Below are 57,671 nucleotides of genomic sequence, written 5' to 3'. Positions count from 1 at the left end.
CGTACCAGCCGACGAAGTGCCGCACGCCGGCCTGCACGATCAGCCCCACCCAGGAGCGGTGCTCGGCGGCCAGGTCGCGGAACCAGGGCAGGGAGGTCTCCATGCGCCCCGTGGCCGCCGTGCTCAGCGCCCCCGTGGAGCGCAGCAGGGTCTGGGCGGCGCGGGTGCGCGACGCGGGGGCGGGATCGACCACCCCTGCAGGCTAGTCCGCGGTCCGCCGCCGCCCGTCGCGGCCGGGTCAAGTTTCGTGGCGCGAAGGGGTGAAAGCCTTACGTGCAAGGGGAAAGTGCGACATGGTGTCCAGATGTCGCAGCGGCCCGACCCCCGGCCAGCGGTCGTCTGCGGCCCCACGACAGGAGGAACGGTGCCCCCGAGCCGTCATCACGTCCAGCACGTCACCATCCACGGCCACCGTCGCGCCTTCGTCAAGGCCGGCGAGGGCCCGGCCCTGCTGCTGCTGCACGGTCTGGGCTGCGACCACACCACCTGGTCGTCGGTCATCGACGGCCTGGCGCGCCGCTACACCGTCATCGCCCCCGACCTGCTGGGCCACGGGCTCTCGGACAAGCCGCGCGCCGACTACAGCGTGGGCGGCTACGCCAACGGGGTGCGCGACCTGCTGACGGTGCTCGGCATCGACAAGGTCACCGTGGTCGGCCACAGCTTCGGCGGCGGCGTCGCGATGCAGTTCGCCTACCAGTTCCCCGAGCGCACCGAGCGGATGATCCTGGTCGCCTCCGGCGGGCTGGGCCCCGAGGTCACCCCGGGCATCCGCGCGATCACCACCCCCGGGTTCCACCAGGTGATGGGCGTGCTGACGCTCCCGGGTGTGCGCCACGTGGGCGCCGCCGGCCTGCGCGGGCTGGCCGCGCTGCCCACCGCCGTCACCCGCGACCTCGCCGAGGTCGCCGACATCTACGACTCGTTCAAGGACCCCCGGGCCCGGGCCGCCATCCGGCACGTGGTGCGTGCGGTGGTCGACTGGAAGGGCCAGATCGTCACCATGGCCGACCGGGCCTACCTCACCGAGGCGATGCCGATGTGCGTGGTGTGGGGGCGCGACGACCACGTCATCCCCGTGCGGCACGCGAACCGGGCCGCGGCGCTGGCGCCCGGGGCACGCATCGAGGTCATCCCGCACAGCGGCCACTTCCCGCACAAGGACCACCCCGAGCGCTTCGTGCAGATCGTGCACGAGTTCGTGCGCAGCACCCGGCCGGCGACCTACTCGCGGGCCCGGTGGCGCCGGCTGCTGGAGAACGGGCCGGCGGACCCGACCGGGGACGTCGCCCCGGTGGTGCCGCTCACGGCGGTGGCCGGCGACGCCGGCGCCTGAGCGGACCCCGGGACGGACCGGACGCACCAGCGGCCCCGAGGCATCGCCTCGGGGCCGCTGCTGTCACGCCGGGTGGACGACGCTCAGGCGTCGCCGCCCTCCTGCTTGACGCCGCTCACCGCGGTGGGGTCGTCGATGCGGTACTTCTCGAACGCCTTGGCCACCAGGCCCGGGTCGATCTCGCCCGCGTCGGCGAGCGCCTGCAGCGAGCGCACCACGACCGACTCGGCGTCGATGTGGAAGAAGCGACGGGCCGCGGGCCGGGTGTCGGCGAAGCCGAAGCCGTCGGCGCCCAGCACGCAGTAGTCGCCGGGGACCCAGCGCGCGATCTGCATCGGCACCGCGGTCATGTAGTCGCTGACGGCCACGAAGGGCCCGTCGTGACCGGCGAGCCTGGTGGTCACGAACGGGGTCCGGGGCTCGGCGGTGGGGTTGAGGAGGTTGTGCTCCTCGGCGGCCACTGCGTCGCGGGCCAGCTCGTTCCACGAGGTGACCGACCAGGTGTCGGCCTGCACGCCCCACTCCTCGGCGAGCAGCACCCGCGCCTTCTCGACCCAGGGGAAGCCCACGCCGGAGGTGAGCAGCTGCACGCGCGGCCCGTCGCCCTGGGCCGTCGAGACCTTGTGCACGCCCTTGAGGATGCCCTCGACGTCGACGTCGTCGGGCTCCTTGGGCTGGTGCACCGGCTCGTTGTAGACGGTGAGGTAGAAGATGACGTTCTCGCCCTCGGGGTGCTCCTCGCTGGTGCCGTACATCCGCTCGAGGCCCGAGCGCATGATGTGCCCGATCTCGTAGGCGAACGCCGGGTCGTAGTGCACGACCGCGGGGTTCGTCGCCGCCAGCAGCGGGGAGTGGCCGTCGGCGTGCTGCAGGCCCTCGCCGGTCAGCGTGGTGCGACCGGCGGTCGCGCCGATGAGGAAGCCGCGCGCCAGCTGGTCGGCCATCGCCCAGATCGAGTCACCGGTGCGCTGGAAGCCGAACATCGAGTAGAAGATGTAGAACGGGATCATGTGCTCGCCGTGCGTGGTGTACGCCGAGCCCGCGGCGGTGGCCGAGGCCATCGCGCCCGCCTCCGAGATCCCCTCGTGCAGCATCTGGCCCTGCTGGGACTCCTTGTAGGAGAGCAGCAGCTTGCGGTCGACCGACTCGTAGAGCTGGCCCTGCGGGTTGTAGACCTTCGCCGAGGGGAACATCGCGTCCATGCCGAAGGTGCGGTACTCGTCAGGCGCGATCGGCACGATGCGCTGGCCGATCTCGGGGTCCTTCATCCAGTCGCGCAGCAGCCGCACGACCGCCATGGTGGTCGCGATGGAGTTCTTGCCCGAGCCCTGCTTGAGCTCGGAGTAGACCTTGTCGCCGGGCAGCTTGAGCGCCTTGGCCCGGTTGACCCGGCGCGGCACGGCGCCGCCGAGCGACGTGCGGCGCTCCATCATGTACTCGATCTCGGGGGAGTCGGCGCCCGGGTGGAAGAACGGCGCGGCGCCGGTCTCCTCGTAGGAGCGCTCGAGGTCGCGGTCGGAGATCGGCAGGTAGAGGCGGTCGCGGAACTTCTTGACGTCGTCCTGCGTCAGCTTCTTCATCTGGTGGGTGGCGTTCTTGCCCTCGAGGGCGTCGATCGTCCAGCCCTTGACGGTCTTGGCCAGGATCACCGTCGGCTGCCCGACGTGCTTCTTGGCGGCGTCGAAGGCCGCGTAGACCTTGCGGTAGTCGTGGCCGCCGCGCGGCAGCTTCTGGATCTGGCGGTCGCTCATGTGCTCGACCATCTTGCGCAGCCGCGGGTCGCCGCCGAAGAAGCTGTCGCGCACGTAGGCGCCGTCCTCGACCGAGTAGGTCTGGAACGCACCGTCGGGGGTGGTGTTCATCTTGTTGACCAGGACGCCGTCGACGTCGCGGGCCAGCAGGTCGTCCCACTCGCGGCCCCACACGACCTTGATGACGTTCCAGCCGGCGCCGCGGAAGGTCGACTCCAGCTCCTGGATGATCTTGCCGTTGCCGCGCACCGGGCCGTCGAGCTGCTGGAGGTTGCAGTTGATGACCCAGGTCAGGTTGTCGAGCTCCTCGCGGGCCGCGACGCCGATGGCGCCCAGCGACTCGGGCTCGGCCATCTCGCCGTCGCCGAGGAAGGCCCACACGTGCTGCTGGTCGGTGTCCTTGATCCCGCGGTTGTGCAGGTAGCGGTTGAAGCGCGCCTGGTAGATGGAGTTGATGCCGGTCAGGCCCATGGAGACCGTGGGGAACTCCCAGAACTCCGGCATCAGGCGCGGGTGGGGGTAGGAGGGCAGACCGGCACCGGTGCCGTGCTGGACCTCCTGGCGGAACCGGTAGAGCTGCTGCTCGTCGAGGCGGCCCTCGAGGAAGGCGCGGGCGTAGACGCCGGGGGAGCCGTGGCCCTGGATGTAGACCTGGTCGCCGCCGCCGGGGGCGTCCTTGCCCTGGAAGAAGTGGTTGAAGCCGACCTCGTAGAGGCTCGCGGAGGACTGGTAGGTGGCGATGTGGCCGCCGACCTCGAGGCCCTTGCGGTTGGCGCTCGAGACCATCACCGCGGCGTTCCAGCGGATGAAGGCGCGGATGCGGCGCTCGACGTCCTCGTCGCCGGGGAACCACGGCTCGCGCTCCGGCGGGATCGTGTTGATGTAGTCGGTGCTGCGCAGGGCCGGGACGCCGACCTGGGTCTCGCGGGCCCGCTCGAGCAGCCGCAGCATCACGTACCGCGCGCGGTCGCGCCCGCGCTCGGCGAGCATCGAGTCGAAGGAGTCGATCCAGTCCTGGGTCTCGTCCGGGTCGATGTCGGGCAGCTGGGTCGGCAGGCCCTCGTGGATCACCGAGGTCTTGGCGGTGCTGCGCGGGACGGGGGTGCTGTCCGCGGGAGTGCCTGTCACAGAGGATGAGTCGTCGGTCACTCGTCCATCGTGGCACGCACGCGGAGGATCCGAAATCTACCCGTCGGTATGTCCTGTATCCGGTCACCGATGTCCTGACAGGCGGTCGTGACCCCCTGGTCGAGCACGCCCGGCGCCCGGGACGGGCCCGGCAGGACGGCCGTCGGAGGGGCTCGACCCCCGCGCGGGAGGTTGCGCCGCCCGCCCAAACCCGCTGGACTGTCCGCACGACCCTGCGGTGCAGTGCCGCGGGTGCGACGACGTGGAGGTCTCAGTTGAGCTCGACCGCGGGTGGCGGGTCCACCCAGACAGGCACCCCGACAGGTCCGGCCGAGCGCCTCGGGCTCGCCAAGGGGATGGTGGTCCAGGAGCTCGGGTGGGACAACGACACCGACGACACGCTGCGGGTGGCGATCGAGGACGCCATCGACGCCGACATGGTCGACGGTGACTACGGCAACGTGGTCGACGCGGTGGTCCTCTGGTACCGCGACGACGACGGCGACCTGGTCGACTCCCTGGTCGACGCGCTCACCGACCTCGTGGGCGGCGGCGCCATCTGGCTGCTGACCCCCCGCATCGGGCGGCCCGGCTCGGTCGACCCCGCCGACGTGGCCGAGGCGGCGCCCATCGCCGGCCTGGCGCAGACCACCACGGCCACGGTCAGCAAGGACTGGGCCGCCACGCGCCTGGTCACCCCCAAGACCCCGGCCTGACCCAGGCCCGGACACCTCGGTCCCGCCCGGTGCCCCGTCGACGGGTCGCCGGGCGCGGCCCCGGCAGATCGGACGTCACGTGATCTCGAAGCTGCTCACCGGTGCGGGTGCCGCCGGCACCAGCCTGCGCGTGCTGGCCCGCGCAGGGGTGCTGCGGCCCTACTCGCCGGTCGTGCTGGCACGGCTGGCCAGGGTGGTCAAGGACTGGGGCACCGGCCCGGCCGGCGGCTTCGCCTCCCTGGCGGTGCGCGCCCCCGACGACGTCGGCCTCGTCGACGAGCTCGGCGAGCTCACCTGGGCCCAGGTGCACTCCCGGTCCAACGCCCTGGCCCGGGCCCTGCGCGAGCGCGGGGTCGGCGAGGGCGACGCGGTGGCGGTGATGTGCCGCAACCACCGCTTCTTCGTCGACGTCACCTGCGCGGTCGCCAAGCTCGGCGCCGACGCCCTCTACCTCAACACCGCCTTCGCCGGCCCCCAGCTGGTCGAGGTGCTGGGGCGCGAGCGGCCCGTCGTGGTCGTGCACGACCAGGAGTTCACCGGCCTGCTCGCCGAGGCCGACGTGGCCGACCGGGTGGTGGCCTGGGTCGACGACGAGCGCGAGCTGGCCGAGGGCACCGCCACCGTGGAGCGGCTCGTCGCCGTCCACGGCACCGGCGACCTCGAGGTGCCCGTGCGCCACGGACGCACCGTCATCCTCACCTCGGGCACCACCGGCACGCCCAAGGCCGCGCCGCGCAGCGAGGCCGGCATCGACGCCGCCGTCTCGCTGCTCTCGACCATGCCGCTGCGACGCGGCTGGCGCTGCTACGTCGCAGCGCCGCTCTTCCACACCTGGGGCTTCGCCCACATGGCGCTGGCCATGCTGCTGGGCACGACCCTGGTGCTGCGCCGCCGCTTCGACCCCGAGGAGGCGCTGCGCACGATCGTGGGGGAGCGCTGCGAGAGCGTCGTGGTGATCCCCGTGATGCTCCAGCGCATCCTGGCGCTGCCCGAGGAGGTGCTGGGCGCCCACGACCTGTCCCACGTCGAGGTGGTCGCCTCCTCCGGGTCCGCGCTGCCCGGCGACCTGGCGGTGACCTGGATGGACCGCTTCGGCGACAACCTGTACTCGACCTACGGCTCGACCGAGGTCGCCTACGCCGCCGTCGCCGGTCCGCAGGACCTGCGCGAGGCGCCCTCGACGGCCGGCCGGCCGCCGTACGCCACGGTGGTCAAGGTGCTCGACGACCGAGGGGTCGAGGTGGCCCCGGGTGAGCCCGGACGGATCTTCGTCGGCAACGGCCTGCTCTTCGAGGGCTACACCGGCGGCGGCTCCAAGGAGGTCGTCGACGGGTTGATGTCGACCGGCGACGTGGGGCGCATCGGCCACGACGGCCGGCTCTACGTCGAGGGCCGCGACGACGACATGATCGTCTCGGGCGGCGAGAACGTCTTCCCCCAGGAGGTCGAGAACTGCATCGCCCGCCACGACGACGTCGCCGAGGTCGCGGCCGTCGGCGTCGACGACGACGACTACGGCCAGCGGCTGCGGGCCTTCGTCGTGCGCCGCGACGGGGCCTCCCTCGACGAGGACGCCGTCAAGGGCTGGGTCAAGCAGCACCTCGCGCGCTACAAGGTGCCCCGGGAGGTCGTCTTCCTCGACGAGCTGCCCCGCAACGCCACCGGCAAGGCGCTCAAGCGCGAGCTGCGGGGCGAGGACGCGTGAGCCAGCACGACCTCGAGCGCCGCGGGCTCACGCTGGGCGGACCCGCCCCCGACTTCACCCTGCGCGACCAGTTCGGCCAGGACGTCACGCTGTCGTCCTACCGGGGCGTCAAGGCGGTCGCGATCCTCTTCTACCCCTACGCCTTCTCGGGCGTGTGCACCAGCGAGATGGCCGGCGTGCGCGACCGGCTGGCCGAGTTCATGACCTTCGACACCGAGGTCCTGGCGATCTCCTGCGACCCGATGTTCGCGCTGCGCGCCTTCGCCGACGCCGACGGCCTGAACTTCCCGCTGCTCTCGGACTTCTGGCCGCACGGCGAGGTCTCGCGCGCCTACGACGTCCTCGACGAGGCCGTGGGCGCCCCGCGCCGCTCGTCGTACGTCGTGGACAAGCAGGGGCTGGTGCGCTGGGCGGTGCACAACGCCAACCCCAAGGGGCGCGACCTCGACGAGCACCTGCGCCAGCTCACCGCGCTGGCCTGAGCCGGCCCGGTCCCGGCCTGGTCTGGACCGGGCCGGGCAAAATCCGCACGGAATGGCCGAGAGCCCTCACGCTCGCCGGGAGCAGCACGTACCGTTGTCGGTGTCGAACCGCTGGTGACCCGAGACGCCAGCGGTTCGACTCATTTCCGACCCGCGTGCGCGAGCGTCTAGTCTGTGGCCCGCCCGCCGGTCCGCTGCGCGTGGGCCCGGGGCGTATAGCTCAGCGGTAGAGCACCTCGCTTACAACGAGGTGGTCGGGGGTTCGATCCCCTCTGCGCCCACTCCGGTCGAAAGTTCTTCGCCTCCGGTCCCATCCGCTCGGGTGAGGGCACCGAAGCACCTGTGACCCGCCTCACCAGGGGCGGGACCCGCAGACCCGTGGAGGGCACCCGGATGAGTGAGACCAGCAGGAGAAACGTGATCGCGGTGGCAGGAGCCGGCGCCGCGGTCGGAGCAGCAGCACTCATGGGCGGGGGCGCCGCCTCGGCCGCCGCCCGCCCCCGCACGATCAGCGCGCAGGAGCCGCTCGTCGCCTACGTCGAGGACCACCGCTCCGACCGGGTGACCCTCATGATCGGCGAGGACGAGGTGGTCGTGCGCGACCGCGACCTCGTCACCCGCCTGCTGGCCGCCATGGGAGGCAAGTGAGATGTCCTCCCACCGCGAAGCCCCCGAGATCTCCAAGGACCCCGTCGCCGACAGCACGGACGTCTACGCCTTCCGCAGCCCGGCCAACCCGGGCAACGTCGTGCTGATCGCCAACTTCATCCCGCTGCAGAAGCCCGACTCCGGACCGAACTTCTTCGAGTTCGGCGACGACGTGCTCTACGAGATCCACGTCTCGAACAAGGGCACCGCCCAGGCCGACATCAGCTACCAGTTCAAGTTCAAGACGAAGGTGCGCAACAACCGCACGTTCCTCTACAACACCGGCCCGATCTCCGACATCGACGACGAGACCTGGAACCGGCCGCAGAGCTACTCGGTCAAGCGGGTCAAGGGCAACGACACCACGACCCTGGGCAGCAACCTGCCCTGCCCGCCCGTCAACGTCGGCAAGCGCTCGACCCCCGACTACGCCAAGCTCGCCGGCCAGGCGGTGCACCAGCTGCCCCGCGGGCGCAAGGTCTTCGCCGGCCAGCGCGCCGACGCGTTCTGGGTCGACCTGGGCAGCATCTTCGACCTCGGCGCGCTGCGTCCCTTCAACGAGGCGCACCTGATCCCGATGGGTGCCATGGACGGCATCAACTCGGTGCAGTCCTTCAACGTGCACACGATCGCCATCGAGGTGCCGATCGACGAGCTCACCCGCGACGGCTCGACGCCCTCGGACCCGATGTCGGCCACGTCGACCATCGGCGTGTGGGCCACCGCCAGCCGCCGCACGTCGCGGGTCTTCAACAAGAAGACCGGCACCTACCGCGACTTCGGCAAGTGGCGCCAGGTCTCGCGCCTGGGCAACCCGCTGTTCAACGAGGTCGTGGTGCCGATGGCCGAGAAGGACCTCTGGAACAGCCGCGAGCCCTCGGGCGACAGCAAGTACCAGAAGTTCGTCTACAAGCCCGAGCTCGCCGGCCTGCTGCCGGTGCTCTACCCGGGCGTGTTCCCGAACCTCGCGGCCTACGACAAGCAGCGCGCCGACCTGCACGCGATCCTGCTCACCGGCATCCCCGAGGGGGTCGTGCCCGGCTTCCAGAACTACACCGGCCCGGTGCCCTCGGACATGCTGCGCCTCAACGTCGCCATCCCGCCCAGCGACGATCCCAACCCGCTGGGGCTCGTGGGCGGCGACCCGGCCGGCTTCCCCAACGGCCGCCGCCTGGAGGACAACGTCACCACGATCGAGATCCGCGCCGTCGCCGGCCTGACCATCCCGCTCGTCGACCCCTCCTTCACCCCCGACGACGCCGCCGCCGCGGTCGAGGACGGCTCGGAGTACACCAACTCGCCGCTGCTGGGCGAGTTCCCCTACCTCGGTCTGCCTGGTGGCGGGTACCAGACCGAGCCCGGCACGACGCAGGCGTCGTGACCGGGGTCGCGACCGTCCCGGGGAGCGGCTCCGGGGGGACCCAGGGGACCAGCCTGCCGGACCACCTGCAGGCCAACCTCGACGAGAACCCCTGGGCCGGCCAGGGATCGGTGCTGCTCGACATCGGGGGCGGCGTGGGGGCCCTCGTCGTCGACATGCCCGCAGCGCTGGTCGGCCACGAGGTCGAGATCGACCCCGCGGACGGTCGCGACCGCCACCACCAGCACGAGGGGCACGACCACGGGCACGACCACGACCACGGGCACGACCACGGGGACGGGCACCACGCGCACCGTCGCCACGTCGCGGTGGTGCCCCGGCGGACCCCCGCCGGCGACCTGCCGTCGGTGGTCTTCCCCGACCTCGCCGAGGGCGCCTACCGGCTCTTCCACCCCGGCACCGACGACGTCGCACTCGACGTTGTGGTGCGCGGCGGCGAGGTCACCTGGGCCACCTGGCCGGCCTGAGCCCCTCCCGCGCAGCGCCGTACCTGGGTACGGTGCTGCGCGGGAGCCCGCGTCGTGGCGGGCGAGGGAGGACGCATGGAGCAGGCACCGTCCGGGTCGGTCGCCGAGAGGCTGGCGGGCAGCCACGTCCTGCTCACCGGGGTCACCGGCTTCGTCGGCGAGGCCCTGCTGCACCTGCTCCTCGAGGAGGTGCCCGGCGTGCGGGTCAGCGTGCTGGTGCGGCCCAAGGGGTCGACCAGCGGCACCGCACGGGTCGCCCGGATGCTGGAGAAGCCGGTCTTCGCCGCAGCGGTCGAGGCCGCCGGCGACGTCGACGCGCTGCTCGCGGCGCGGGTCCACGTGGTGGAGGGCGACCTCGTCGACGTGCCCGACCTGCCCGGGGACCTCGATGCCGTCGTGCACTGCGCCGGCGACGTCAGCTTCGACCCACCGGTCGACGAGGCGTTCGCCACCAACGTCGTGGGCACCCGCGACCTGCTGGAGCGCGTGGCGGCCGCCGGGCGCGAGGGCGGGCGCGAGGTGCACTACCTGCACGTCTCGACGGCGTACGTCGCCGGGCGGCGCCGCGGCCACGTGCCGGAGGCGCCGGTCGAGCACGACGTCGACCTGGAGGCCGAGCTGGCATGGGGCCTGGCCCAGCGCCGCGAGACCGAGCACCGCAGCCGCAGCGCCGACGTGCTGGAGGAGGCGCGCAAGCGGGCCGAGAAGGCCCACTCCCGGGCCGGGCTGCTGACCGCTGCCACCGCCAGCGAGCAGGCCCGGCGCGAGTGGGTGGGCGCCGAGCTGGTGCGGGTCGGGACCGAGCGGGCGCGCAGCCTGGGCTGGACCGACTGCTACACCTTCACCAAGGCGCTGGGCGAGCGGGTGGTCGAGGCCCACGCCCGCGCCGGTCACCGGGTCACGGTGCTGCGCCCCAGCATCATCGAGTCGGCGCTGGAGCGCCCCCACCCGGGGTGGATCGAGGGCTTCAAGATGGCCGAGCCGCTGATCCTGGCCTACGGGCGCGGCGAGCTGCCGGAGTTCCCGGCCGCTGCCGACACGATCGTCGACATCGTGCCGGTCGACCACGTGGTCTCCGCGATCGTGGCGGCGCTCGCGCACCCGCCGGAGCCGGGGGAGGCGGCGTACCTGCACGTCTGCTCGGGCGACCGCAACCCGCTGACCTTCAGCGAGCTCTACGCCCACGTGCGCGCCTACTTCGACGAGCACCCCTTCGAGGTCGGTGACCGCGGGGCGGCCCGGCTGCCCGACTGGCGCTTCCCCGGGGCGGCCTCGGTCGACCGACTCCTGACCACCAGCGAGCGGGCCTTCAAGGTCGCCGACTACGTCGTGGGCCACGCCCCGCGCAGCGACCGCACCCGCTCGGTGGCCCGCGAGCTCGACCGGCGCGGGCGCCGCCTCGACTTCCTGCGCCGCTACCTGACGCTCTACCAGGAGTACGCCCAGGCGGAGCTGCGCTTCTCCGACGACCGGACCTCGGCCCTGCGCGGCCGGCTCTCGGCCGAGGACCAGCGCACCTTCGCCTTCGACACCGCCGCCGTCGACTGGCACACCTACCTGCGCGAGGTGCACTGCCCGGCCGTGACCGCGCCGGTGCGGCGCCTCGACGAGCTGCGCGCCCGCCGCCAGGGGGCGGCCCGGGGGCGCAGCGCCGGCGGGGCCCGGCTGCCCGAGGTCGGGGGCCGCGAGGCGGCCGACCCCGCGCGGGTGGCGGCCTTCTTCGACATGGACGGCACCCTGCTCTCCTCCAACGTCATCGAGACCTTCCTGTGGCTGCGCCTGCAGGAGCTCGACGGCGCCGGTCGCTTCGCCGAGCTGGTGCGGGTGGCGTCGCGGGTGCCCGCGCTGGTGCGGGCCGAGCGCCGCGAGCGCAGCGCGTTCCTGCGCGCGGTCTACCGCGACTACGAGGGGGCCCGGCTCGCCGACCTCGAGGCGGTGGCCGACGAGCTGCTCGGCGACCACGTGCTCTCGCGCCTGGCCCCGGCCGCCGTACGACGGGTGCGCGAGCACCGGCGCGCCGGGCACCGCACGGTGCTGATCACCGGAGCGGTCCGGCCGCTGACCCGTCCGCTGGCGCCGCTCTTCGACCACGTGGAGGCCGCCGAGCTGGCCACCGACGCCGACGGCGTGTGCACCGGGCACCTGGCCGGGTCGCCGCTGGTGGGGGAGTCCCGCGCCGCGTTCATGCGCGACTGGGCGGCCCGCCACGACGTCGACCTCGCCCGCTCCTACGCCTACGCCGACTCCCACTCCGACCTGCCGCTGCTGGCCGCCGCCGGCCACCCGGTGGCGGTGCGCCCCGACGTGCCGCTCTACCGCCACGCGCGCCGGCACCACTGGACCATCGTCGACTGGGCCAGCCCGGCCACCGCCGGCCGGAGCCTCAACCCCGCGGGGTCGCGCCGATGATGCTGGCCCTGGAGATGTTCCGCTCGGTGCCGCGCACGGTCGCGGGCCGGGCGGTGGGCTCGCGCGTGCCGGGCGTGCTCTCGGGCTTCGCGGCGCCGCTGCGGCTGGTGACGACCGAGCCGCCGGTCGTGCGCCGCCCGGGCTGGGCCCGGCTGCGCACCCGCCTCAGCGGCATCTGCGGCTCCGACCTCTCGATGCTCTCGGGGCGCACCAGCCTCTACTTCTCCGCGGTCGTGTCGCTGCCGTTCGTGCCGGGCCACGAGGTGGTCGCCGACCTGCTCGACGACTGCGACGACCTGCCGGCCGGCACCCGGGTCGTGCTGGACCCGGTGCTCGCGTGCGCCGCCCGCGGCCTCGAGCCCTGCGAGGGCTGCGCCGCGGGAGCCACGAACAGGTGCTCGCGGATCACCGTCGGCGACCTCTCCGCCGGCCTGCAGACCGGGTTCTGCCACGACACCGGCGGCGGCTGGGGCCAGCAGCTCGCGGCGCACCGCAGCCAGCTGCACGCCGTGCCCGAGGCGTGGTCCGACACCCGCGCGCTGCTCGTCGAGCCGCTGGCCTGCGCGGTGCACACCGCGCTGCGCGCCGGCGTCGTCGAGGGCGACCGGGTCCTGGTCAGCGGGGCCGGGGCCGTCGGCCTGCTCGCCACCCTCGCCCTGCGCGAGCTGACCCCGGCCGCCGAGATCGTGGTGGTCGCCAAGCACGCCCACCAGCGCGAGCTGGCCCTGGCCCTGGGGGCCACCGACGTGGTGGCGCCGCGCGAGGTGCTGCGCCGCGTCCGCCGCGCCACCGGCGCGTTCGCGCTGCGGCCCACCCTGTCCTCGGCGTACCTGCTCGGCGGGGTCGACGTCGCCGTCGACGCGGTCGGCTCCAAGCAGTCGCTGGAGACGTCGCTGCAGGCGACCCGGGCCGGCGGGCGCGTCGTGCTCTCGGGCATGCCCCAGCCCGCCGACCTGTCGGCCGCCTGGTTCCGCGAGCTGGAGGTCGTCGGCACCTACGCCTCGGCGCACCGCGAGCCCGGGGGGCGCAGCGCCTTCGAGAGGGCGCTCGCCCTCGGCGGCCACGAGGCGCTCGGCCCGGTCGCCGACACGGTGGCGACCTACCCGCTGCACCGCTGGCGCGAGGCGCTGGACCACGCCCACTCGACCGGTCGCCTCGGCACGGTGAAGGTGGCACTCGACCCCAGGAGAACCGCATGAGGAGGTCCCCGTGACCCGACCAGGCTTCGTGCTCGAGGTCGACGACCGCACCCCGCCGCTGGTGGTCCACGAGGGGCTGGGCTTCCGCCTCGAGGACTTCCCGCTCGGGACCCGGGTGATCTACCCACCCGAGTCGCTGCCCGGCGTCGCCGACGTCGAGGGCGCGGTGCGCGAGGCGCTGCTGCACCCCGTCGACAGCGACCCGCTGCCCGAGCGGCTCTTCGCCGGGATGCGGCTGACCATCGCCTTCGACGACCTGTCGCTGCCGCTGCCCACGATGCGCCGCCCCGACATCCGCCAGCGCGTCATCGAGCAGGTGCTGACCATGGCCGCCGAGGCCGGTGTCGACGACGTCGAGATCATCGCCGCCAACGCGCTGCACCGGAGGATGACCCCGGCCGAGCTCGAGCACATCGTCGGCGAGCGGGTCTTCCGCTCCTTCCACCCCCAGGGCCGGCTCTACAACTTCGACGCCGAGGACCGCGACGCGCTGAGCCACCTCGGCACCACCGAGCTCGGCGAGGACGTCGAGATCAGCAGGCGGGCCGCCGAGTCCGACCTGCTCGTCTACGTCAACGTCAACCTCGTCGCCATGGACGGCGGCCACAAGTCGGTGGGCATCGGGCTGGCGTCGTACAAGAGCCTGCGCCACCACCACAACGCCCACACGATGGTGCACTCGCGCTCGTTCATGGACCACGAGCGCTCCGCGATGCACCAGTCGGCGTGGCGCATCGGGCGCGTCATCAAGGACACGGTGCCGGTCTTCCAGGTCGAGACCACGCTCAACAACGACGTCTTCCCCCGTCCCTACGAGTTCCTGATGAAGCGCGAGTGGGAGTGGTCGGTGCGCGACCAGGCCTCGATGCTCGCGGTGCGGCGCGGGCTGGCGCTGGCCCCGCAACGGATGCGCCACCGGCTCTTCCACGACCTGAGGGCGCCGTACGGGCTGACCGGCATCGCGGCCGGCGAGGTCGAGGCCGTGCACGAGCAGACCCTGGCGCGGGTGCACCGCCAGCAGCTGGTCGAGGTGCAGGGCGTCTCCGACGTGCTGGTGATGGGGGTGCCCTACCTGGGGCCCTACAACGTCAACAGCTCGATGAACCCGGTCCTGGCCACCTGCATGGGGCTGGGCTACTACTTCAACTCCTACCGCGGGCACCCGGTCGTGCGGCGCGGGGGAGCGGTGATCCTCTACCACCCGCTCGACGAGGGCTTCCACCAGCTGCACCACCCGTCGTACGTCGACTTCTACGAGGAGGTGCTCGCCGAGACCACCGACCCGGCCGAGATCGGTGAGAAGTACGAGCAGCAGTTCGCCGAGGACCCGTGGTACCGCCACCTCTACCGCACCTCGCACGCCTACCACGGGGTGCACCCCTTCTACATGTGGTACTGGGCGGCGCACGCGATGGACCACGTGGGTGACGTGATCTGGGTCGGCGGCGACCGGCGCGCGGCAGCCAGGCTGGGCTTCCGGGCCGCCTCGACGCTGGCCGACGCCCTCGAGATGGCCTCGGGCACGGTCGGCACCAGCCCGTCGATCACCTACCTCCACAACCCGCCGCACCTGCTCGCCGACGTGCGGGTCTGAGGGGGCGGTCGTGGGCTTCTGGAGCGAGGGCGTCGACGACGTGCGGCGCACCGCGCGCGGCTGGCGCTGGGGTCGGCGCTCGCAGGTGCCGCGCTCGGCCGAGGTGTACGTCGAGCCGGCGCGCTCGCAGGTCGCCGACTCGGCCTGGGCACGGCGGCGACCCGCGATCGCCGCGCGCGAGGTCGCCCAGAAGCTCGCCCTCGAGCCGGTCTTCCGCTCCCAGGTGCGCACCCGGGTCGAGGGCCTCGACGTGCTGGAGCGCACCCGGGGACCGGTGATCTTCGTGGCCAACCACGCCTCGCACCTCGACACCCCGCTGCTGCTGCTCTCGCTGCCCGACGAGTGGCGCCGGCGCACCGCGGTGGCGGCGGCCGCCGACTACTTCTTCGACACCTGGTGGCGCGCGGTGGGCTCCTCGCTGGTCTTCAACACCTTCCCCATCGACCGTCGCGGCGGGTCGATCTCGGCGACGCCCGGCGAGGTGCTCGCCGACGGATGGAGCCTGGTGGTCTTCCCCGAGGGCACGCGCTCGGGCGACGGGTGGATGCACACCTTCCGGATGGGCGCGGCCTACCTGTCCCACACCCACGACGTGCCGATCGTGCCGGTGGCCCACCGGGGGACCTTCGCGGCGATGCCGCGGGGGGTGGGCTGGCCCGGCCGCGACGCCGGCGGGCGCCGCCAGCTCACGGTGCGCTTCGGCGAGCCGCTGCGCGCCGCCGAGGGGGAGTCGGTGCGCGAGTTCGCCCCCCGGGTGCGCGACGCCGTCGCGGCGCTGCTCGACGAGGACCGCAGCACCTGGTGGGAGGCGCAGCGCCGCCGGGCAGCCGGCACCACCCCCGACCCCGGCGGGCCGGACGCCGCCACCTGGCGCCGGGTCTGGGCCCAGACCGAGTCCCCCTCGGTCGAGCCCGTCACCGGGCCGCGACGTCGCGTGTGGCGCCGCTGAGGTCCGGCCCGGATCGTGAGAGCGATCTCATCGCGGCCTCATGGTGGGCTCACCCGGGAGCGGTTGAGTTCCCTCGTCAGCGAACGGGCCCCTGGGGCCATCGACGAGAGGAACCACCATGAAGAAGATCGCCACCCTGGCAGTCGTCGGGGTCGCTGGTGTCGCCGGGGCCGTGGGCGCCGGTGTGCTCGCCCTCCCCGCCGCCTCGACCTCGGTCGACGCCGAGCCGTGGAAGCGCGACGACGACGGCACGGCCGTCGTCACCACGGTCGACGACGATGACGACGAGGACACCCGCGACCGCCACCGCGACCACACGAACACCAGCACCGGGACCAGCACCGGCACCGGCACCGGGACGAGCAACGATGCCACCAGCAGCCAGGACAGCCTGGAGGACAGCACCGACGCGACGACCTCGCGCTCCACGGGTGTGCACCGGTGAGCCAGGACGCACCCACCTGGGACCTCCACCCCGGCGACCAGATCACCCCCGAGCTGACCGCGGTGCGCCTGCTCGGTGGCGGGTCGACGTACGAGGCCTACCTGGCGTTCGACGAGGTGACCTACGCACCGGTCGTGGTCAAGGTGGTGCGGCCCGGCCGGGTCGACGACGCCTCGGCGCTGCGAGGCCTGCGCCGTGAGGCGCAGGCCCTCGCGGCGGTCAACCACCCGGTCGTCGTGCGCGGACTGCGGCACGAGGAGGAGGGGCCACGCCCGCACCTCGTGCTCGAGCACCTCGACGGCCCCAGGCTCTCCACGCTGCTGCGCCGCCACGGTCGTCTCACCGAGCAGCAGTACCTGCCACTGGCCATCGAGGTCGCCTCGGCGCTGCACTACCTGCGCCACGTCGGGTGGACGCACCTGGACATCAAGCCCAGCAACATCATCATGGGCGCCCCGGCGCGGCTCATCGACCTGTCGGTGGCCCGGCCGGTGGACCAGGCGCGCGCCCTCACCGCGGTGATCGGGACCGACGACCACCTGTCGCCGGAGCAGGCCGACCCCTCGCGGGGCGAGGGTCCCGGGCACGCCAGCGACGTCTGGGGGCTGTGCGTCACCCTGTTCGAGGCGGTGGCCGGCCACCTGCCCTTCGACCGCCCCGACCGGCACGGCGCGACCCCGGAGGAACGGCACCCGCAGCTGGTGCAGGCGCCCCGGCCGCTGCCGCCGCGGGTGCCCACCGAGGTGGAGAAGGTCGTGCTGGCCGGGCTGGAGAAGCGACCGGAGGACCGCCCGCTCCCGCACGAGGTGGCCCAGGCGTGCGAGCCGGTCCTGGCCCGGCTGCCGGCCCCGCGGCTCACCGGTTGGCGGGCCTGAGCCTGCTCAGGAGTCGAAGCGGTAGCCCATGCCGCGCACGGTGGTGATGCAGCGGGCCCCGAACTTCTTGCGCAGGTAGCCGACGTACACGTCCACGACGTTGGAGCCGGGGTCGAAGTCGAAGCCCCAGACGTGGTCGAGCAGCTGCTCGCGCGACAGGACCTGCCCCGCGTTGCGCATGAAGATCTCGGCCAGCGCGAACTCGCGGGCCGACAGGTCGACCTGCTGCCCACCCACCCGGGCCCGCCGGGTCCGCAGGTCGAGGTGCACCCCGCCCACCTCGAGCGCGTCGGAGGTCGCGGAGGACACGGCGTCGCCGGCGGCCTGCCCCTGCCGCAGCCGCAGCCTGATGCGCGCCTGGAGCTCGGCGTAGCGGAACGGCTTGGCCATGTAGTCGTCGGCACCGCCCTCCAGCGCGGAGACCGTGTCGGTGACCGAGTCGCGGGCGGTGAGCACGACGACCGGCAGCCGCGAGCCCTGCGAGCGCAGCTGGTCGAGGACCTCGAAGCCGTCCATCCCGGGCAGGCCGATGTCGAGGATCACCAGGTCGTGCTCGCCGGCGAGCGCGAGGTCGAGCCCGGTGGGCCCGTCGCCGACCACGGTGGCCTGGTGGCCGTCGGCGCGCAGGCCCTTGGCGATGAACGAGGCGATGCGGGCCTCGTCCTCGACGATCAGGATGCGGGCCACGTGGACTCCTCGGTGGGGTGGGCGGGCAGGGTGATGACGAAGCGGGCGCCGGCGGGATGCTCCGGCCCGGGGTCCTCGACCCCCACCCGGCCGCCGTGCGCCTCGGCGATGGCGCTGACGATGGAGAGCCCGAGGCCGAAGCCGTCGTCGCCCTCCGGCACCCTGCCGCGACCGAAGCGGTCGAAGATCGTCTCCCGGTCGGCCTCGGCGACCCCCGGGCCGCTGTCGCGCACCCACACCCGCACCTGGCCGCCCTCCCAGGCGGAGCCGAGCGCGACCGTGTCACCGGGGCCCGTGTGCTTGGTGGCGTTCTCGGCCAGCTGCAGCAGGGCCTGGGTCAGGCGCTGGGCGTCGGCCGGCACGACGACCTCGGCGACACCGTCGAGGCGCCAGTCGCGCCCACCGAGGGTGCTGGCCTTGGCCAGGACGTCCTCGGTGAGGGTGCGCAGGTCGCAGGGCGCCGGGGTGACGAAGTCCGGCCGGTCGCTCTTGGCGAGCAGGATCAGGTCGCCGACGAGGCGGGACATGCGGTCGGCCTCGTCGAGCAGCAGCGCGCGGGTCTGCTCCACGTCGTGGGGGTCGCCGGCGTCGAGCAGCTCGAGGTGGCCCCGCAGCACCGTGAGGGGGGTCCTCAGCTCGTGCCCGGCGTCGTCGAGGAACTGGCGCTGCCCGGCGAAGGCCGACTCCAGCCTGGCCAGCATCTGGTTGACGGTGCGGGTCAGGGCGGTGATGTCGTCGTTGCCGCGCACGGGCAGCCGGCGCGACAGGTCGGTCTCCGAGATCTCCTGGGCGGTCTCGCGCAGGGTGCGCAGCGGCGCGAGCAGCCGCCCGGTCAGCAGGTAGGCGGCACCGGTGACCACCAGCAGCGCCAGCGCCGAGACGATCGCATAGGTGCGCATCGTCTCGACCAGCCCGGCGCGGGTCTGCTCGAGCCGGGTGACCACCACGAGCGCGCCCGACTGGGAGCCGCTGCGCATGGCCACCGGCTGCGCCACGACCAGCAGCTCGCCGTACGCCGGCAGCTCGGCGCGCACCGTGCCGCCCTCCTCGACGATCGGCTCGACCAGGTCGACGAACGCCGGGTCCTCGGCGAGGGGGTCGGTGCGGGGGGAGACGTACTCGACCTGCTGGCCGGTGACCCAGCCGACCAGGAGCTCGTCGTCGTCGGGGACGTTGCGCTCCATGAAGAGCCGCAGCAGGGTGGCGACGTCGGCGAAGGGCTCGCCCGTGGTCGGGTCGACCCCGTCCTCCTGGAGCGCGGAGAGCTCGGCCAGCTCCTGGTCGACGGCCGACGCGGTCTGCTCGCCGAGGCGTCGTGCCTCGATGGCGTAGACCAGGACGCCGGCCAGCAGCAGCGTCGCGGCGACCAGGAGGGCCACCGTGGCGCTGATCCGGGCGCGCACCGACAGGCCCGACCGCGGCTGGCGGTCGGGCCGGTGCTCAGGAGTGCCGGGCCTGCTCAGTCGTCGTCCCCTTCGTCGTCGTCCCCATCGTCATCGTCGTCATCGTGGTCGTCATCGTCGTCGTCGTCGTCCTCGCCGATGTCGGGGCGGATCACGGTGACCCCGTCGTCATCGTCATCATCGTCGTCGTCGTCGGAGGAGGGGCTGGAGGTCGGCGGGGCGGAGGGGCTCAGCGTGGCGCCGGGGGAGACGTCGCCGCGTGGATCCTCGAGCAGGATGGGAGGGCGCGGCGCGGGCTCGCGCGGCGACGTCGCCGTCAGCGCGCCGGCCGCGTAGGCCAGCACGGGCAGGACCAGGACGGCCAGCAGGACGACCTTCCACGGGCGACTCATGAGGCCAGCATCCTCTCCGGCGGTGGGAGGGCCGTGAGAGCCCGATGAGAAAGCTCTCATGTGGCGCCGGCTCGGCGGGGAACTGGCGCCGGGTCGGCGGGGAAGTGGCGCCGGCTCGGCGGGGAAGTGGCGCCGGGTCGCGGTCAGGCGAGCAGCTGCTCGCCCAACCAGGAGCCCTGCTCGAAGCCGGGCAGCACCGCGAAGGTCGCCGAGCCGATCGCGGTGGTCCACTCGTTGAGCTGGTCGGACTCGTCGAGCATCCGCTGCACCGGCACGAACTGGTCGAGCAGGTCGGCCTGGTAGGCCAGGAACACCAGACCGCTCTCGACCTCGACGCCCTGCTCGGTCTCGACCTCGCGGGTGTAGTTGGCACCCTTGCGGAACATCCGCCGACCGCCGTTGAGAGAGGGGTGCGCGCGGCGTGCGTGCGCGTCGACCGGCACCACCAGCCGACCCTGGGAGCGCGCGGACAGGTCGAGCTCGTCGACCTCCATGCCGCCGGTCAGGGGTGCGCCGTCGGCCAGCGCCCGCCCGACCGAGCGCTCCTGCTCGTCGCGGGTCAGCTCGTCCCAGGTGTCGAGGTCCATCCGGATGCGTCGCACCACCAGGGTGCTGCCGCCCGCCCAGCGTCCCTCGCGCACCCACACCGTGGAGTCGAACAGCGGGCTGCCCGGGTGCGGGTTGCCCGAGCCGTCGACCTGGCCGAAGAGGTTGCGGCCCGTCTGGGGGCGCCCGTCGGGTCCGGTGGGGTTCCACGACCCGGCCTGGCGCCACCGCGCCCGCGCGAAGGGCGCCGCGTCGGCGACCAGGCGGCGTACGGCGTGGGCGACGGTGGTGCCGTCACGTCCGGTTACGACCACGAGGAGGTCGCCGCCGCTCCAGCGCTCCTGCAGCCGGTCGCGGCTCATCGGCGGCACCGCCGCGAACCCGTCGGGGCCCGCGCCGAACAGGCCCGGCCGGCAGGCGTCGGGGCCGACGCCGACCGTGATCGTGAGGTCGGAGGCCGGCTGGGAGAGCCACGGGGCCGGGTCGCCGGGCGCGCCGCGGCCGGCGGTCAGGGCCTCGATGTCGCCGGTCCACAGGCGCATCAGCCGGCCCAGCGCCTCCCGGTCGACGTCGGCGCGCAGGTCGAGGGCGACCAGCTCGGTGACCTCGGTCTGCGCCGTCGCCACGCCGGGCTGGTGGGCGCCCCACGGCTTGATGGTGCGCCCCGGCGCACCCGCGGCCGCCGGCGCCGAGGACGCGGGGGGCCCCCCCGCGCCACCGACGCCCGGCACCCCCCGGGCCCCGGCGGCCGCGCCGACACCGGTGCTGCCGACGTAGCCCAGGAAGCGACGGCGGCTGACGCGTGGGGCCGGGTTCACGAGTGCGAGTGCTCCTCGTCGTCGCCGTGCTCGTCGTCGCCGTGGTCGTGCTCACCGGTGCCGGGCTCGTGGTAGTGGCCCTCCTCCTCGGTGAACTCCTTGACCGGCACGGTGAGGGTCTCGGTGGTGCCGTCGGAGAACTCCAGGGTGAGGTCGACCTCGTCGCCGGCGGCGAGCTCGCGCTGCACGTCCATCAGCATCACGTGGTAGCCGCTGGGCTCGAGGACCTTGCCGCGCCCGGCCTCGATGACCAGGCCGTCGTCCATGACCGACATCGCCATGGCGCCGTCGACCATCGACATCTCGTGGATCTCGACCGTGCCGGCCACGTCGGTGGAGGCGCCGGTGAGGGTGACGTCGGCGTCGCCGGCGTTGTCGATGGTCATGAAGGCCGCCGACATCGTGGTGTCCTCGGCGCCGGTGGTGGCGCGCACCCAGGGGTCGCCGACGGTGATCTCGGCGCTCGCCTCGGCAGCGGTGCTCGACGACGAGGCGTCGGCGGGCTCCTCGTCGCCGCAGGCCACGAGGCCGGCGCCGAGCGCGAGGGCGAGTGCGGCGGCCGGGACCAGCCGGCGGGTGCGGTTGCTGGTGGTGCGGGTGGTGCTGCTCATCGGGGTCTCCTCGTACGACGTGGGCGCGCGGTCGCGCGCGGGAAGCGCCGCGGTCGGCGGCGCGCGGGGCTCAGGCGGCGAGGAGGAGCGGTGGGCCGCGGCGGGCGACGAGCCGGTGCAGCAGGGAGTCGGGCAGCGGCAGGTGCAGCGGCGCGGGGACCGGGAGCCGTCGGGCGGCGTCCATCGCGCCGTGCAGGGAGGCCCGCAGCGGGCGGGCGCACCCGTCGGCGACCAGCGCGAGCCGGACCTGCACGGCTGCGAGGACGAGCAGCCGCCACAGCGCGCTCTCGCCGACGGCGAGCCACAGGCCGAGCGCGACGGCGCCCGCCAGGTGGGCCAGCAGCATCAGCGGGCCCTGGGCCAGGGCGTGGTCGACGAGGTGGCCGAACGAGGAGCCCAGCCCGCCCGGCGCAGCGCCCAGCGGGGCGGCCTCGGCGGCGCGCCCTCCGGCCGCCGTGGCGGCCTCGAAGTGGTCGGTCAGCGACCCGACGCGGCGCCCGCCCTCGTCGGCGGCCGTGTGCAGCGCGGAGCCGGCGGCCGGTGCCCCGCCCGCAGCGGTCGTCGCGGTCGCGCCGGAGCCGGTGTGGCCCGCGCCCGCCGAGAGCAGGAGGTGGGTGAGCCCCTGCCCGCCGACCAGCAGGGCGACCAGGCGCAGCGCCGAGGCCCGGGTGCGCAGGAGCACCGCCGACAGGGCGGTGCACACGGCCAGCAGGACGACCAGCGCCCCCGGGCCGGGGAGCAGACCGTCGGCGGTCACGTGGGAGACCACGCCGGAGAGCAGCACCACGGGACCGAGCACGGCGGCACGCGCCCACACGAGGGTCCTCGTGGGGCGGGCGGGCTGCTCCGCGCTGTGGATGTCGTCCTCCGTGCTGCCGGCCGGCGGCCGGCGGGGTCGTCCCGGACGCCCCGATGCTACAGCCGCGGGCCGAGCCGACCGTTCGTCGCCGCGGCCGCACCGCTCGGCGTACGGGCCGGGTCGGGCGGGGGTGCCGCGACCCGGGGCCTGCCTAGAGTGGGCCCCGTCACACGACCGCTTGGAGGAGCCCATGATCGTCCCGTTCAGCATCTCGGACTTCATCGACCGCGCCGTGCAGGTCTACGGCGAGCGGGTCGGCGTCGTGGACGAGCCCGACCAGCCGGCGCAGCCGCTGGGTGAGAAGGGCCGGTTGACCTACCGCGAGATGGCGGACCTCGCCGCCCGCCAGGCGGCGCGCCTCGACGAGCTCGGCATCGGTGTCGGCGACCGGGTGGCCGTGGTCAGCCACAACAGCGCCCGGCTGCTGACCTCGTTCTTCGGCGTGGCGGGCTACGGACGGGTGCTGGTGCCGGTGAACTTCCGGCTGCGCCCCGACGAGGTGCAGTACATCGTCGAGCACTCCGGGGCGCGGGTGCTCATCATCGACCCCGAGCTCGACGAGGAGCTGCGCGACGTCACCGCCGAGCACCGGTTCGTGATCGGTGACGACGACCAGCTCTACGCCCCCGAGGGCAGCGTGCCGCAGCCGTGGGAGCCCGACGAGAACGCCACGGCCACCATCAACTACACCTCGGGCACCACCGCGCGGCCCAAGGGCGTGCAGATCACGCACCGCAACATCTGGACCAACGCGGTCACCTTCGGCATGCACGCCGGGGTCAGCGACCGCGACGTCTACCTGCACACGCTGCCGATGTTCCACGCCAACGGCTGGGGCTGGCCCTTCATCGCCACCCAGGCCGGCGCCACCCACGTGGTGATCCGCAAGATCGACGGCGCCGAGATCCTGCGCCGCGTCGAGGAGCACGGCGTGACCGTCATGTGCGCCGCGCCCGCCGTGGCCGCCGCGGTGCTGGAGGCGGCCCAGGAGTGGGAGGGCCCGATCCCCGGACGCGACCGGGTGCGCATCATCATGGCCGGCGCGCCGCCGCCGACGCGCACCGTCGTGCGCGTCGAGGAGGAGCTGGGCTGGGAGTTCATCCAGATCTACGGCCTCACCGAGACCTCCCCGCTGCTGACCATCAACCGGGGCCGCGCCGAGTGGGACCACCTCGAGCCCGAGGAGCGCGCCGCGCGCCTGACCCGGGCCGGGGCGCCCGCGCTCGGCGTACGGCTCGCGATCTCGGAGGAGCCCGAGAACGAGGGCGAGGTGCTGGCCCGCTCCAACGTGTGCCTCGAGGGCTACTGGGAGCAGCCCGAGGAGAGCGAGCGCTGCCTGGCCGGCGGCTGGTTCCACACCGGCGACGGCGGCGTCATCGGCGACGACGGCTACCTGACGATCAGCGACCGCAAGAAGGACGTGATCATCACCGGCGGCGAGAACGTCTCCTCGATCGAGGTCGAGGACGTGCTCTTCTCGCACCCGGCCGTCGCCGAGGTCGCCGTGATCGGCGTCCCGAGCGAGAAGTGGGGCGAGACCATCAAGGCGCTCGTCGTGCTCGCCCCCGACGCCGAGGCGACCGAGGCCGAGCTGATCGCGTGGTGCAAGGAGCGCGCGGCCGGCTACAAGGCACCCACCTCGGTGGAGATCCGCGACGAGCTGGCCCGCACCGCGACCGGCAAGCTGCAGAAGTTCAAGCTGCGCGCGCCCTACTGGGAGGGCCAGGAGCGCCAGGTCAACTGACGCGCAGGGGTGCTCAGGAGGGGCGGACGTCCATGACGACCTCGAACTCCAGGAGGTCCGCCCCGCTGGCCACGGGCTTGGCGCGCTCGCCGGCGTGGGCGGCCTGGGCGCCGCCGTCGCGCCACGCGGCGAAGGACTCCTCGTCCTCCCAGTGCGTGACGACGAAGTAGCGCTCCTCGCCCGCGGTGGGGCGCAGCAGCTGGAAGCCGAGGAACCCGGGGGAGCCCTCGACGGCGCCGGCGCGGGCGGCGAAGCGCTTCTCGAGCTCGGGGCCGGCCTGCGGCGGGACGGAGATGGCGTTGATCTTCACGACGGGCATGGCGCCCAGCCTAGGTCCCGGCGCGAGCGCCGATAGCCTCCCCTCATGCACGCGAGCACCGAGCCCAGCCTGAGGGACGTCGTCGACCTGGTGCACGGGTGGTACCCGCCCGGCACCGCCGACTCCTGGGACCGCGTCGGGCTGGTGCACGGCGACCCCGCGCAGCCGGTGCGCCGCATCATGCTGGCCGTCGACCCGTCGCCCGCGGTGGCCCAGGAGGCCGCCGAGTGGGGAGCCGACCTGCTGGTGGTGCACCACCCGCTCTTCCTCAAGGGCGTGCACGGCTTCACCACCGAGACGCCCAAGGGGCGCACCCTGCACACCCTGGCCCGGGCCGGCTGCGCCCTGCTGGCCGCCCACACGAACGCCGACCAGGCCGAGGGCGGGGTCTCGGAGTCGCTGGCCCTCGCGCTCGGGCTCGACGACCTGCGCCCGATCCTGCGCGCCGAGCGCCCGGCCCTCGACAAGATCGGCGTGCTGGTGCCGGTCGCCGACGCCGAGCGGCTGCGCATCGCGCTGGCCGAGGCCGGCGCCGGGCGCCTGGGCGACTACGAGTCGGCCTCCTTCACCGTCGAGGGCGTCGGCCGGTTCCGCCCGACGCCGGGTGCCAGCCCGGCCATCGGCCGGGTCGGTGAGCTCGAGGAGGTCGCCGAGGTGCGGGTCGAGGTGGTGGCGCCGCGCTCGCGCCGCGCCGAGGTGGTGCGCGCGCTGCTGTCGGTGCACCCCTACGAGGAGCCGGCCTACGACGTCGTGGAGCTCGCCGACCCCGGCCTGTCGAGCACCGGGACCGGTCGGGTGGGCAGCGTGGAGCCGATGACGCTGGCCGCCTTCGCGGCCCGGGTCGCCGAGGTGCTGCCGCCCACCGTGCACGGCGTGCGGGTCGGGGGCGACCCCGACCGCGAGGTGCGCCGGGTGGCCGTGTGCGGCGGCGCCGGCGACTTCCTGCTCGACACCGTGCTCGGCACGGGCCGCGACACGGGGCGCTCCGGTGGGGTCGACGTCTACGTCACCAGCGATCTTCGTCACCACCCGGCCTCGGAGTTCCTCGAGCACGAGGGGCCCGCACTGGTCGACGTGGCGCACTGGGCGGCGGAGTGGACCTGGCTGCCGGTGCTGGAGGCCCGACTCCGGGCAGCGCTGGTGGGCGAGCGGGGCGCTACGGTGGAGACCCGCGTGAGCACCCGGTGCACCGACCCGTGGACGTTCCGCCCCGATCAACACACAGCACATCCCACAGCCAGGAGAGACCGCTGAAAGCCGACCCGACCGCCCAGGTCACGCTGCTCGACGTCCAGGAGCTCGACTCCCGTGCCGACCAGCTGCGCCACCAGCGCCGCAGCCTGCCCGAGATCGCCGAGATCGCCGAGCTGCAGGCCCACCGCACCGAGCTCGACGACCAGGCCCGCGACGCCCGCATCGTCGTCGACGACCTGGCCGTCGAGCAGGCCAAGGTCGACGCCGACGTCGAGCAGGTCAAGGCTCGCCGGGCCCGCGACCGCGAGCGGATGGACAAGGGCCAGGTCGGCAACCCCAAGGACCTCGAGCGCCTCGGCCACGAGCTGGAGTCCCTCGAGCGGCGCATCGCCAGCCTCGAGGACGACGAGCTCGAGGTGATGGAGCGCCTCGAGGAGGCGCAGTCGGTGCTCGACTCGGTCACCACGCTCCTCGAGCAGGCCGACGTGCGCCTGGGCGAGCTGATCGCGGCCCGCGACGAGAAGGTCGCGGCCATCGACGCCCAGCTCGTCGACGTCGAGGCCCAGCGCGGCCCCTCGGTCGAGGGCCTGCCCGAGGACCTGCTGGCTCTCTACGAGAAGCTGCGCGCGGCCAAGGGCGGGGTGGGTGCGGCCATGCTGCACCAGCGCCGCTGCACCGGCTGCCAGCTCAGCATCGACAACGCCGAGCTCGCGGTGATCCGCTCGGCCCCGGCCGACCTCGTGGTGCGCTGCGAGGAGTGCACGCGCATCCTGGTGCGCACCCCGGAGTCGGGGCTGTGACCACGCGCGTCGTCGTCGAGGCCGACGGCGGCTCGCGCGGCAACCCCGGCCCCGCGGCGTACGGCGCCGTGCTGAGCGACGCCGACAGCGGCGAGGTGATCGCCGAGGACGCCCGCACCATCGGCGTGGCCAGCAACAACGTCGCGGAGTACTCCGGGCTGGTCGCCGGGCTGCGGCTCGCGGTCGAGCACGCCCCGGGGGCCGCGGTGGAGGTCCGGATGGACTCCAAGCTCGTGGTCGAGCAGATGTCGGGGCGCTGGAAGATCAAGCACCCCGACATGCGGGTGCTGGCCGCCGAGGCGGGCGAGATCGCCCCCGAGGGCACCACCTACACCTGGATCCCGCGGGCCCGCAACGCCCACGCCGACCGGCTGGCCAACGAGGCGCTGGACGGCGTGCGCGAGGGCGTCACCGTGGCCGGCGCCGGGCCCGCCGCCGACCCGGTCGAGGAGCGCCCCGCCGAGGAGGCTCCCGACGAGGAGTCGCTCATCGAGGAGATCGAGTCGCCGGGCGCGACGCGCGGCGAGCAGCCGCGCGACCAGGCCGGCCACCGCGGTTGGAGCGGGCCCGGCGCGCCGCCGACCACGCTGGTGCTGGTGCGCCACGGCGTGACCCGGCACACCGCGGCCAAGCGCTTCTCGGGAGGCCTGGGCGGCGACGACCCGGCGCTGAGCGAGGAGGGCCTGGCCCAGGCCCGCGACACCGCCGACTGGCTGACCGGCCTCGGCGAGCGGGTCGACGCGGTCGTCTCCTCGCCGGTGCGCCGCACCCGCGAGACCGCCGAGGTCGTGGCGGCGCGGCTGGAACGCAGCGTGTCGGTGGAGCCGGGCTTCGCCGAGATGGAGTTCGGCGAGTGGGACGGGCTGACCTTCAGCGAGGTCGCCGAGCGCGACCGGCCCGGTCTCGACGCCTGGCTGGGCTCGATGGACGTGGCCCCGCCGGGGGGCGAGTCGTTCACCACCGTGCGCGAGCGGGTGCTGGCCGGGCTCGAGCGGGTGCTGGCCGAGCACGCCGGTCGCACCGTCGTCGTGGTCAGCCACGTGACGCCCATCAAGACCCTGGTGGCCCACGCGCTGGGCGCGCCCCTCGAGGCGGTCTACCGCATGGAGCTCTCGCCGGCGTCGGTCACCGTGCTGTCGTTCTACGCCGACCCGGCCGCCGACGGCGCGGCCCGCGGCTCGATGCGCCTCTACAACGCCCTGCCCCCGGGCGAGCGGGCCACCGTCGAGCCCGGTCGCTGGTAGCCGCTCGCTGGTCGTTCAGCCGGCCTGGTGGACGGTGCGTCCGGCCACCAGGGTGCGCAGCAGCCGGGGCAGCGCGGCCCCGGCCTCCAGCACCGGCACGCCGTCGGCATCGAGGCCCGCCGGGGTCTCCCAGACCGCCAGGTCGGCCACCCAGCCGCGGGCCAGCCGCCCGCGGTGGTCCTGGGCCGCGGCCAGCCAGCCGCCCCGGGTGTGGGCCCCCAGCGCCGCCAGCGGCGCCAGCCCCTGCTCGGGCACGTGGTGGTGGACCGCGGCCCGCACCGCGGCCCACGGGCCCAGGGCCGTCACCGGTGAGTCGGAGCCGAAGGCGAGGGGCACACCGGCCTCGGCCAGGTCGCGGAACGGGTTGGTCGCGCGCCAGCGCTCGCCCAGGCGGGCGGCGTACATGCCCGAGGGGCCGCCCCACAGGCCGTCGAACATCGGCTGCACGCTCGCGGTGACGCCCAGGCGCCCCAGCAGCGCGACGGTGCTCGGCGAGGGCATCTCGACGTGCTCGAGGCGGTGGCGCCGGGCCCGCACGGCCTCGTCGCCCAGCTCGGCGGCCGCGGCCGCGAACCCCTCGCCGACGGCGTCGAGCGCGGCGTCGCCGATGCAGTGGAACCCGGCCTGGAGGCCGGCGCGGGTGCAGGCCACGACGTGCTGGTGCACCTGCTCGGCGCTGACGTAGGCGTGCCCGCAGGTCGCCGCGTCGGCGTACGACGTGCCGAGCGCGGCGGTGCGCGAGCCGAAGGCGCCGTCGGCCACCAGGTCGCCGGCGAGCCCGGCCACCCCCAGCCGGGCGGCGGTCTCGACGGCCATCAGCTCGCCCCAGTAGACCGTCGCGGCCAGCCCGACGTCCTCGGCGGCCCGGCGCACCAGCGAGATCTCCGACTCGGGGCCGATGTGGGGTGCGGCGTTCTCGTGGAAGCCCGCGATGCCGGCCGCGGCCATGGCGTGGCAGGCGGCCCGGGCGGCGTCGAGGCGCTCGGCGTCGCCGATGAGGCCCTCGAGCGTGTGCCGCACCGCGTGGTGGGCGTCGCGCTCGACGCGGCCGTCGGGCGACCAGCCCTGCAGGTCGGTGAGGCCGGGCACCAGGGAGGCCAGGGCGGGGCTGACGACCGAGGAGTGGCTGTCGACCCGGGTCAGGTAGGTGCGGCGCCCGGGCGCGGCCCGCTCGAGCTCGTCGCCGGTGGGCGGGCGCCCCGCGCGCCACGGGGTCTCGTCCCAGCCCTGGCCCACCAGCACCGCGTCGTCGGGGTGGCGGGCGGCGTGGCGGGCGAGCGCGTCGAGCACGTCCTCGAGCCCCGACGCGGCGGCGTACGACGGCCCGGAGAGGTCGAGCCCGGTGAGCGCGAAGCCGGTGCGCACGGTGTGCACGTGGCTGTCGACGAAGGCGGGGGTGACCAGGGCGCCCCGGAGGTCGACGACCTCGGGGGCCTCGTCACCGGTGCCGGCCCACGCCTGCGCCGCGTCGTCGTCGCCGAGCGCGACGACCCGGCCGTCCTCGACGGCCAGCGCCGTGGGCCGCGCGGCGAGCGGCCCGGGCGTGCCGGGGTCGAGCACCCGGCCTCCCCTCAGCACGGTGCGTCGGGCACGGGAGCGGGGGGCGGCGTGGTCCATGGCGCCACCCTAGGGCCGGGGTGTGCGGCCGGTGGGGGCGCAGGAATAGCCTCGGGGGTCGCGGGGTTGGCCCGCGGTCGGGGACGCACGAGCGGACCCCGGGAGCAGACGGGTGGGGGAGCGGTGAGCCAGGTCGCGGACGAGGTCGACGAGGTCGCGACCGGGACGGACGAGGTCGACGCGGCTGCGCCGCCCGGTCCGGTCAACCGCGCCACCACCACCCGGGACGGCTTCGCCGTGCTGTGGGTGGCGATCAAGCGCGAGCCCTGGGTCTTCGCGGTCTCGACCCTGGGCAGCGTGCTCTTCGGCGCGCTGACCGTCGCCGACGCCTGGGTGCTGGGCTGGTCGACCGAGAACGTGGTGCTGCCGGCCTTCGAGACCGGCGAGATCGGCGCCGGCATGCTCTGGGCGGTGCTCGCGCTGTTCCTCGGCGTCGCCATCCTGCGCGCGGTGGGCATCGTGGCGCGTCGCCTGGGCGCCGGCATCATGCAGTACCGGATGCAGGCCCACACCCGCCGGGCGGTGACGCGGCAGTACCTCGCCCTGCCCATGGAGTGGCACCAGCGCCACCCCACCGGCCAGCTGCTCTCCAACGCCAACTCCGACGTCGAGGCCGCCTGGGGCCCGGTCGCGCCGCTGCCGATGGCGGTCGGCACGGTGGCGATGATGGTGATCGCCGTCGCGCAGATGCTCGTCGCCGACCTGGTCCTGGCCCTGGTCGGGCTGCTGATCTTCCCCGCGGTGATCGCCGCCAACGTCGTCTTCCAGCGGCTCAGCTCGCCGCTGATGACCCGCGCCCAGCAGCTGCGCGCGGAGCTCTCCGAGGTCGCCCACGAGTCCTTCGACGGCGCCATGGTGGTCAAGACCCTCGGGCGGGAGGGCGAGGAGACCGCTCGCTTCTCGGCCAAGGCGCAGGAGCTGCGCGGCGTGCTGGTGCGCGCCGGGCGCATCCGCGCCATGTTCGACCCCGCCCTGGCCGCGCTGCCCAACCTGGGCGTGCTCGTCGTGCTGGCCGTCGGCGTGGCCCGGGTGCAGAGCGGCGCCACCGACCCCGGCGACGTGGTGCAGGTGGCCTACCTGCTGACCATCGTCTCCTTCCCGATCCGCTCCATCGGCTGGCTGCTGGGCGAGTTCCCCCGCAGCGTCGTCGGCTTCCGGCGGGTCACCAGCGTGCTCGAGGCCACCGGCGAGATGCCGTACGGCGACGCGTCGCTGACGCCCACGGGCCGCCGCGGCGCCCGCCTCGAGATCGAGGGCCTGCGCTACTCCCACCAGCCGGGCCAGCGGCTCCTCGACGACCTGGCCCTCACCGTCGAGCCGGGCCGCACCGTGGCGCTCGTGGGCGCCACCGCGTCGGGCAAGAGCACCCTGACCTCCCTGGTCACCCGGCTGGTCGACCCCGACGAGGGGCGGATCGCCCTCGACGGCCAGGACCTGCGCGACCTCGCGCCCGGCCAGCTGGCCGAGGCGGTCTCGCTGGTCGCCCAGACGGCCTTCCTCTTCGACGACACCGTGCGCGGCAACATCACGCTCGGCGCCGACATCGGCGACGAGGAGGTCTGGGAGGTGCTGCGCGCCGCGCAGGCCGACGACTTCGTCGCCGCCCTGCCCGACGGCCTCGACAGCCGTCTCGGCGAGCGCGGCACGTCGCTGTCCGGCGGCCAGCGCCAGCGGATCTCGCTGGCCCGCGCCCTGGTGCGCCGTCCCCGCCTGCTGGTCCTCGACGACGCCACCTCCGCGGTCGACCCCGAGGTCGAGGCGCGCATCCTGGCCGCGCTGCGCGCGGGTGGCCCGGGTGACGACCCCGCCGACCGTCCGAGCCTGCTCGTGGTGGCCTACCGCAAGGCCACCATCGGGCTGGCCGACGAGGTGGTGCACCTCGAGGGTGGCCGGGTCGCCGACCGCGGCACCCACCAGGAGCTGCTGGGCCGCAGCCCCTCCTACGCCGCCCTCGTCAACGCCTACGAGGACGAGCACCCCGCCCCCGGCACCACGACGGAGGAGTCCTCATGAGCGCCGTGCGCGCCGCCTCGAGCTCGGGCACCGCCCTCGACACCGGCGAGGAGATGCGGGCGGTCGAGACGATCCGTCGCGGCCTGCACCACTCGCCCGAGCTGACCGTCGGGATCCGCACGACCCTGGCCTACGCGGTGCTCGCCTCCGCGGGCCAGGTGGTGGTACCCATCGCGGTCCAGCAGACGCTCGACCGCGGGCTCGGCGCCGCGGGCGGGCCCGACCTGGCCTTCACCGCGTGGATGGGGGTGCTGGCGGCGCTCGCGATCGTGCTGACCTCGTGGGCGTCGTACAAGATGACCAGCCGGCTGTTCCGCACCGCCGAGGGCGGGTTGGCGACGCTGCGCACCAAGGCCTTCCGCCACGTCCACGACCTCCCGCTGCTGACCCAGAACACCGAGCGGCGCGGGGCCCTGGTCGCGCGGGTCACCAGCGACGTCGACCAGGTCAGCCAGTTCCTGGTCTTCGGCGGCCTGCTCTTCGTGGTCAGCATCGGCCAGGTCGTCATCGCGACCGCGGTGATGCTGGTCTACTCCTGGCAGCTCACGCTGGTGGTGTGGCTGTGCTTCGCGCCGCTCTTCGCGTCGCTGAAGTACTTCCAGCGCAAGCTCTCGCAGGCCTACGGCACCGTGCGCCGCCAGGTCGGCGTGATGCTCTCGGCCATCTCCGAGCCGGTCGTGGGCGCTGCCGTCGTGCGCTCGTACGCCGTGCAGTCGCGCACCCAGGACCGCATCGACGAGGCCGTCGACGCGCACCGCGTCGCGAGCACCCGGGCCCAGGGCTTCACGGCGTTCTCGTTCTCCCTCGGCGGGGTCTCCGCGGGCCTGGCCAACGCCGGCGTGATCGTGGTGGGGGTGCTGCTCGGCCTGGCCGGCGACATCACCGCCGGCGAGATCCTCGCCTTCGCGTTCCTGGTCACCCTGTTCGTGGGGCCGGTGCAGATGGGCACCCAGATCCTCACCGACGCCCAGCTCGCGATCGCGGGCTGGCGCCGGGTCATCGGCATCCTCGACACCCCCGCCGACCTGGTGGACCCGGGCCCCGAGGGCCACGACCTGCCGCCGGGCCCGATCGACGTGCGCTTCGACGACGTCACCTTCGCCTATCCCGGCGGTCCGCCGGTGCTGCGCGACGTCACCATGTCCATCGCGGCCGGGCGCCGGGTGGCGATCGTGGGGGAGACGGGGTCGGGCAAGTCGACCTTCGCCAAGCTGCTGACCCGCCTGATGGACCCCTCGCAGGGTGCGGTGCTCCTCGACGGCGTCGACGTGCGCGACATCGCGCAGGCGACGCTGCGCCGCAGCGTGGTGCTGGTGCCGCAGGAGGGCTTCCTCTTCGACGACACGATCACCGCCAACGTGCGCTACGGGCGCCTGGAGGCCTCCGAGGCCGAGATCTGGGCCAGCGCCGAGGAGCTGGGCCTGGGTGACTGGCTCGCCGGCCTGCCCGCCGGGCTCGGGACCCGGGTGGGGCAGCGCGGCGAGTCGCTGTCGGCGGGGGAGCGGCAGCTGGTGGCCCTGCTGCGCGCCCACCTCGCCGACCCCGACCTCCTGGTCCTCGACGAGGCCACCAGCGCGGTCGACCCGTCGCTGGAGATGCGCATCGGCCGCGCGCTGGAGCGGCTGATGAGCGGGCGCACCTCGGTGACGATCGCGCACCGCATGTCGACGGCGGAGGCCGCCGACGAGGTGGTCGTGGTCGACCGCGGCCGCATCGTGCAGCGCGGCCCGCACGCCACGCTGGTCGCCGAGGCCGGCTCGGTCTACGCCGGCCTGCACGCCTCGTGGGTCGCCCAGCAGGGCCGCTGAGTTCCTTTACCTTTACTTTTTACTTCGCGCAACGGGTCTGGACCGGTGGGTCCAGACCTCCCACGCGGTTCGGGGGTTTCTCGGGCCCCTGCCGTAACACCGGTCACAGCCGGCGGTTGGGGCCAGTGCCGACCCTTCTCGGGCGGTGCCGCGTCCCCCACCGGAGAGGTGTTCCATGCCCTCGTCATCGTCCCGCCACCCCCGCAGAGCGCTCTCGCTGCCGCTGCTGCTCCTGACCGTCCTCGCGCTGGTGCTGGGCACCTTCTCGGTGGCCGCCCACGCTGCGACGGTCACCGTCTCCGGCAAGGTGCTCGGGCAGGACGGAGCGCCCCTGTCCGGGGTCGTCGTCAAGCTCGGCGACCGGGAGAACGGCGCGTTCAAGGAGCTGGTGGCCGTGGCCGGCACCACCGACGCCAACGGGGCGTGGTCGACCACGCTGGACGACGCGACCCGCAGCACCTACCTGGTCGGCTACACCGCGCAGGGCTACGACCCGGCCTACCTGCGCGACGGCGGCAGCGCTACCACCGACCTCGCCCAGGCCACCTACGTGACCGTGACCGGCGGACGCACGGCCGTCGACGAGCAGCTGGAGGTCGGCAGCGCCGAGCTCAGCGGCGTGGTCACCCGCAAGGGCAGCCTCGCCGGCGACCCGGTCGCGGGCGCGACCGTCACCCTGTCGCGCACGGGCACCACCCCCCGGTCGGCGACCACCGACGCCAAGGGCGCCTACCGCTTCGACGGCCTGCTGCCCGGCAGCTACCAGCTGTCCTTCGCGCGCACCGGCTACCGCACCCACCACTACCTCTCGAGCACGGCCAGCACCGCGGACCCCGCGGCGGCCGGCTCGGTGACGCTCGCCGACAAGCAGAGCGCCAGCACCGTCCACGGCTTCCTCACCCAGACGACCCGCTCGCAGATGGGCGGCACGGTCGTGACCACGGACGGCACCCCCGTCAAGGACGCGGAGATCCGGGTCTTCACCCGGCGCTACGCCGACGGAGGCACCGGGGCCGTGAGCCACACCCAGGTCGACGCCGACGGCAAGGAGTCGTCGGAGGTCAGCGACACGACCGACGTCGAGGGCCGCTGGCTGGTCGACCAGGCCTTCGGCGACTACGTCGTCGAGGTGGAGGCCCCCGCCTTCGGCACCTACTACTTCGACAACGGCTCGATGAGCCAGGACAAGTCCCGCGCCGCCCTGGTGCGGATCGAGGAGGGCACCGCCCGTCCCCTCGACGCCCGGCTCGGCAGCCGCAGCACCACCACCATCCAGGGCATCGTGCGCGACGCCGGCACCAACGAGCCCGTCAAAGGCGTCAAGATCTCGGTCGAGACCGGCACCACGGACGCCTCGGGCCAGCCGGTGTGGACCGAGGCCCAGAAGACGCAGGCCACGACCGGCGCCGACGGCTTCTACTCCGCCGAGGTGCCGCCCGGTGGCGGCTACGTCGTGGGCTTCCACGCGCCCGGCTACCGCCCGCAGTTCTTCGAGCGCAAGGGCACGCGCAGCGAGGCCACCAAGGTGGAGACCTCGTTCGCCACTCCGAGGGGCGGCGTCGACGCGCAGCTGGAGCGCATCGCCCAGGTCGTCGGCACCGTGCGCGACACCACCGGCCAGCCCGTGCAGGGCGTGACGGTGACCCCGGTGGTCCTCGACACCGCGACCGGGGAGTGGGTCACGGCCGGGTTCGCCGAGGGCACCCCCACCGACCGCAGCGGCACCTACGCGGTGTCGGTCCTCGACGCCGGGCTCGAGAAGCCCTTCCGCCTGCGCTTCGAGAAGCCGGGCCGCGAGCCCCGCTGGTTCCCGGCCGCCACCGTCGCCGACGAGGGTCAGAACCTCTCGGTCGCCAAGCACCAGGTCCTCAGCGGCCGCGACGTCACCCTGCCCACGCTGGCCGTCCTCGCGGGCGCGCTGACCGAGGCCGACGGGTCGGCGTACGACGACGGCGGCGAGGTGTCGCTGTGGCGCAAGGTCTCCTACACCGAGCAGGGCGAGCGGGGCGGCCCCGCGCACACCGAGTGGCGCCCGGTGGCCGCCAAGCCGGTCTCCGGCTCCGACGGCAGCTTCTCCTTCTCGGTGCCCAGCGGCAGCTACCGGATGCTGGCCCGCCTGACCGGTGAGAACGACGGCTTCCTGCCCGGCCTGGTCGGCCTCGACCAGGCGCCCGACATCAGCCTGGCGCCCGAGCAGAGCCGCACCCTGCAGACCTACGCCCTGCCGCCGGTCTCGGCCGTCCGCGGCACCGTCACCACCACCACGGGCGCCCCCGCCCGCGGTGAGACCGTCCGCGCGCACTACCGCTTCGTGCAGGACATCCGCGACGGTGCGCCCGTGCTCAGCAGCTGGCGGCTGCCCACCGCCAGCGCGCCCACGACCACCGACGGCACCTACGAGCTGAAGGTGCGGGCGCGCACCTACCGCGTCGGGGTCCCGGACAAGGGGTTCCACACCGTCGACGGGACGCCCCAGGAGACCCTCGGCGACGCCGACGACGTCACGCTCGGCTCCGTCGCCGCGACCGGTGTCGACGTGCGCCTCAGCGACGGCCGGCCGGTCAACCTGGCCCCGCCGTGGATCGCCGGGCAGGCCGTCGAGGGCGGCACGCTGACCGCCAAGCCCGGCACCTGGTCGGCGGCGGACGTCACCTACGCCTACCAGTGGTTCCAGTCCGACACCGCCGCCGGTCCCTGGACCAAGGCGTCGGGCACCTCCGACAAGGCGACCTACGAGATCCCCAGCGCGACGCCGATCATCGGGACCTTCGACGCCAAGCACTACCTGGTGCACCTGACCGCGCGGCGCGCCACCGGCGACGTCAGCGAGGCGGCGAGCAGCAAGCCGACCGGCAAGGCGAAGGCCTCGCCGTTCTACGCCCCGGCCGACCCGACGACCGAGAACCGGCAGGACCCGCAGGTCACCGGCAGGGCGGTCGTCGGGGAGACCCTGACCGGCACCACCGGCGAGTGGAGCAAGGGCGGCACCTTCGAGCTGCAGTGGCTCGCCGACGGCCAGGCCGTCGCCGGCGCCACGACCAGCAGCCTGCGGCTCGGCGCGGCCCAGCTGGGCCGGAAGATCTCGCTGAAGGTCACCGAGACCACCAACGAGCCCGACCGGGTCGCCGTCTCGCGCACCACCGTGGCGGTCGTGCGCGGCAGCCTGCGCGCCACCACGCTGCCCAGCGTCACCGGCCAGCCGTTCGTCGGCAAGCCGCTGACCGCCCAGCCGGGCACCTGGAACGCCGACGCGCCGACGTTCGCCTACCAGTGGCTGGTCGACGGCCGCGCCGTCCCCGGCGCGACCGGCACGACCTACACGCCCGGCGCCGCCGACGAGGGCAAGCCCGTCGCGGTGCGCGTGGCGGCCACCGTGGCCCAGGCCATGGACCCGGGCACGGCGACCTCGGAGTCGACGGCGCTCGTCGCCCCCGACCCCACCACCGTGTCGAACCGCACGGCACCCCGGATCACCGGCACCCCGCAGGTCGGCCAGACGCTCTCGACCACCGAGGGCACCTGGACCAACGAGCCGACGTCGTTCTCCTACCAGTGGCTCGCCGACGGCGTGGCCATCGGCGGCGCGACCCGGTCGACCCACGAGCTGGGGGCCGCCGAGGCCGGCAAGCTGGTCACGGTGCGGGTCACGGCCAGCAAGGCCGGGCTCACCTCCGGGACCGCCACCGCCGACCCGGTCGGCCCGGTGGCCTCCGGGCCGCTGACCAACACGGCGCTCCCGGTCGTCTCGGGCACCGCCGCCCCCGGCGGCACGCTCAGCACCACCGACGGCACCTGGGACCCCGCCACCGGCCTGACGTACTCCTACCAGTGGCTGGCCGACGGCACCCCGGTCGCCGGCGCGACCTCGTCGTCGATCGTGGTGACCGAGAGCCTCGTCGGCAAGGCGGTCGCCGCCGTGGTGACCGCCCGCCGGGGCGGCGACAGCGCCTCGGCCACCTCGAAGGCGCGCACCGTCGCCGCCGAGCCCGTCGAGCCGGTCGTGGTCCTCACCGCCCCCAGCGTCTCGGGGCGTGCGGAGGTCGGTGAGGAGGTGGTCGTCGACACCGGCACCACCGACCCGGCCGGCGCGACCCGCGCCGTGCAGTGGCTGCGCGACGGCCAGGCCGTCCCGGGCGCCATCGGCACCCGCTACCGCCCGACCGGCGCCGACCTGGGCACGCTCCTCTCGGCCCGCGTCACCTACACCCACCCCGAGCGCGCCGAGGCGGTGCGCACGGTCACGGCGGGCACGGTGCGCGAGGGGACGACCGGTCCGGAGAAGCCCCGGCTCGACGTCGTCAAGCGGACCAAGGGCACCAAGCTCGTGCTCAAGGTCGCGGTGCTCGCCGACGCCGTCGACACGGTGCTCGGGGAGCTGGTGCTGAAGGAGAACAGGCGCACCCTGGCCCGGAAGTCCCTGACCGGGGGCACGCACAAGATCGTGGTCCGCGGCCTCTCGCGCGGCTTCCACACCGTGCGGGTCAAGTTCCTCAGCGGCTCCGAGGACGTCCGCAACGCCAAGAAGACGATCAGCTTCCGCATCCGCTGACGTCCGACCGCTGCCGCGGTCCCCGACCACCGCCCCCGTGCCTCCCGGCGCGGGGGCGGTGGTGCGCGCGGGGGATGATGGGCCCATGACCGACCAGCTCGACCCGGCCGTCGCCGCACGGCTCAAGCGCACCAGCGACGGGCTCGTCCCCGCCGTGGCCCAGCAGCACGACACCGGCGAGGTGCTGATGCTGGGCTGGATGGACGACACCGCCCTGGCCCGCACCCTCTCGACCGGGCGGGCGACGTACTGGTCGCGCAGCCGCGGGGAGTACTGGGTCAAGGGCGACACCTCCGGGCACGTCCAGCACGTCGTCGAGGTGCGCCTCGACTGCGACGGCGACACCCTCCTGGTCAAGGTCGACCAGGTCGGGGCGGCCTGCCACACCGGCGAGCACACCTGCTTCGACGCCGACCTGCTCCCGCTGACCGGTGCCGCCGACCGTGGCTGAGCCCGCTCGCGCGCGGCGCACCTTCGCGCCGGTCGTGCTGCTCGGCCTGGCCGCCGGTGCCCTGGTGGCGGTGGCCGGCACCCGCCCGGGCGTCGACGTCGACGGCGACCCCGGCTCCGGCGTCACCGCCTCGGTCGGGCTCGGCGGGACCGACACCGCCTACGACATGCCGCTGGTGACCTCGCTGGCACTGGTCGCGCTGGCGGCCTGGGGCGTGGTCCTGGTCACCCGCGGCGTGGTGCGCCGCGGCGTCGTGGTCGTCGGCGTCGTCGCCGCACTGAGTGCGCTCGCGGCCGCCGCGACCGCCTGGGGGAGCCTGGCCGACGACCTGCGCACCGCCCTGCAGCAGGTGGGGGCCGCCGACGCCGAGGTCTCCCACACCGGCTGGTACGCCGCCGCCGTCGCCGGCTCGGTGCTGCTCGTGGCCGCCTCGCTGGCCGCGCTGCGGCTGGTGCCGCACTGGCCCGAGATGGGTAGCCGCTACGACGCCCCGACGGGTGGCGCGGGCGCCGCCGCGACCGCTGCGGCCACCCGCCCCGTCGAGGAGCTCTCCGACCTCGACCTGTGGCGCGCGCTCGACGAGGGGCACGACCCGACCGCCCCCGACGACGAGGACACGTCCGGGCCGGACCGGGGTGCGGGCTGAGCGGCCCGCGCCACTACACTCGGCCGCACCGATCGACGTACCCCCGAGGAGCCCAGACATGTCGAACAGCCACGGCAACACCCCCGCAGCCTGGACCGCGGTGGTCGTGGGACTCCTCGGGTTCACCGTCGGCAGCGTGGGCCTGCTCTTCAGCCCCGTGAGCTACCCGGTCTTCTGGGCGGGCGTGGCGATCACCGTCGCCGCCGGCCTCGTCTTCCTCGTGATGGCCAAGATGGGCCTGCACGAGGAGTCCGGCCACTGAGCCTGCCGCGCCGATGAGCGTCCTGGCCCCCGCCCCCTCGCAGCCGACGCGGCGCGAGCGGCTCCGGGCGCCGGGGCTGGTCGTCGGCGGGCTGGCGCTGGCCACCCTGGCCCTGCGCCTGCGCGACCCGCACGTCGCCGGCAGCTGGGGGCTGTGCCCCTCCGCCGCGCTGGGGTTCTGGTGCCCCGGGTGCGGGGGGCTGCGCGCGGTCAACGACCTCACCCACGGCGACGTCGCCGCGGCGGCCTCGAGCAACCTGCTGCTGGTCGTCCTCGCGCCGGTCGTCGTGGTGCTGCTGGGCCTGTGGGCGCTCACGCGCTGGCGCGGCCGGCCGGTGGCGCGGCTGCGCGGGCGTGCCGCCCCGGTGGTCCTGGTGACGGCGCTGGCCGCGGTCGCGGCCTTCACCCTGCTGCGGAACCTGCCGCTGCCCCTCGGCGGCTGGCTCGCACCCTGACCCTCCGGGGCGGTCACGCAGGTCACGCAGGGGACAGGACGTCCCAGCCGGGCAGGTTGCGCAGCACCCAGAACGCCAGCAGCGCGCCCAGCAGGAGCCAGATCCAGCGTGCGGGCAGGGAGGTGGGCGACCAGGTGCCCCGCCCGGCCAGCCGGCGGCCCCACTGCAGGTAGGCGAGCAGGAGCAGCGGCAGGGCCAGCAGCGTCAACGGGTTGCGCGCGGCCGCCCCGACCAGGTCGCCGCCGGCCAACGAGTTGAGCGTGCGCAGGCTGCCGCAGCCCGGGCAGTACAGCCCGGTGACGGACAGGAACGGGCACGTCGGGTAGTGCCCCGGCTCGTGCGGGTCGACGGTGGCGACCACGGCGGCGGCGCCCAGCCCCAGGAGGCCGGTCGTCACGAAGGGCAGCCAGGCGCGTCCCGGCGCCCGCCGGGCGGCGGGCGCCGGGACGACGGGGTGCTCGTCGAGCTCGTCGAGCATCGGCATCACACCGTGCCGGCACCCATGACCGCGATGACGACGACCACGTAGAGCACGATGACGACGATGCCGGCCACCGCCGACCAGATCGCGAACTTCTTGGCCTTGTCGGCCGACTCGCGGGCCCCCGCGTGGTCGCCGGCCTGCCACTTGCTGTTGACCTGCGCGGCGAAGACGATCGAGACGACGCCCAGCGGCAGGCAGCAGAAGAGGGTGCTGAGGATCGCCCAGACCAGGTTGTTGGGCGGCGGGGCGGAGTCGGGGCCGCCGCCGTAGGCGGGCTGGCCGTACTGGGGCGGCGGGGGAGGCGGCTCGGAGTAGCTCATCGGGTTCCTCTGGGGGTGGGCCCACGCGGGCCGGGACAGGACGGGGCGAACGTATCGCCGTTGCCCGCCCGCCGCTGCAGGACGCGCCAACAGGCGGAGGACCATCTCCGGGTGCCCGCGACAGGACCGCGCGGCGGGTGCGCAGCCAGCGGCGTGACAGACTCAGGGGCGTCCCCACCACCGTTCCAGGAGTCCCCGTGTCCGTCCTCGACGACATCGTCGCCGGCGTCCGGGTCGACCTCGCCGAGCGCCAGGCCACCACGTCGCTGAGCGACCTGCGTGCGGCGCTCGCCGACGTCGACGCGCCGCGCGACCCGATGCCGCACCTGCGCGCCCCCGGCTCGAGCGTGATCGCCGAGGTCAAGCGGCGCAGCCCCAGCAAGGGCGCGCTCGCCGACATCCCCGACCCCACCGTGCTGGCGCGCGAGTACGCCGCCGGCGGGGCGGCCGCGATCAGCGTGCTGACCGAGCAGCGCCGCTTCGGCGGGTCGCTGGCCGACCTGCGCGCGGTGCGCGCCGCGGTCGACACCCCGCTGCTGCGCAAGGACTTCATCGTCACCGACTACCAGCTGTGGGAGGCCCGCGCCGCCGGCGCCGACCTGGCGCTGCTGATCGTGGCCGCGCTCGACGACGACGAGCTGCGCCGCCTGCACGACCTGGCCGGCGAGCTCGGGCTCACGGCCCTGGTCGAGGTGCACGACGAGGCCGAGACCGAGCGCGCGGTCGCGCTCGGCGCGCCGCTGGTGGGCGTCAACGCCCGCAACCTCAAGACCCTCGAGATCGACCAGGCCACCTTCGGCCGGCTGGCCCCGCAGATCCCCGACGACGTGGTCAAGGTCGCCGAGTCGGGCGTCCTCGGCCCCGACGACGTGCGCCGCCACGTCGGCGAGGGGGCCCGCGCGGTCCTCGTCGGCGAGGCCCTCGTCAAGGACGGCGACCCCCGGGCCGCCGTCACCGCCATGACAGGAGTCCAGGCATGAGCAGCACCAGCAGCCCCGCCCCGCCGCCGTCCACCCCGTCCCCGTCGGGGCGCTTCGACGCCGACGCCCAGGGCTGGTTCGGCGGGCCCGAGCAGGGCTGGGGCGGCCGCTTCATGCCCGAGGCGCTGATCGCCGCGCTCGACGAGCTCACCGAGGCCTGGACCGACGCGATGGCCGACCCCGCCTTCGTGGGCGAGTTCGAGCACGTGCTGCGCGACTACGCCGGCCTGCCCAGCCCGCTGTTCCACGCCACCCGGCTCAGCGAGCAGGTTGGCTGCCGGGTGCTGCTCAAGCGCGAGGACCTCAACCACACCGGCGCCCACAAGATCCGCAACGTGCTGGGCCAGGCGCTGCTGACGAAGCGGATGGGCAAGACCCGCGTCATCGCCGAGACCGGCGCCGGCCAGCACGGCGTGGCCAGCGCGACGGCCGCGGCGTACTTCGGGCTCGACTGCACCGTCTACATGGGCGCCGTCGACACCCGTCGCCAGGCGCTCAACGTGGCGCGCATGCACCTGCTGGGCGCCAAGGTGGTGCCGGTCGAGTCCGGCAGCGCCACGCTCAAGGACGCCATCAACGAGGCGCTGCGCGACTGGGTCGCCTCGGTCGACCACACCGCCTACCTCTTCGGCACCGCCGCCGGCCCGCACCCGTTCCCGAGCATGGTGCGCGACTTCACCCGCGGCATCGGCGACGAGGCCCGCGCCCAGTGCCTCGAGCAGTACGGCGTGCTGCCCGACGCGATCGCCGCCTGCGTGGGCGGCGGGTCCAACGCGATCGGTCTCTTCAGCGCGTTCCTCGAGGACGACGACGTCGCGATCTACGGCTTCGAGCCCGGGGGAGAGGGCGTCGACACCCCGCGCCACGCGGCCACCATCCACGCCGCCGACCGGGGCGTGCTCCACGGCGCGCGCACCTACGTGCTGCAGGACGCCGACGGCCAGACGCTGGAGTCCCACTCGATCAGCGCCGGCCTCGACTACCCCGGCGTCGGCCCCCAGCACGCCCACCTCGCCGCCACCGGCCGCGCGACGTACCTGCCGGTGACCGACGACGAGGCGATGAGCGCGATGTCGCTGCTCAGCCGGGCCGAGGGCATCATCCCGGCCATCGAGACCGCCCACGCGGTCGCCGGCGCGCTGCGGGTGGCCGAGCGGCTGGCCGTGGAGAAGGGCCCGGAGGCCACCGTGCTGATCAGCCTCTCCGGGCGCGGCGACAAGGACATGGGCACCGCCATCGAGTACTTCGGGCTCGGCGACCCCGACAAGGTGACCGAGGAGCCCGTCGGATGAGCGCGACGACCCCCATGCAGGCCGTCTTCGAGCGGACCCGCGCCGAGGGCCGGGCCGCACTGGTCGGCTACCTGCCGGCCGGCTTCCCCGACGTCCAGGGCGGCATCGACGCGATGCTGGCCATGGTCGAGGCCGGCTGCGACGTCATCGAGGTCGGGCTGCCCTACTCCGACCCGGTGATGGACGGCCCCACCATCCAGGCCGCCGCGCAGCAGGCGCTCGAGGGCGGCACCCGCACCGACGACGTGCTGCGCACCGTCGAGGCGGTCGCCGCCACCGGCACCCCCACCGTCGTGATGACCTACTGGAACCCGGTCGAGCGCTACGGCGTCGAGCGGTTCGCCGCCGGCCTGGCCGACGCGGGGGGAGCAGGCCTGATCACCCCCGACCTGACCCCCGACTTCGCCCCGGAGTGGATCGCCGCCGCCGACCGGCACGGCCTCGACAAGATCTTCCTCGTCGCGCCCTCCTCGACCCCCGAGCGGGTCGCGATGACGGTGCGCGCCAGCCGCGGCTTCGTCTACGCGACGGCCGTCATGGGCGTGACCGGGGCCCGCACCACCACCAGCGACCTCGCCGGCCCGCTCGTGGCCCGCACCAAGGAGGCCGTGGCCGAGGCTGGCCTCGACCTGCCGGTCGGCGTCGGGCTCGGGGTCGGCAACGGGGACCAGGCGGCCGAGGTGGCGTCGTACGCCGACGCGGTGATCGTCGGCTCGGCGTTCGTGCGCACGCTGCTCGACCACCCCGACGACCGCGCCGCGGGCCTCGAGGCCCTGCGCGCGCTGACCCGCGACCTGGCCGAGGGGGTACGACGTGGCTGAGCGCCCGCGCGCCACCCGCCGGCTGCTGGCCCCGGCGCTGCTCACCGCCTCCCTGCTGCTCAGCGCCTGCGGCGGCGGCAGCGAGGCGACGGGCGGGGCGCTGAGCGCCCAGGTCGTCGACCCGCCCTTCGACGTGTCCTCGACGCCGCTGACCGACACCGACGGCGAGCCCTACTCGCTGACCGAGGACACCGACGCCCGCCTGACCCTGGTGTTCTTCGGCTACACCCGCTGCCCCGACATCTGCCCGGCCGTGCTGACGAACCTGGCCAGCGCGATGACCCGGCTCGACGAGGCCGACCGCGAGCAGGTCGAGGTGGTCTTCGTGACCAGCGACCCCGCCCGCGACGACGCCGAGACGGTGCGCGCCTACCTCGACCGCATCGACCCCGACTTCACCGGCCTGACCGGCGACCTCGACGACATCGAGGAGGTGGGGGAGTCGATCGCCATCGGTGTCACCGACGGCACCCGCCTGCCCAGCGGCGGCTACGACCCCAACACCCACAGCACCCAGGTGGTGGCCATCGACGGCGGCGACGACGCGCCGCTCTACTGGGGCCAGGAGACGTCGTCGGCGCAGTTCGCCGCCGACATCCACACCCTGCTCGCGAGGAGCTGACGATGACGTCCTGGCCGGTGCTGCAGCTGCTGCCGCTCTCGATCCCGAGCCCCTCGGAGGGGATCTGGTACCTCGGTCCGTTGCCGCTGCGCGGCTACGCGCTGTGCATCATCCTCGGCATCGTGGCCGCGATCTGGATCGGCGAGCGGCGCTGGGTGGCCCGGGGCGGGCGCGCCGGCGACATCCAGGACCTCGCGATCTGGGCGGTGCCCTTCGGGCTCGTCGGGGCGCGGGCCTACCACGTGGCCACCGATGCCGGGCGCTACTTCGGCGCGGACGGCGACCCCTGGCAGGCGCTCTACATCTGGAAGGGCGGCCTGGGCATCTGGGGCGGCATCGCGCTGGGCGCGGTGGGCGTCGTGCTCGGGGCCCGGCGCAAGGGCATCCGGCTGCTGCCGGTGCTCGACGCGATGGCCCCCGGCGTGCTGGTGGCCCAGGCGCTGGGGCGCTGGGGCAACTGGTTCAACCAGGAGCTCTACGGCCGGCCCACCGACCTGCCCTGGGGCCTGGAGATCGACCCGGCGAGCTGGCCACCGGGGCGCAGCTTCGAGCCCGGCACCACCTTCCACCCCACCTTCCTCTACGAGTCGCTGTGGGCGCTGGCCGCCTTCGCGGTGCTGGTCTGGGCCGACCGGCGCTTCCGGCTCGGCCACGGCCAGGTGCTCGCGGCGTACGTCGCGCTCTACTCGCTGGGCCGCGGCTGGATCGAGACCCTGCGCATCGACGACGTGGAGCTCTCCGACGTGGGTGGGCTGCGCTTCAACGTGTGGACCTCGATCGTGCTGCTCGTGGTGGCCGTCGCCTTCCTGGTGTGGTCGCGGCGTCGCCACCCCGAGCGCGAGAGCCAGGTCTACGAGCCCGGCCGCGAGCCCGCCGACGAGCCGACCGCCTGAGCCGTCTCACCTGGCGGCGCCCAGGACCGTGCGGACGGGGGTGCGGGGGTCTCGGTGCTAGCCTGATCCTTCGCGTGGGCCAATGTCGTCCCCTGCGCTCGACTCATGTTCCGCTCCACCGCAGTCGCCGGTTCTCGGACCAGCTCGACCAGGGTCCTGCCCCGGCGGCGACGACGACGGGAGACCCCGGTGCCCTACCAGCACGCATTCCCGCCGCCCCAAGGGCTCTACGACCCCCGCCACGAGCACGACGCGTGCGGTGTGGCCTTCGTCGCGACCCTGACCGGCGTCGCCAGCCACGACATCGTGGCCCAGGCACTCACCGCCCTGCGCAACCTCGAGCACCGCGGTGCCGCGGGCGCCGAGCCGGACTCCGGTGACGGCGCCGGCATCCTGATGCAGGTGCCCGACGCGTTCCTGCGCGAGGCGTGCGCCGAGATCGGCGTCGAGCTGCCGCCGCAGCGCGCGTACGCCGTCGGCACGGCGTTCCTGCCGGGCGACGACGAGCACGTGGCCGCCACCGTGGCCCGCATCGAGGAGATCGCCGCCGAGGAGGGCCTCGCGGTCCTCGGCTGGCGCGAGGTCCCGATCGACCCCAGCATGCTGGGCGCGACCGCCCTCGGCGTGATGCCGACCTTCCGCCAGCTCTTCGTGGCCGGCGCGACCCAGCGGGTCACCGGCATGTCGCTGGAGCGGATGGCCTTCTGCCTGCGCAAGCGCGCCGAGCGCGAGAGCGACGTGTACTTCCCGTCGCTGTCCTCGCGCACGCTGGCCTACAAGGGCATGCTCACCACCGAGCAGCTCGACCAGTTCTACCCCGACCTGGTCGACGAGCGGGTCGCCTCGGCCCTGGCCGTGGTGCACTCGCGGTTCTCGACCAACACCTTCCCGAGCTGGCCGCTCTCGCACCCGTTCCGCTACATCGCGCACAACGGCGAGATCAACACCGTGATGGGCAACCGCAACTGGATGCGGGCCCGCGAGGCGCTGCTCGACTCCGACCTGATCCCCGGCGACCTCGAGCGGCTCTACCCGATCGTCACCGACGGCGCCTCGGACTCCGCGTCCTTCGACGAGGTCCTCGAGCTGCTGCACATGGGTGGGCGCTCGCTGCCCCACTCGGTGCTGATGATGATCCCCGAGGCGTGGGAGAACAACACCGAGATGGACGCGGCCCGCCGCGCCTTCTACGAGTTCCACGCCAGCATGATGGAGCCCTGGGACGGGCCCGCCTGCGTGGTCTTCACCGACGGCGACCAGATCGGCGCGGTCCTCGACCGCAACGGCCTGCGCCCCTCGCGCTACTGGGTCACCGACGACGGCCTGGTCGTGCTGGCCTCCGAGGTCGGCGTCCTCGACCTCGACCCGGCCACGATCGTGCGCAAGGGCCGGCTGCAGCCGGGCCGGATGTTCCTCGTCGACACCGAGGAGCACCGCATCATCGAGGACGAGGAGGTGAAGTCGGGCCTCGCGGCCGAGCACCCCTACGAGGAGTGGCTGCACGCCGGGCTGATCCACCTCGACGACATCCCCGAGCGCGAGCACATCGTGCACACCCACGCCAGCGTCACCCGCCGCCAGCAGGTCTTCGGCTACACCGAGGAGGAGCTGCGCGTCATCGTGACGCCGATGGCCAACACCGGCGCCGAGCCGATCGGCTCGATGGGCACCGACACGCCGATCGCGGCGCTCTCGGAGAAGCCGCGCCTGCTGTTCGACTACTTCGCCCAGCTCTTCGCGCAGGTCACCAACCCGCCGCTCGACGCCATCCGCGAGGAGCTCGTCACCTCGCTCAACGGCACCATCGGCCCCGAGGCGAACCTGCTCGAGCCCACCCCGGCCTCCTGCCGCCAGGTGGTGCTGCCGTTCCCGGTGATCTCCAACGACGACCTGGCCAAGATCCGCCACGTCAACCGCGACGGCGACATGCCGGGCTTCATCACCCACGTCTCCCGCGGCCTGTACGAGGTCGAGGGCGGCGGGGCCGCCCTGGCCGCGCGCATCGACGAGGTGTGCGCCGAGGTCAGCGCCGCGATCGCCGAGGGCGCACGCATCATCGTGCTCTCGGACCGCCACTCCACCGCCGAGCTGGCGCCGATCCCGTCGCTGCTGCTCACCGCCGCGGTCCACCACCACCTGGTGCGCGAGAAGACCCGCACCCAGGTGGGCCTGCTGGTCGAGGCCGGCGACGTGCGCGAGACCCACCACGTGGCGCTGCTGGTCGGCTACGGCGCCGCCGCGGTCAACCCCTACCTGGCCATGGAGTCGGCCGAGGACCTGGCCCGCGAGGGCTACTACGTCACCACCGAGCCCGAGCAGGCCGTGGCCAACCTGGTCAAGGCACTGGGCAAGGGCGTGCTCAAGGTGATGTCGAAGATGGGCGTCTCCACGGTCGCCTCCTACACCGGTGCGCAGATCTTCGAGGCCCTCGGGCTCTCGCAGTCGGTGGTCGACAAGTACTTCACCGGCACCACCTCCAAGCTCGGGGGCATCGAGCTCGACACCATCGCCGAGGAGGTCGCGCGCCGCCACCGCACGGCGTACCCGCGCGGGGGCATCATGCCCGCGCACCGCGAGCTCGAGATCGGCGGCGAGTACCAGTGGCGCCGCGAGGGCGAGCCGCACCTCTTCGACCCCGAGACCGTCTTCCGCCTCCAGCACTCCACGCGTGCCGGTCGCTACGACGTCTTCAAGCAGTACACCCAGCGCGTCGACGAGCAGGCCGAGCGGCTGATGACGCTGCGCGGGCTGTTCCGCTTCAAGGACGCCACCGAGAGCGGCCGCGCGCCCGTGCCGATCGAGGAGGTCGAGCCGGTCTCCGAGATCGTCAGGCGCTTCTCCACCGGCGCGATGTCCTACGGCTCGATCAGCGGCGAGGCCCACGAGACGCTGGCCATCGCGATGAACCGGCTGGGCGCGAAGTCGAACACCGGTGAGGGTGGCGAGGACGCCGAGCGGCTCTACGACCCCGAGCGCCGCAGCTCGATCAAGCAGGTCGCCAGCGGCCGGTTCGGCGTGACGTCGGAGTACCTCACCAACGCCGACGACATCCAGATCAAGATGGCGCAGGGCGCCAAGCCCGGCGAGGGCGGGCAGCTGCCCGGCCACAAGGTCTACCCGTGGGTGGCCAAGACGCGCCACAGCACACCGGGCGTGGGCCTGATCAGCCCGCCGCCGCACCACGACATCTACTCGATCGAGGACCTGGCGCAGCTGATCCACGACCTCAAGAACGCCAACCCCTCGGCCCGCGTGCACGTCAAGCTGGTCTCCGAGGTCGGGGTCGGCACGGTCGCGACCGGTGTCTCGAAGGCGCACGCCGACGTGGTGCTGATCTCGGGCCACGACGGCGGCACCGGCGCCTCGCCGCTGACCTCGCTGAAGCACGCCGGCGGTCCGTGGGAGCTCGGCCTCGCCGAGACCCAGCAGACCCTGCTGCTCAACGGCCTGCGCGACCGGATCGTGGTGCAGACCGACGGCCAGCTCAAGACCGGTCGCGACGTCGTCGTCGCGGCGCTGCTCGGCGCGGAGGAGTACGGCTTCGCCACCGCCCCGCTGGTGGTCTCGGGCTGCATCATGATGCGGGTCTGCCACCTCGACACCTGCCCGGTGGGCGTGGCGACGCAGAACCCGGTGCTGCGCGAGCGGTTCTCGGGCAAGGCCGAGTACATCGTCAACTTCTTCACCTACATCGCCGAGGAGGTGCGCGAGCTCCTCGCCGAGCTCGGGTTCCGCAGCCTCGACGAGGCCATCGGCCAGGTCGGCGCGCTCGACGTGGCGCCGGCCGTCGACCACTGGAAGGCGGCCGGGCTCGACCTGAGCCCGATCCTGCACGTGCCCGACGGCGCTGCCTTCCCCGACCAGGACCCGCGCTGCACCAAGACGCAGGACCACGGTCTGGAGAAGTCGCTCGACGTCACCGAGCTGGTGCCGCTGGCCCAGGCGGCGCTGGAGAGCGGCGAGCCCGTGCGCGCCCAGGTCGCGGTGCGCAACGTGCACCGCACCGTCGGCACGATCCTGGGCCACGAGGTGACCAAGCGCTACGGCGGCGAGGGCCTGCCCGACGGCACGATCGACCTGACGTTCCTCGGCTCGGCCGGGCAGTCGTTCGGCGCGTTCGTGCCGCGCGGCATCACCCTGCGCCTCGAGGGCGACGCCAACGACTACGTCGGCAAGGGCCTCTCGGGCGGACGGGTCGTGGTGCGGCCCGACCGCGCGGCGACCTTCACCGCCTCCGAGCAGATCATCGCCGGCAACACGATCGCCTACGGCGCCACCTCGGGCCAGGTGTTCATCCGCGGCGGGGTGGGCGAGCGCTGCTGCGTGCGCAACTCCGGTGCGCAGGTGGTCGTCGAGGGCGTGGGCGACCACGCCGCCGAGTACATGACCGGCGGTCGCCTGGTCGTGCTGGGCCCCACCGGCCGCAACGTCGCGGCCGGCATGTCCGGCGGTGTCGCCTGGGTGCTGGACCTCGACGAGGCGCGGGTCAACCGCGAGCTCGTCGAGCTGGCCCCCGTCGAGGGCGAGGCCGCCACCGAGCTCGAGGCGCTCGTGCGCACCCACCTGGAGGAGACCGGTTCGGAGGTCGCCGAGGAGCTGCTGGCCGACTGGTCGCAGTCGCTGGCCCGCTTCACCGAGGTGATGCCGCGCGACTACCGCATCTCCCTGGAGGCCAAGGCTAAGGCCGAGGCCGACGGGCTTGACGAGAACGAGACCGCACACGCGATGATGGAGGCGCTCCATGGCTGACCCCAAGGGCTTTCTCAAGGAGGGTCGCAAGGTCGCGACCCGTCGACCTGTCGAGGAGCGGGTGGAGGACTGGAACGAGGTCTACCCCGACGGTGTCGGCCGCGCCCTGCTGCCGATCATCACCCCGCAGGCCGGACGCTGCATGGACTGCGGCATCCCCTTCTGCCACCAGGGCTGCCCGCTGGGCAACATCATCCCCGAGTGGAACGACCTGGTCTGGCGCGACGACTGGGAGGGGGCCATCGAGCGGCTGCACGCGACCAACAACTTCCCGGAGTTCACCGGTCGCCTCTGCCCGGCCCCCTGCGAGACCGCCTGCGTGCTGGGCATCAACCAGGACCCGGTGACGATCAAGAACGTCGAGGTCTCGATCATCGACCGCGCCTGGGAGTCCGGCTCCGTGCGGCCCCAGCCGCCGGAGTGGCTCTCGGGCCGCACCGTGGCCGTCATCGGCTCCGGTCCGGCCGGGCTGGCCGCCGCCCAGCAGCTGACCCGCGCCGGGCACACCGTGGCCGTCTACGAGCGCGCCGACAAGATCGGCGGGCTGCTGCGCTACGGCATCCCCGAGTTCAAGATGGAGAAGAAGCACCTCGACCGGCGCCTGGACCAGATGCGCCGCGAGGGCACCGTCTTCCGGGCCGGCGTCGACGTCGGCGGCGACCTCACCGGGGCCCGGCTCGCCGACCGCTACGACGCCGTCGTGCTGGCCACCGGGTCCACCGTGGCCCGCGACCTCGACGTCGAGGGCCGCGAGCTCGCGGGCATCCACCAGGCGATGGAGTTCCTCCCGCAGGCCAACCGGGTCGCGCTGGGGGAGTCGGTCGACGACCAGATCCGCGCCGACGGCAAGCACGTGGTGATCATCGGCGGCGGCGACACCGGCGCCGACTGCCTGGGCACCTCGACGCGCCAGAAGGCCGCCTCGATCACCCAGCTCGAGATCATGCCGGAGCCGCCCGAGGCCCGGCCCGCAGGCCAGCCGTGGCCGACGTACCCGATGACGTTCCGCGTCTCCTCGGCCCACGAGGAGGCGGGGGAGCGCGTCTACGCGGTCTCCACCAAGCGCTTCATCGGCGACGACGAGGGCAACGTGCGCGCCCTCGAGCTGGTCGACGTGGTCTTCGAGGACGGGCGCCTCACCGAGGTCGAGGGCACCAGCCGCGAGATCCCGGCCGACCTGGTGCTCTTCGCGATGGGCTTCACCGGCCCCGAGCAGGGCGGACTGGTCGAGCAGCTGGGCCTCGAGCTCGACGAGCGCGGCAACGTGCGCCGCGACGCGTCGTACGCCTCGTCGCGCCCGGGCGTCTACGTGGCCGGCGACTGCGGTCGCGGCCAGTCGCTCATCGTGTGGGCGATCGCCGAAGGTCGGGCCGCGGCGTCGTACGTCGACGCGTTCCTCACCGGCGAGACCGCGCTGCCGGCGCCGGTCAAGCCGACCGACCGCCCGCTGACGGTCTGAGCGCGGGTCCCGTCGGGCCGCTGCGGCGGCCCGGCGGGACACACCCGTGACACCGGTGTTGGAACGATCCAACAGCCCGGTAGGGTGAGGGACGTGCGTAGAGCCAAGATCGTCTGCACCCTCGGCCCCGTGACCTCCTCGCGCGAGAGCATCCGTGCCCTCGTCGGCGCCGGCATGGACGTCGCCCGGTTGAACATGAGCCACGGCAGCCACGCCGACCACGCCGCCACCTACCGGCTGGTGCGCGAGGCCGCCGACGAGCTCGGCCACGGGGTCGGCATCGTCGCCGACCTCCAGGGCCCCAAGATCCGTCTCGAGACCTTCGCCGAGGGCTCGGCGCACCTGGAGGCCGGAGCAGAGTGGACGATCACCACCCGCGACGTCCCTGGTGACGACAAGATCTGCGGCACGACGTACAAGGGCCTGCCCGGTGACGTCGCCGAGGGCGACCCGCTGCTGATCGACGACGGGCGGATCCGCCTGCGCGTGCTCGAGGTCGGTGAGACCGACGTGCGCTGCGAGGTCGTCGTGGGCGGGAAGGTCAGCAACAACAAGGGCATCAACCTGCCCGGTGTCGCCGTGTCCGTGCCGGCGCTGTCGGAGAAGGACATCGAGGACCTCCGCTTCGCGCTGCACCTCAGCGTCGACTTCGTGGCGCTGTCCTTCGTGCGCAACGCCGCCGACGCCGAGGACGTGCGCGCGATCATGCGCGAGGAGGGCGTCCTGGTGCCGGTCATCGCCAAGATCGAGAAGCCCCAGGCGATGGACAACCTCGACGAGATCATCGCCGCCTTCGACGGCTTCATGGTCGCCCGCGGCGACCTGGGCGTGGAGTGCCCGCTCGAGCACGTGCCGTTCCTGCAGAAGCGGATCATCGAGCAGGCCCGCCTCAACGCGAAGCCGGTCATCGTGGCCACCCAGATGCTGGAGTCGATGATCAGCTCGCCCTCGCCGACCCGTGCCGAGGCCTCCGACGTCGCCAACGCCGTCCTCGACGGGGCCGACGCGGTGATGCTCTCGGGCGAGACCAGCGTCGGTGACCACGCCGTCACGGCCGTCGAGACGATGGCGCGCATCATCACCTCGACCGAGACCCACGCCCTGGCCAGCAACGGCTCGGGCGTCGCCACGATCGACTGGGACCCCCACACCCGCTCCGGCGTCATCGCCAAGGCGGCCGCCGAGGTCGCCGAGCGGGTCGGTGCGAAGTACGTCGTCGCCTTCACCACCAGCGGCGACACCGCGCGCCGGATGGCGCGGCTGCGCGGCCGGGTGCCGCTGCTGGCCTTCACGCCCGAGAACATCGTGCGCTCGCAGCTGTCGCTGACCTGGGGCGTCGAGACCTTCCGCACCCAGCAGGTCGAGCACACCGACGAGATGGTCCGCCAGGTCGACGAGCAGCTGCTCAAGATCGGGCGCGTGCAGGAGGGCGACCTGGTCGTCATCATCGCCGGTGCGCCCCCGGGCATCCCGGGCTCGACCAACGCGCTGCGCATCCACCAGATGGGCGACGCGATCAACGAGGTCGCACCGGCCTACCAGCGGCGCTGAGCCCCGACCTGACCGGTCGGCTCAGGTCTTGGGTCCCACCAGGGCGTCCACCCGGGCCACCCCGGCGCGGGTCGAGACGCTGACGACGGTCGGGCTCGAGCGCCGCCACGCCACCCCGACCAGGTCGAGCGCCCAGCAGCACAGCGCCAGGATGTCCTCGGAACGGTTGCTGAACTGCCAGCGCGGGTAGTCGTAGCGCCTCGTCTCACCCTGGACCTGCTTGCGGGTCCAGTTGTGGACCCGGCAGCCGTCGGAGTGCAGGAGCCCCCGGAGGAAGCCGCCGGGGTCGCGGCGCACCGCCTCCTCCTGCCAGCGCTGGAGCCGGATCGGGCGCTCGTGCTTGCGTCCCGGTCCGTGCTGGGGGAGGAGGCAGGGCCAGTGCTGCCAGTGGGCCTGCACCACGACCACGCCGGGTGCGGATACGCGGAACACCCGGGCGCCGGGTCGCACGTCGACGAGCAGGCCCGCGACGTCGTCGACGATGCCGGGGTAGCCGGCGTCGCAGGAGATGCGCAGGGCGTGGTACCGCGCAGCCCTCGAGACGTGGCCGTCCCCGAGGTAGAACCCCAGCAGCGCGGCGTACGTGGATGCCAGGGGAGCCGAGGTGCACCGGGGGCACTCGCCACGCGGTGCGTGCGTGCGCGGTCGGGACCAGTCGCGCACGGTCGTGCGGGGCACCCCGAGCAGCCGGGCCACCTCCGAGGGGCCCAGCCCTCTCGCGAGCAGCGTCTCGGCTGCCTGACGGACGGTGGCGGGGTGCACGCCCCCAGCATCGGCCCCGGCACCGACACCCGGCCGGACGGAGGCGGTCGCGTGCCCCGGGTGGGATTCGAACCCACACTGGCGGTGGTTTGAGCACCGTGTCTCTGCCCTTGGACTACCGGGGCGCGTCGCCGTCGTGACGCTACTAGAACCCGCCCCGCCCGCGCACAGCGGTGCCGCCCGCACCCTTGAGGAGCGCGGACCGGCCGGCGCGGATAGCCTGCTCGGGTGAGCAGCACCGCATCGCCCGAACCCACCGAGACCTCCCGCACCGTCGTCATCGCCGAGGACGAGGTCCTGATCCGCATGGACCTCGCCGAGATGCTGGCCGAGGAGGGCTTCGACGTCGTCGGGCAGGCCGGCGACGGTGAGACCGCGATCCGGCTCGCCGAGGAGCACCGCCCCGACCTGGTGATCCTCGACGTCAAGATGCCCGTCCTCGACGGCATCGCGGCCGCCGAGGCCATCGCGCGCCAGCGGATCGCGCCGGTGATCGTGCTGACCGCGTTCTCGCAGCGCGAGCTCGTCGAGCGGGCGCGCGACGCGGGGGCGATGGCCTACCTGGTCAAGCCGTTCAGCCACACCGACCTGGTGCCGGCCATCGAGATGGCGCTGAGCCGCTTCGCGGAGGTCCAGGCGCTCGAGACCGAGGTCGCGGGGCTGACCGACCGGCTCGAGACCCGCAAGAGCGTCGACCGTGCCAAGGGAGTGCTCCAGCGCGAGCTCGGCGTCTCCGAGCCCGAGGCCTTCCGGTGGATCCAGAAGACGGCGATGGACCTGCGCCTGTCGATGCGCCAGGTCGCCGACGGCGTGGTCGAGCACGGGGTCGTGCCGCAGGAGGACCAGCAGCCCGAGTGAGGACGGCGCTTGGTCTCGGCTCGGTCACGACGCGGTAAATCCCACCGCGCATCGCCCAGAAGTTGCGCGCGTTGTGGTGAGGTGGATCTCACTGTGCCCCTAGACTGCCGGGCGGCGCCCAGCCGGGCGCGCGAGAGGAGACCGCACGTGAAGGCTTGCCCCAGGCCACCTGGCCTACGACGACGAACGTCCGTGGTCGGTGCCCTTCTGGGCATGCTGCTGGCCCCCCTGCTCGTGCTGGGCCTGGGTGCCTCGTCGGCCCACGCCGGCGTGGCGACCCTGTGCCTGGCCCAGCCCGGCCAGAGCGCCTGCGTCAGCGGCACGGTCGGCAACCGCACCAACCCCGTCGAGGGCGCCGAGGTGGTGCTGCGCGACGAGGCCGGCACGGAGGTCGACTCGATCACGACCGCCGCCGACGGCAAGTACAGCTTCCAGGTCACCGAGGCGGGCGACTACTTCCTCTTCGTCGACCCCGAGTCGCTGCCCGACGACGTCGAGATCATCCCGCCGGCCCCGCGCTTCCAGGAGGACGACGGCAGCATCCGCGTCCCGGTGAAGCTGGGTCGCACCACCGCTCCCGACCTCGAGGTCCGCTCGGTCGACTACGACGCCGACGGCGCCGGCTTCGGCGACCAGATCGTGCAGAGCATCGCCCAGGGCCTGCGCCTGGGGCTGCTGCTCGCCCTGGCCTCGGTCGGTCTGTCGCTGATCTACGGGACGACCGGCCTGTCCAGCTTCTCGCACGCCGAGCAGGTGACGCTGGGCGGCATGGTGGCCTACGGCCTGGTCAACGTCGCCGGCCTGAACCTGTGGCTGGGCATCCTGCTGACCACGCTCATCTGCGGCAGCACCGGCTACGTGCAGGACCGCCTGATGTGGCAACCACTACGACGGCGCGGGCTCGGCCTGACCCAGATGATGATCGTGACGATCGGTCTGGCGCTCGCGGCCCAGTACGCCTTCCAGTTCTTCGTCGGCGCCTCGCAGCAGAAGGTCGTCGTGCGCACCTTCGACGTGGTCGAGATCGGCCCGGTGCGGATGACCGACATGTCCTTCGTGGCCATGGGCGTCTCGCTCGTCGCGATCGCGGTCGTCGGCTTCGTGCTGCTGCGCACCCGCATCGGCCAGGCCACCCGCGCGGTCTCCGACAACCCCGCGCTCGCCGCGGCCTCCGGCATCGACGTCGACCGGATCATCCGCCTCGTGTGGATCGCCGCCACCGGCCTCGCCGGCCTCGGCGGTGTCTTCTACGCGCTGGTGGTCAGCAACGGCATCCGCTGGGACACCGGCATGCAGATCCTGCTGCTGCTCTTCGCGGCGGTGACGCTGGGCGGTCTCGGCACCGCCTTCGGCGCCTTCGTCGGCGCCATCATCATCGGTCTCGTCGTGGAGCTCGCCGGGCCGCTGGGCGCGCCCGGTGACCTCAAGTACGCGGTGGCGCTGGTCATCCTCATCCTGCTGCTGATGGTCAGGCCCCAGGGCCTGCTCGGACGCGCCGTCCGAGTCGGCTGAGAAGGAGCCTGCAGATGAACGAGTTCCTCGGAATCCTCGATGCCGTGGTCGGCGAGGCCATCTCGCCCGACACCGCGGCGGTCGCCATCGCCGTCATCGGCCTGAACATCCACTTCGGCTTCACCGGCCTGCTCAACATCGGCCAGGCCGGCTACATGCTGCTCGGTGCCTACGGCATGGCCATCTCGATCACCTACGACATCCCGCTGGCCGTCGCCGTGCTGATCGGGCTGGTCGTCTCGGTGCTGTTCTCGCTGATCCTGGGTCTGCCCACGTTGAAGCTACGAGGCGACTACCTGGCCATCGTGACGATCTCGGCGGCGGAGATCATCCGCTACACCGGCCGGCTGGCCGCGTTCGAGGACTTCACCGGTGGTTCGCAGGGCATCTTCGGCAAGGACTACCAGGGTCCCTTCATGGACCTGTCCTTCTTCGGCAGCGGCAGCTTCGACCTGCTGCCCCTGAACTACCGCGACGCCGGCGGCGGTGCGGCCCTCCGGGTCGTGGGCCTGCTGGTGGCCGTGGCCGCGATCGCCGGCATCGTGGTGATCGCCAAGCGGATGAAGGCGGCTGACGGCGAGGCCCCCAAGGTGGGCACCACCGCCACCCCGAAGCTCATCATGGCCGCCCTCGGCGTGGTGCTGTTCCTGGCGCTGTTCTTCTCCTTCCCGCAGACCGAACCCCGCACCAGCGTGGACGGCTGGTGGGTGCGCGTCGTCGCCTGGTCGCTGGTCGGCGTCTCGTGCATCATCGTCTTCCTGCTGGTGCGCAGCCCCTGGGGCCGCCTCCTGCGCGGCATCCGCGAGGACGAGGAGGCCATGCGCAGCCTCGGCAAGAACGTGTTCGCGATCAAGATGCAGGCGCTGATCATCGGCGGCATGTTCGGTGCGCTCGGCGGCATGGTCTACGTGCTGACCGGTTCGGTGCAGGCCGACTCGATGGGTCGCCAGCTGACGTTCTTCGCCTACACCGCACTGCTGCTCGGTGGCGCCGCGACGATCTTCGGCCCGGTCCTGGGCTCGATCATCTTCTTCTCCGCCCGCATCCTGGTGCGCGAGCTGTCGGGCGCCTACGTGCCCAACAGCATCATGAGCACCCAGCAGACCGAGCAGTTCTCCTACGTCGTCGTCGGTGTGGCGTTGGTGCTGCTGGTGATCTTCCGACCACAAGGCATCCTTGGTAACAAGAGAGAGCTGCGCTTCCATGTCTGAGCCCACGACCAACCCGCACGCGACCGCCACGGCCACCGGCCCTGGAGGCCTCGCGGACCCGGCCGAGCGTCGGGCCCTGATGAGCGGCGTCGTCCAGGAGCCGGGCGCGGCCAAGCCCGACCCGATCCTGACCGTCGACCGCATCACCCGGCACTTCGGTGGCATCACCGCGGTCGACGTCGAGCACCTCGAGGTCCAGCGCGGCCTGATCACCGCGCTGATCGGCCCCAACGGCGCCGGCAAGACGACGTTCTTCAACCTCATCACCGGCTTCGACAAGCCCTCGTCGGCCGGCAAGGGCGCCCACTGGTCCTTCAACGGGGCCAAGCTCGACAAGACCTCGGCGCCCAAGGTGGCCAAGGCCGGCATGGTGCGCACCTTCCAGCTCACCAAGGCGCTGAGCCGGATGACGGTGATGGACAACATGATGCTGGGGGCCAAGGACCAGACCGGCGAGAGCCTGGCCAAGGCCATGTTCAAGCCGCTGTGGCACTCCCAGGAGGGCGAGGTGCGGGCCAAGGCCGAGGAGTTGCTGGCCCGCTTCAAGCTGCTGGAGAAGAAGGACGACTACGCGGGCAGCCTCTCCGGCGGTCAGCGCAAGCTCCTCGAGATGGCCCGGGCGCTGATGACCGACCCGACCATGATCATGCTCGAC

Annotated in this window: 49 protein-coding genes and 2 tRNA genes (2 of these 51 cut by a window edge); 37 read left to right on the top strand and 14 right to left on the bottom strand. The window is 73.6% G+C overall.

The genetic code is table 11. From position 1 onward, the window contains the following. On the bottom strand, positions 1-193 hold the 5' end (the start) of the coding sequence (locus OCU29_RS15345; protein ID WP_261820593.1) for a CdaR family transcriptional regulator. Its footprint begins 1,001 nt before the window's first position; 193 of the gene's 1,194 nt are visible here — the first part of the coding sequence; its start codon is at positions 191-193; the stop codon falls past the left edge of the window. Between the two features lie 171 nt (positions 194-364). Here OCU29_RS15345 and OCU29_RS15340 point away from each other — a divergent pair, with 171 nt between their 5' ends. Beyond that, positions 365-1,336: an alpha/beta fold hydrolase gene (locus OCU29_RS15340; RefSeq protein WP_261820592.1), complete on the top strand. Its 972-nt coding sequence runs from the start codon at positions 365-367 to the stop codon at positions 1,334-1,336. 83 nt (positions 1,337-1,419) lie between these two features. Here OCU29_RS15340 and aceE read toward each other — a convergent pair whose 3' ends face one another. After that, positions 1,420-4,158, bottom strand: a complete 2,739-nt coding sequence (aceE, locus tag OCU29_RS15335; RefSeq protein WP_261820610.1) for a pyruvate dehydrogenase (acetyl-transferring), homodimeric type — start codon at positions 4,156-4,158, stop codon at positions 1,420-1,422. A gap of 332 nt (positions 4,159-4,490) precedes the next feature. Between aceE and OCU29_RS15330 the strand changes: the two genes are divergently transcribed. From OCU29_RS15330 to OCU29_RS15270, 13 genes are all read left to right on the top strand, one after another. Then, entirely contained in the window at positions 4,491-4,931 is a 441-nt protein-coding gene (locus OCU29_RS15330) for a DUF3052 domain-containing protein (protein ID WP_179616865.1), read from the top strand. A gap of 79 nt (positions 4,932-5,010) precedes the next feature. Then, positions 5,011-6,636: an AMP-binding protein gene (locus OCU29_RS15325; RefSeq protein ID WP_261820591.1), complete on the top strand. Its 1,626-nt coding sequence runs from the start codon at positions 5,011-5,013 to the stop codon at positions 6,634-6,636. Further along, on the top strand, positions 6,633-7,118 hold the full coding sequence (locus tag OCU29_RS15320) for a peroxiredoxin (RefSeq protein ID WP_261820590.1): 486 nt from the start codon (positions 6,633-6,635) through the stop codon (positions 7,116-7,118). Before OCU29_RS15325 ends, OCU29_RS15320 begins: the two co-directional genes overlap by 4 nt. Positions 7,119-7,327: 209 nt before the next feature. Continuing rightward, positions 7,328-7,399: transfer RNA gene (locus OCU29_RS15315), tRNA-Val, on the top strand. Between the two features lie 112 nt (positions 7,400-7,511). Then, on the top strand, positions 7,512-7,766 hold the full coding sequence (locus OCU29_RS15310) for a hypothetical protein (protein WP_179616862.1): 255 nt from the start codon (positions 7,512-7,514) through the stop codon (positions 7,764-7,766). A 1-nt stretch (position 7,767) separates the two neighbouring features. After that, positions 7,768-9,147: a DUF4331 domain-containing protein gene (locus OCU29_RS15305; protein ID WP_179616861.1), complete on the top strand. Its 1,380-nt coding sequence runs from the start codon at positions 7,768-7,770 to the stop codon at positions 9,145-9,147. Further along, a complete protein-coding gene (locus tag OCU29_RS15300; RefSeq protein WP_261820589.1) occupies positions 9,144-9,614 on the top strand; it encodes a hypothetical protein in 471 nt (156 codons plus the stop codon). The genes OCU29_RS15305 and OCU29_RS15300 overlap by 4 nt, the downstream gene beginning before the upstream one ends. Positions 9,615-9,689: 75 nt before the next feature. Beyond that, positions 9,690-12,023 carry an HAD-IB family hydrolase gene (locus tag OCU29_RS15295; protein WP_261820588.1) on the top strand — a complete coding sequence of 778 codons (2,334 nt, stop codon included), beginning with the start codon at positions 9,690-9,692 and terminating at the stop codon, positions 12,021-12,023. After that, positions 12,020-13,222 (top strand): zinc-binding dehydrogenase, encoded by a 1,203-nt coding sequence (locus OCU29_RS15290; RefSeq protein ID WP_261820587.1) that lies wholly within the window; start codon positions 12,020-12,022, stop codon positions 13,220-13,222. The genes OCU29_RS15295 and OCU29_RS15290 overlap by 4 nt, the downstream gene beginning before the upstream one ends. Positions 13,223-13,232: 10 nt before the next feature. Then, positions 13,233-14,816, top strand: coding sequence for a nickel-dependent lactate racemase (locus tag OCU29_RS15285; protein ID WP_261820586.1), 1,584 nt, complete (start codon positions 13,233-13,235; stop codon positions 14,814-14,816). A gap of 10 nt (positions 14,817-14,826) precedes the next feature. Further along, positions 14,827-15,765 (top strand): lysophospholipid acyltransferase family protein, encoded by a 939-nt coding sequence (locus OCU29_RS15280; RefSeq protein ID WP_179616858.1) that lies wholly within the window; start codon positions 14,827-14,829, stop codon positions 15,763-15,765. Between the two features lie 118 nt (positions 15,766-15,883). Beyond that, the gene (locus OCU29_RS15275) at positions 15,884-16,210 is read left to right on the top strand and encodes a hypothetical protein (RefSeq protein ID WP_261820585.1); all 327 of its coding nucleotides are present in this window, start codon (positions 15,884-15,886) and stop codon (positions 16,208-16,210) included. Further along, on the top strand, positions 16,207-17,085 hold the full coding sequence (locus tag OCU29_RS15270; RefSeq protein ID WP_261820584.1) for a serine/threonine-protein kinase: 879 nt from the start codon (positions 16,207-16,209) through the stop codon (positions 17,083-17,085). Before OCU29_RS15275 ends, OCU29_RS15270 begins: the two co-directional genes overlap by 4 nt. Positions 17,086-17,091: 6 nt before the next feature. Here the strand turns inward: OCU29_RS15270 and OCU29_RS15265 are convergent, their stop codons facing one another. From OCU29_RS15265 to OCU29_RS15240, 6 genes are all read right to left on the bottom strand, one after another. Then, entirely contained in the window at positions 17,092-17,772 is a 681-nt protein-coding gene (locus OCU29_RS15265; RefSeq protein WP_261820583.1) for a response regulator transcription factor, read from the bottom strand. Beyond that, positions 17,757-19,175, bottom strand: a complete 1,419-nt coding sequence (locus OCU29_RS15260; RefSeq protein WP_261820582.1) for a cell wall metabolism sensor histidine kinase WalK — start codon at positions 19,173-19,175, stop codon at positions 17,757-17,759. The genes OCU29_RS15265 and OCU29_RS15260 overlap by 16 nt, the downstream gene beginning before the upstream one ends. A gap of 56 nt (positions 19,176-19,231) precedes the next feature. Further along, on the bottom strand, positions 19,232-19,567 hold the full coding sequence (locus tag OCU29_RS15255; RefSeq protein ID WP_261820581.1) for a hypothetical protein: 336 nt from the start codon (positions 19,565-19,567) through the stop codon (positions 19,232-19,234). A 143-nt stretch (positions 19,568-19,710) separates the two neighbouring features. Beyond that, positions 19,711-20,931 carry a Dyp-type peroxidase gene (locus OCU29_RS15250; protein ID WP_261820580.1) on the bottom strand — a complete coding sequence of 407 codons (1,221 nt, stop codon included), beginning with the start codon at positions 20,929-20,931 and terminating at the stop codon, positions 19,711-19,713. Continuing rightward, the gene (locus OCU29_RS15245) at positions 20,928-21,542 is read right to left on the bottom strand and encodes a copper chaperone PCu(A)C (RefSeq protein ID WP_261820579.1); all 615 of its coding nucleotides are present in this window, start codon (positions 21,540-21,542) and stop codon (positions 20,928-20,930) included. Before OCU29_RS15245 ends, OCU29_RS15250 begins: the two co-directional genes overlap by 4 nt. A gap of 70 nt (positions 21,543-21,612) precedes the next feature. Next, positions 21,613-22,359, bottom strand: a complete 747-nt coding sequence (locus OCU29_RS15240; protein ID WP_261820578.1) for a hypothetical protein — start codon at positions 22,357-22,359, stop codon at positions 21,613-21,615. Between the two features lie 232 nt (positions 22,360-22,591). Between OCU29_RS15240 and OCU29_RS15235 the strand changes: the two genes are divergently transcribed. Continuing rightward, positions 22,592-24,145: an AMP-binding protein gene (locus OCU29_RS15235; RefSeq protein ID WP_261820577.1), complete on the top strand. Its 1,554-nt coding sequence runs from the start codon at positions 22,592-22,594 to the stop codon at positions 24,143-24,145. 13 nt (positions 24,146-24,158) lie between these two features. Here the strand turns inward: OCU29_RS15235 and OCU29_RS15230 are convergent, their stop codons facing one another. Beyond that, a complete protein-coding gene (locus OCU29_RS15230; protein WP_193670246.1) occupies positions 24,159-24,464 on the bottom strand; it encodes an antibiotic biosynthesis monooxygenase in 306 nt (101 codons plus the stop codon). Between the two features lie 45 nt (positions 24,465-24,509). Between OCU29_RS15230 and OCU29_RS15225 the strand changes: the two genes are divergently transcribed. Genes OCU29_RS15225 through OCU29_RS15215 form a run of 3 tightly spaced genes read left to right on the top strand, consistent with a single transcriptional unit; the run spans position 24,510 to position 27,702 of the window. Next, complete coding sequence (locus tag OCU29_RS15225) at positions 24,510-25,718, top strand: Nif3-like dinuclear metal center hexameric protein (protein WP_261820576.1); 1,209 nt, start codon at positions 24,510-24,512, stop codon at positions 25,716-25,718. Next, positions 25,661-26,458, top strand: coding sequence for a zinc ribbon domain-containing protein (locus OCU29_RS15220; protein ID WP_261820575.1), 798 nt, complete (start codon positions 25,661-25,663; stop codon positions 26,456-26,458). Before OCU29_RS15225 ends, OCU29_RS15220 begins: the two co-directional genes overlap by 58 nt. Next, on the top strand, positions 26,455-27,702 hold the full coding sequence (locus OCU29_RS15215; RefSeq protein ID WP_261820574.1) for a bifunctional RNase H/acid phosphatase: 1,248 nt from the start codon (positions 26,455-26,457) through the stop codon (positions 27,700-27,702). Before OCU29_RS15220 ends, OCU29_RS15215 begins: the two co-directional genes overlap by 4 nt. Positions 27,703-27,717: 15 nt before the next feature. On the opposite strand, the gene OCU29_RS15210 is transcribed toward OCU29_RS15215, so the two are convergent. Then, positions 27,718-29,319 (bottom strand): amidohydrolase, encoded by a 1,602-nt coding sequence (locus OCU29_RS15210; protein WP_179616847.1) that lies wholly within the window; start codon positions 29,317-29,319, stop codon positions 27,718-27,720. A 123-nt stretch (positions 29,320-29,442) separates the two neighbouring features. Here OCU29_RS15210 and OCU29_RS15205 point away from each other — a divergent pair, with 123 nt between their 5' ends. The 7 genes from OCU29_RS15205 to OCU29_RS15175 all read left to right on the top strand — a co-directional run bounded on the left by OCU29_RS15205 (position 29,443) and on the right by OCU29_RS15175 (position 39,502). Beyond that, a complete protein-coding gene (locus OCU29_RS15205; protein ID WP_219633595.1) occupies positions 29,443-31,332 on the top strand; it encodes an ABC transporter ATP-binding protein in 1,890 nt (629 codons plus the stop codon). Beyond that, the gene (locus tag OCU29_RS15200; RefSeq protein ID WP_179616846.1) at positions 31,329-33,140 is read left to right on the top strand and encodes an ABC transporter ATP-binding protein; all 1,812 of its coding nucleotides are present in this window, start codon (positions 31,329-31,331) and stop codon (positions 33,138-33,140) included. Before OCU29_RS15205 ends, OCU29_RS15200 begins: the two co-directional genes overlap by 4 nt. A 175-nt stretch (positions 33,141-33,315) precedes the next feature. Further along, complete coding sequence (locus OCU29_RS15195) at positions 33,316-37,689, top strand: carboxypeptidase regulatory-like domain-containing protein (RefSeq protein WP_261820573.1); 4,374 nt, start codon at positions 33,316-33,318, stop codon at positions 37,687-37,689. A gap of 85 nt (positions 37,690-37,774) precedes the next feature. Beyond that, entirely contained in the window at positions 37,775-38,140 is a 366-nt protein-coding gene (gene hisI / locus OCU29_RS15190; RefSeq protein WP_179616844.1) for a phosphoribosyl-AMP cyclohydrolase, read from the top strand. After that, positions 38,133-38,786 carry a Trp biosynthesis-associated membrane protein gene (locus OCU29_RS15185; protein ID WP_261820572.1) on the top strand — a complete coding sequence of 218 codons (654 nt, stop codon included), beginning with the start codon at positions 38,133-38,135 and terminating at the stop codon, positions 38,784-38,786. The genes hisI and OCU29_RS15185 overlap by 8 nt, the downstream gene beginning before the upstream one ends. 58 nt (positions 38,787-38,844) lie before the next feature. Continuing rightward, positions 38,845-39,048, top strand: coding sequence for an HGxxPAAW family protein (locus OCU29_RS15180; protein WP_179616842.1), 204 nt, complete (start codon positions 38,845-38,847; stop codon positions 39,046-39,048). Positions 39,049-39,061: 13 nt separating this feature from the next. Next, entirely contained in the window at positions 39,062-39,502 is a 441-nt protein-coding gene (locus tag OCU29_RS15175; RefSeq protein WP_261820571.1) for a DUF2752 domain-containing protein, read from the top strand. A 22-nt stretch (positions 39,503-39,524) separates the two neighbouring features. On the opposite strand, the gene OCU29_RS15170 is transcribed toward OCU29_RS15175, so the two are convergent. Together OCU29_RS15170 and OCU29_RS15165 are read right to left on the bottom strand one after the other, a co-directional pair. After that, positions 39,525-39,980, bottom strand: coding sequence for a DUF2752 domain-containing protein (locus OCU29_RS15170; RefSeq protein ID WP_261820570.1), 456 nt, complete (start codon positions 39,978-39,980; stop codon positions 39,525-39,527). A 5-nt stretch (positions 39,981-39,985) separates the two neighbouring features. Continuing rightward, positions 39,986-40,306 carry a CD225/dispanin family protein gene (locus OCU29_RS15165; protein ID WP_179616839.1) on the bottom strand — a complete coding sequence of 107 codons (321 nt, stop codon included), beginning with the start codon at positions 40,304-40,306 and terminating at the stop codon, positions 39,986-39,988. Positions 40,307-40,503: 197 nt separating this feature from the next. On the opposite strand from OCU29_RS15165, the gene trpC reads away from it, so the two are divergent. From trpC to pyk, 8 genes are all read left to right on the top strand, one after another. Further along, positions 40,504-41,286 carry an indole-3-glycerol phosphate synthase TrpC gene (gene trpC / locus OCU29_RS15160; RefSeq protein ID WP_179616838.1) on the top strand — a complete coding sequence of 261 codons (783 nt, stop codon included), beginning with the start codon at positions 40,504-40,506 and terminating at the stop codon, positions 41,284-41,286. Continuing rightward, positions 41,283-42,578 carry a tryptophan synthase subunit beta gene (trpB, locus tag OCU29_RS15155; RefSeq protein WP_179616837.1) on the top strand — a complete coding sequence of 432 codons (1,296 nt, stop codon included), beginning with the start codon at positions 41,283-41,285 and terminating at the stop codon, positions 42,576-42,578. Before trpC ends, trpB begins: the two co-directional genes overlap by 4 nt. Then, positions 42,575-43,399 carry a tryptophan synthase subunit alpha gene (gene trpA / locus OCU29_RS15150; protein WP_261820569.1) on the top strand — a complete coding sequence of 275 codons (825 nt, stop codon included), beginning with the start codon at positions 42,575-42,577 and terminating at the stop codon, positions 43,397-43,399. The genes trpB and trpA overlap by 4 nt, the downstream gene beginning before the upstream one ends. Continuing rightward, on the top strand, positions 43,392-44,021 hold the full coding sequence (locus OCU29_RS15145) for an SCO family protein (RefSeq protein ID WP_261820568.1): 630 nt from the start codon (positions 43,392-43,394) through the stop codon (positions 44,019-44,021). The genes trpA and OCU29_RS15145 overlap by 8 nt, the downstream gene beginning before the upstream one ends. 2 nt (positions 44,022-44,023) lie before the next feature. Then, positions 44,024-44,914 (top strand): prolipoprotein diacylglyceryl transferase, encoded by an 891-nt coding sequence (lgt, locus tag OCU29_RS15140; RefSeq protein ID WP_261820567.1) that lies wholly within the window; start codon positions 44,024-44,026, stop codon positions 44,912-44,914. A gap of 189 nt (positions 44,915-45,103) precedes the next feature. Then, positions 45,104-49,663 (top strand): glutamate synthase large subunit, encoded by a 4,560-nt coding sequence (gltB, locus tag OCU29_RS15135; RefSeq protein WP_261820566.1) that lies wholly within the window; start codon positions 45,104-45,106, stop codon positions 49,661-49,663. Beyond that, a complete protein-coding gene (locus OCU29_RS15130) occupies positions 49,656-51,122 on the top strand; it encodes a glutamate synthase subunit beta (protein ID WP_261820565.1) in 1,467 nt (488 codons plus the stop codon). The genes gltB and OCU29_RS15130 overlap by 8 nt, the downstream gene beginning before the upstream one ends. A gap of 93 nt (positions 51,123-51,215) precedes the next feature. After that, positions 51,216-52,673, top strand: a complete 1,458-nt coding sequence (pyk, locus tag OCU29_RS15125) for a pyruvate kinase (RefSeq protein ID WP_261820564.1) — start codon at positions 51,216-51,218, stop codon at positions 52,671-52,673. 21 nt (positions 52,674-52,694) lie between these two features. Here pyk and OCU29_RS15120 read toward each other — a convergent pair whose 3' ends face one another. Together OCU29_RS15120 and OCU29_RS15115 are read right to left on the bottom strand one after the other, a co-directional pair. Further along, positions 52,695-53,435 (bottom strand): transcriptional regulator, encoded by a 741-nt coding sequence (locus tag OCU29_RS15120; RefSeq protein ID WP_261820563.1) that lies wholly within the window; start codon positions 53,433-53,435, stop codon positions 52,695-52,697. A 52-nt stretch (positions 53,436-53,487) separates the two neighbouring features. Continuing rightward, positions 53,488-53,560: transfer RNA gene (locus OCU29_RS15115), tRNA-Leu, on the bottom strand. A 103-nt stretch (positions 53,561-53,663) separates the two neighbouring features. On the opposite strand from OCU29_RS15115, the gene OCU29_RS15110 reads away from it, so the two are divergent. The 4 genes from OCU29_RS15110 to OCU29_RS15095 all read left to right on the top strand — a co-directional run. Then, positions 53,664-54,293, top strand: a complete 630-nt coding sequence (locus OCU29_RS15110; RefSeq protein ID WP_179616830.1) for an ANTAR domain-containing response regulator — start codon at positions 53,664-53,666, stop codon at positions 54,291-54,293. A 213-nt stretch (positions 54,294-54,506) separates the two neighbouring features. Continuing rightward, the gene (locus tag OCU29_RS15105; RefSeq protein ID WP_261820562.1) at positions 54,507-55,805 is read left to right on the top strand and encodes a carboxypeptidase regulatory-like domain-containing protein; all 1,299 of its coding nucleotides are present in this window, start codon (positions 54,507-54,509) and stop codon (positions 55,803-55,805) included. A 14-nt stretch (positions 55,806-55,819) separates the two neighbouring features. Next, a complete protein-coding gene (locus OCU29_RS15100; protein WP_261820561.1) occupies positions 55,820-57,016 on the top strand; it encodes a branched-chain amino acid ABC transporter permease in 1,197 nt (398 codons plus the stop codon). Continuing rightward, positions 57,009-57,671 carry the 5' portion of an ABC transporter ATP-binding protein gene (locus OCU29_RS15095; protein WP_179616827.1) on the top strand. 345 nt of this gene lie beyond the right edge of the window, so 663 of the gene's 1,008 nt are visible here — the first part of the coding sequence; it begins with the start codon at positions 57,009-57,011; its stop codon lies beyond the right edge, outside the window. The genes OCU29_RS15100 and OCU29_RS15095 overlap by 8 nt, the downstream gene beginning before the upstream one ends.

Source organism: Nocardioides sp. OK12 (assembly GCF_024341885.1).
GTDB classification, from domain to species: domain Bacteria; phylum Actinomycetota; class Actinomycetes; order Propionibacteriales; family Nocardioidaceae; genus Nocardioides; species Nocardioides marinisabuli.
This window is presented reverse-complemented; position numbering and strand designations above follow the sequence as displayed.

Excerpts from the sequence above, each read along its gene's own strand:
- trpB (WP_179616837.1), top strand. The coding sequence starts at position 41,283 with ATGAGCAGCACCAGCAGCCCCGCCCCGCCGCCGTCCACCCCGTCCCCG.
- OCU29_RS15295 (WP_261820588.1), top strand. The coding sequence starts at position 9,690 with ATGGAGCAGGCACCGTCCGGGTCGGTCGCCGAGAGGCTGGCGGGCAGC.
- OCU29_RS15225 (WP_261820576.1), top strand. The coding sequence starts at position 24,510 with ATGCACGCGAGCACCGAGCCCAGCCTGAGGGACGTCGTCGACCTGGTG.
- hisI (WP_179616844.1), top strand. The coding sequence starts at position 37,775 with ATGACCGACCAGCTCGACCCGGCCGTCGCCGCACGGCTCAAGCGCACC.
- OCU29_RS15170 (WP_261820570.1), bottom strand. The coding sequence starts at position 39,980 with ATGCTCGACGAGCTCGACGAGCACCCCGTCGTCCCGGCGCCCGCCGCC.
- OCU29_RS15290 (WP_261820587.1), top strand. The coding sequence starts at position 12,020 with ATGATGCTGGCCCTGGAGATGTTCCGCTCGGTGCCGCGCACGGTCGCG.
- OCU29_RS15255 (WP_261820581.1), bottom strand. The coding sequence starts at position 19,567 with ATGAGTCGCCCGTGGAAGGTCGTCCTGCTGGCCGTCCTGGTCCTGCCC.
- trpA (WP_261820569.1), top strand. The coding sequence starts at position 42,575 with ATGAGCGCGACGACCCCCATGCAGGCCGTCTTCGAGCGGACCCGCGCC.
- OCU29_RS15175 (WP_261820571.1), top strand. The coding sequence starts at position 39,062 with ATGAGCGTCCTGGCCCCCGCCCCCTCGCAGCCGACGCGGCGCGAGCGG.
- OCU29_RS15230 (WP_193670246.1), bottom strand. The coding sequence starts at position 24,464 with ATGCCCGTCGTGAAGATCAACGCCATCTCCGTCCCGCCGCAGGCCGGC.
- OCU29_RS15275 (WP_261820585.1), top strand. The coding sequence starts at position 15,884 with ATGAAGAAGATCGCCACCCTGGCAGTCGTCGGGGTCGCTGGTGTCGCC.
- OCU29_RS15305 (WP_179616861.1), top strand. The coding sequence starts at position 7,768 with ATGTCCTCCCACCGCGAAGCCCCCGAGATCTCCAAGGACCCCGTCGCC.
- OCU29_RS15105 (WP_261820562.1), top strand. The coding sequence starts at position 54,507 with ATGCTGCTGGCCCCCCTGCTCGTGCTGGGCCTGGGTGCCTCGTCGGCC.
- OCU29_RS15245 (WP_261820579.1), bottom strand. The coding sequence starts at position 21,542 with ATGAGCAGCACCACCCGCACCACCAGCAACCGCACCCGCCGGCTGGTC.
- lgt (WP_261820567.1), top strand. The coding sequence starts at position 44,024 with ATGACGTCCTGGCCGGTGCTGCAGCTGCTGCCGCTCTCGATCCCGAGC.
- OCU29_RS15165 (WP_179616839.1), bottom strand. The coding sequence starts at position 40,306 with ATGAGCTACTCCGAGCCGCCTCCCCCGCCGCCCCAGTACGGCCAGCCC.
- OCU29_RS15130 (WP_261820565.1), top strand. The coding sequence starts at position 49,656 with ATGGCTGACCCCAAGGGCTTTCTCAAGGAGGGTCGCAAGGTCGCGACC.
- OCU29_RS15180 (WP_179616842.1), top strand. The coding sequence starts at position 38,845 with ATGTCGAACAGCCACGGCAACACCCCCGCAGCCTGGACCGCGGTGGTC.
- OCU29_RS15235 (WP_261820577.1), top strand. The coding sequence starts at position 22,592 with ATGATCGTCCCGTTCAGCATCTCGGACTTCATCGACCGCGCCGTGCAG.
- OCU29_RS15100 (WP_261820561.1), top strand. The coding sequence starts at position 55,820 with ATGAACGAGTTCCTCGGAATCCTCGATGCCGTGGTCGGCGAGGCCATC.
- OCU29_RS15310 (WP_179616862.1), top strand. The coding sequence starts at position 7,512 with ATGAGTGAGACCAGCAGGAGAAACGTGATCGCGGTGGCAGGAGCCGGC.
- OCU29_RS15195 (WP_261820573.1), top strand. The coding sequence starts at position 33,316 with ATGCCCTCGTCATCGTCCCGCCACCCCCGCAGAGCGCTCTCGCTGCCG.
- OCU29_RS15200 (WP_179616846.1), top strand. The coding sequence starts at position 31,329 with ATGAGCGCCGTGCGCGCCGCCTCGAGCTCGGGCACCGCCCTCGACACC.
- OCU29_RS15210 (WP_179616847.1), bottom strand. The coding sequence starts at position 29,319 with ATGGACCACGCCGCCCCCCGCTCCCGTGCCCGACGCACCGTGCTGAGG.